This window comes from Pseudoxanthomonas sp. Soil82, assembly GCF_040446535.1.
In the GTDB taxonomy this organism is placed as follows: Bacteria; Pseudomonadota; Gammaproteobacteria; order Xanthomonadales; family Xanthomonadaceae; genus Pseudoxanthomonas; species Pseudoxanthomonas kaohsiungensis.
The window spans coordinates 1,119,813-1,176,586 of the sequence record NZ_JBEAAK010000001.1 but is presented as its reverse complement, the minus strand read 5'-3'; the positions used below and the strand labels follow the sequence as shown (position 1 = coordinate 1,176,586).

Genomic DNA, 56,774 nt, shown 5'->3' with positions numbered 1-56,774 from the left:
CGAATGTCCACCTTAGGAGTCACCAACAGGGTTGTCAACAGGATTCGAAGGAAAAAATCGCCTGTCGCGTCAATGAGTTGCAGCGATGTTCACAGACAAGTTCAAGGGTTTTCCACAAGTCGCTGTTTAGTCTCAAATTTTGAGATTTGGCGCTTGTGAAGGCCTTGTGAGTTGCGCGAAAAACGCGTCGCGCCGGGCCGCCTTCCCGGGCAACCCGGCGCTGCGTATTCATCGAAAGGTGCGCCGTGTGGCGCGACCGCGGCGCTCCGCCCGGGCGGGCGGAGCGCGAACAGAGGTGGCGGAGCCGGCCGGTAAGCCGGGTTCTGTCGTGGACAGTCATTCCTCTAGGCGCAACGTCACCGTTACGCTCGAGCAGCCTACCCGGACCCGACGCGGGCGACGTCATGGGGTCCCTATTTGGCCTTGCTCCCGGTGGGGTTTGCCGTGCCGGCCTGTTGCCAGGCTCGCGGTGCGCTCTTACCGCACCATTTCACCCTTGCCACGCATTCCGGAGAACCGTTCGGCGGTATCTTTCTGTTGCACTTTCCGTCGGCTCGCGCCGCCCAGGCGTTACCTGGCACCGTGCCCTGTGGAGCCCGGACTTTCCTCGGCACTCCCGAAGAAGTGACGCGACTGTCTGGCCGACTCCGCCTTGGGCATTCTACGGCTTCGGCGATGAATACCCCAGAATCCGACCGCGGGGATGCAGGACCGGGAGTCGCCCCGACCCATCGTCAGCGTCGCTCAGGGAAAGCGGGAAAGCGGAGCATCGGGCCTTCGGGGGCCGCCATGCCCTGGGGGTGGGGCGCATCCCTCGGGACGACATCCTGTCTTTACTCGGGTCGTGGCACATCCATGTGCCACTTGCGCCCCACCCCCAGGGCATGGCGTCCTCGGGAGGCGTCAAGGGCGCTGCTTCTCTCCACTCCGGGAACCAGGGTCGCGCCGCGGCATGAAGCGACACGATCGGAGCCGCGACCTGGAAGCTCCCGAAGACGTGGCGGGCCGAGGGGGATTGCGGGAGTGGCCATGGATGGCCACGCCGGCGAGTCGGCACAGGGATGTGCCGTCGAGGCGGCCGCAATCCCCCTCGGGTCGCCACGGCTCCATCAGAAGCCAACCACACGTACGCAGTTGCGGTTGCGGCGCTGCGGCTCCTGAAGCGCGACCGCCGCCGGCGGCTCAATCGTCCGAGCCCGCACCATAGAGCGCCTTGCGCGGCGCGCCGGTGATCTCGGCCGCGAGCTTGGCAGCGGTCGACGGCGGCAGCTGCCTGGCCAGGATCGCGTGGACGCGGCGGCCTTCGGCCAGCTTCGCGTCGGCGTCCTCGCCCACGCCCTGCACGACCAGGACGAACTCGCCCTTGCGCTGGTCGGCATCGGCCGCCACCCGCGCATGCAGGTCGGCCAGGGTGCCGTCGAGCACCGTTTCGAACAGCTTGGTGAGCTCCCGCGCCAGCACCGCCGGCCGGTCATCGCCGAACGCGGCACGCAGGTCCGCCAGCGACTCCTCGATCCGGTGCGAAGACTCGTAGAACACCAGCGTGCGCGGTTCGCCGGCCAGCGCCGCCAGCCGTTCGCGCCGGGCCGACGCCTTCGCCGGCAGGAAGCCCTCGAAGGTGAAGCGGTCGCTCGGCAGGCCGGCCACGCTCAGCGCCGCGACCAGCGCCGACGGCCCCGGCACCGGGCTGACCTTCACCCCGGCCGCGCGCGCGGCGCGGACCAGGCGATAACCCGGATCGCTGACCAGCGGGGTCCCGGCATCGCTGACCAGGGCCAGCGCCTCCCCACCCAGCAGGCGCGCGACCAGGCGTTCGGCCAGCTGCTGCTCGTTGTGTTCGTGCAGGGCCAGCAACGGCGTGCCGATGCCGAAGTGCGCCAGCAACTGGCCGCTGCGCCGGGTGTCCTCGGCACAGACCGCGGCGACCTCCCGCAGGACCTGCTGGGCGCGCGGCGACAGGTCGCCGAGGTTGCCGATGGGCGTGGCGACGACATGCAGGGTGGCGGCGGGCATCACAGGTCCAGGCAGCACGTGGAAGGTAGAATCCTAAGCCCTATTCCCCACAGGCCCGGCCCGACGGATGGACATGCCGAACCCCGCATCGCCCGCCCCGCCCCTCCACCGCCTGCGCTGGCTCGCGCCGGCATTGGCCGTGCTGCTTGCCGCCGGCTGCGCCAGCGTGTCCACCACGCCCGCCACCGCTCCCGAACACGCCGCCGCGCTGGCCCAGCTCGAGCAGGGCCAGGCCCGCGACGCGGCGCAGCGGCTGGAAGCGCTCGCGGCCGCGGCCCGGGGCAACGCGCGCAACGCGCTGCTGGCCGACGCCGCATTTGCCTGGCACGAGGCCGGCGACGACGCGAAGGCGCGCAGCCTGGCCGCCCAGGTCGACGTGCGCCGCACCGGTGGCGCCAGCCGGGCCCGCTTCGCCCTGCTGCAGGCCGAACTGGCGGTGGCCGCCAGGCAGCCTGCCGCGGCGACCGCGGCGCTCGCGGGCAGCGACCCGGCCACCCTGCCGGCAGCGCTGCAGGCACGCTGGCACCTCGCGCAGGGCCAGGGCCTGGAGGCCGGTGGCGATATCGCCGCTGCCGCCGGCGCCCGTGCCCGTGCCGATGCCGGACTGCAGGGCGAGGCGCGCGACGGCAACCGGCGCGAGATCGAGCGCCTGCTGTCCTCGCTGGACGATGCCACCCTGGCTGCGCGCGCCGCCGCCCTGCCCGCCGGCGACCCGTTGTACAACTTCGCAGGCCGCGCGCTGGTGCGCCGCGGCCTGCCGCTGCCGCGCCCGTTCGACACCGGCGAGAGCTGGGATTTCTCGCAGCGCGCGCCGGCAGCGGCCGACGGATACCGCCCGCCGCGCAAGCTGGCGGTCCTGCTGCCGTTGTCCGGGCCGATGGCGACCGCGTCCGGTCCGGTCCGCGACGGCCTGCTCGCCGGCTACCACGCCGAGGGCCGGGCGCGTCCGCCGGTCACCTTCTATGACACCACCGGCACGCCGGCCGGCGCGGTGGCGGCCTACGCCAGGGCCGTGGCCGAAGGCAACGATTACGTGGTCGGTCCACTGGGCCGCGACGAAGTCGGCGCGGTGTTCGCCCAGGCCGATGCCCGCGTGCCCAGCCTGGCATTGAACCGCGGCAACGTCGCGCCCCCGCCAGGCCACCTGGCCTTCTCGCTGGCGCCGGAGGACGACGGCATCGCCGCAGCCGACTACCTGCTGGCGCGCGAGCACCGCAAGGTGGTCGTGATCGGCGGCAGCGACGACAACGGCCGCCGCGCGGTGGATGCCTTCCGCGCGCGCCTGGGCGAGCGCGGCGGCAGCGTCGTAGGCGTGGTGAGCGTCGGCGAGCCCGATGCCAGCGGAAATGTCGGCGACGTGTCGGCGCAGCTGGTCCAGGCCGCCGTCGCAGGCGCCGATTCTGTGTTCCTCGCCGTGCGCGGCGCGCAGGCGCGCGCGCTGGCGCCGCAACTGGCGACGGCCGGCTTATCGTCGCGGACCCGGGTGGCAGCATCGCAGCTGCTGTCGGGCACCGGAAAGGCCAGCGAGGACGTGGTGCTGGACGGCATCGTGTTCCCGGGCGAAGCCTGGCCGGCGCGTGGCGTGGCCGGGCTTCCGCCTTACAGCCAGGTTTCCGAGATGCTGCCGACCGCACGCGGCGCGGCGGCGCGCCTGTTCGCTTTCGGCTACGACGCCTGGCTGATCAGCGCCTATCTCGAGCGGCTGGTGACGCGCAGCGACGGCGAACTGGCCGGCGCCACCGGGACGCTGCGCCTGGACGGCTTCGGCAACGTGGTGCGGCAACCGCAGTGGTCGATCTTCAGCGGCGGCGTGCCGGTGCCGCTGGCCGGCAGTGGCCGCTGACACCGGCAGCGACCGGCGCATCCGCGGCGCACGGGCCGAAGCGGCCGCGCGCGCCGAGCTCGAGGCCGCCGGCCTGCGCACGCTGGCGACGAACGTCGGATATCGCGGCGGCGAGCTGGACCTGGTGATGCTCGAGCCCGGGCGCACCGGCGACACGCTGGTGTTCGTCGAGGTGCGCCACCGCCGCGCCAGCTCGTTCGGCGGTGGATTCGCGTCGGTCGACGCGGCCAAGCGCCGCCGCCTGGTCCGGGCGGCGCAGCTGTACCTGGGCAGCCACCCGCGACTGGCGCAGCTGCCGTGCCGCTTCGATGTGGTCGAGTCGGAAGGCGATCCGGCCGCGCCGGCGATCCGCTGGCTGAAGGACGCATTCCGGCTCGACGACCTGTAGGGGCCAATCCTCATCGGCGACCCGGCGTCGGACCTGCGAGGGCGTCACCCGTGCCGACGGCCCCGGGTCGCCGATGAATCGGCTCCTACAAAACCCGGCGCGCCCTGTAGGAGCCCATCTTCATGGGCGACACAGGCATATCGACTCGCGAGGCGCCACGGACACGCCGACCGGCGTCGTGCGAGCGATGAATCCGCCCATCCGCAAAACGGGCATCATGGTCTGGCTGCCGCGGCCACGCCCACGACCTTCCGATGCCCCCATCCCTGCCCGCCCCGCTCGATGCCGCACTGGCCGCCCTGCTCGGCCCCGACAGCTGGCTGACCGGCGAGCAGATGCGCCGAGCGCACGCCGAGGACGACTCGCGCCTGTCGGCGATGCCCGATGCGGTGGCGTTGCCGCGCGACCGCGAGCAGGTCGCGGCGATCGTGCGGGCCTGCCGCGCGCATCGCGTTCCGGTGGTCGCACGCGGTGCGGGCACCGCCACGACCGGCGCGGCGGTGCCGTTCGCCGGCGGCGTGGTGGTGTCCTTCGCGCGCATGGACCGGATCATCGAGATCCGCCCCGGCGACCGCTGCGCGGTGGTCGAACCGGGCGTGCTCAACGGCGACCTGCAGCAGGCGCTGCAACCGCACGGCTTGTTCTGGCCCCCGGATCCCTCCAGCGCCGACCGCTGCACGATCGGCGGCAACCTCGCCTGCAACGCCGGCGGGCCGCGGGCGGTGAAGTACGGCGCCACCCGCGACAACGTGCTCGGCCTGGTCGCGGTCACCGGCGAAGGCGAGATCATCCGCTGCGGCGGTCCGTGGACCAAGAATGCCACCGGCTACGACCTCACCCACCTGCTGGTCGGCAGCGAAGGCACGCTCGCCCTGATCGTGGAGGCGACGCTGAAGCTGGCGCCGCGACCGAAGGCGCAGGCGGGCCTGCGCGCCTTCTACCGCGATGCGGCGGCCGCGGCGGCCGCGGTCGCACGGCTGATGGCGCAGCCGCAGGTGCCGGCGATGCTCGAGTTCATGGATGCCAGCGCGATCGCGCTGCTGCGGCGCAATGGCAGCGACGTCCCCGACGCCGGCGCGATGCTGCTGGTGGAGGCCGATGGCGACGACGACACCCTGTTGCCGGCGCTGCAGGCCCTGGCCGACGCGGCCGAAGGCGACGGACTGGTCGCGCTGGACGTGGCCGTCGACGGCAGCGCACGCGATCGGCTGTGGGCGGCGCGGCGCGCGCTTTCGCCGGCGCTGCGCACGATCGCGCCGGGCAAGATCAACGAGGACGTGGTGGTGCCGGTGTCGCGCATCCCGGACCTGGTGGCGGGCGTCGAGGCGCTGTCGGCGGAGGCGTCGTTGCCGATCGTGGTCTTCGGCCATGCCGGCAATGGCAACCTGCACGTCAACATCATGTACCGCCCCGACGACGCGTCCGAAACCGCGCGCGCGCAGGCCGCGCTGCCCCGGGTGTTCGCACTGGTGCTGTCGCTGGGCGGCACCCTGTCCGGGGAGCATGGCATCGGCGTGGCCAAGCGCGACTGGATGGAACGCGCCTTCGACGCGCCGACCCTGGCGGCGATGCGGGCGATCAAGGCCGCCCTGGATCCGGACGGGATCCTCAACCCCGGCAAGGTGCTGCCGCCGCTGTAGGAGCCCATCCTCATGGGCGACAGGGCGACTCGGGTCGCGAGACGAGGCGGGCACCGACGGGGCATCGGGTCGCCGATGAGGATCGGCTCCTACAATGAGGGCGCAGACGGACGGAGAACGGCGCTGGACACCTCGGCATTCGACGCGATCACGCTGGACCAGCTGCGCGCCGGCGGCGGCCTGAAGTGGCGCGCCTTCCCGGACTGCATCGGCGCCTTCGTCGCCGAGATGGACTTCGGCATCGCGCCGCCGATCCGCGATGCGCTGCACGAGGCGGTGGAGCGCGGCCAGGTCGGCTACCTTTCCGCCGCGCCCTTGCGCGTCATGGCCGAAGCCTGCGCACGCTGGCAGCAGCGGCATCATGGATGGGACGTGCCGGCCGACATGATCCGCGCGGTTCCCGACGTGCTCGGGGCGCTGGAGGTCGCCTGCCGCCATTACCTGCCGGCCGGCGCGATGGTCGCGGTGCCGGTCCCGTGCTACATGCCCTTCCTGCCCCTGCTGGCACTACTCGGCCATCCGGTGGCGCAGGTGCCGATGCTGCGCGGTGAAGGCGACTGGAGCCTCGACGAAACCGCGCTCGACACCGCCTTCGCCGCCGGCGCGCGCATGCTGCTGCTGTGCAATCCGCACAACCCGATCGGCAAGGTCTACGCGCGCGCGGAACTGCAACGCATCGCTACGATCGCCGCGCGCCACGGCGCGCGGGTGTTCGCCGACGAGATCCACGCGCCGCTGGTCTACCCGGGGCATCGCCACGTGCCCTATGCCACCGTCTCGGCCGATGCCGCGCGGCAGGCGATCACCGCCGTCTCCGCTTCCAAGGCCTGGAACCTGGCCGGCCTGAAATGCGCGCAGTTGATATTCACCCGGCCCGACGACCTGCAACGCTGGCGCGAGGTGGGCCATTTCGCCGGCAACAGCACCTCGACCCTCGGGGTCGTGGCCCATACCGCCGCCTGGCGCGACGGCGACGCGTGGCTGGGACCGGTGCTGGGCTACCTGCAGGGCAACCGCGACCTGCTCGGCAGGCTGCTGCGCCAGCGCCTGCCACAGGTCGGCTACATCGAAGCGCAGGGCACGTACCTGGCCTGGCTGGACTGTCGCGCACTTCGGCTCGACGGCGCGCCGCACCTGTTCTTCCGCCGGCACGCCCGGGTCGCGCTGACCGACGGTGCCGAATGCGGCGAGGGCGGCGAAGGCCATGTACGCCTGAACTTCGCGATGCCACGGCCGCTGCTGGTCGAGGCCGTCGAACGCATGGCGGCCGCCGTCGCCGCGTTGTAGGAGCCGATTCATCGGCGACCCGACGCCGCCGGCACAGGCGACGCCCAGGTTCTCCAGACTCCCGGCCCGCCCCTGGATGGGCTCCTGCAGGCAAGCCGCCACGACGGTGGCGGGAGCCGATTTCATCGGCGACACGGGCATCGGGGTGCGTGCGAGCCGCGCGTGCCGACCGGGTCGGGTCGCCGATGAAATCGGCTCCTACAAGCGGGAGGCGCTGCGAAGGAGCAGGTCAGCCGAAATGCACGTATCCGGACTGCGGCGAGCGCCATTGCGTGCCGTCGGCCGCCAGCGCACGCACGCCTTCGCCGGCCACGATGCGACCGATCCGGGTGGCCTCGACGCCGGCCTGTTCCAGCGCCAGGCTGACCGGTTCGCGCAGGTTGGCCGGTGCGGTGAAGCACAGCTCGTAATCGTCGCCGCCGGTGGCCTGGAACGATGTCCGCCGCCCGCCTAAGGCGCGCTGCAGCGCCGACGACGCCGGCAGCCGCTCGACCCATACCTCGGCGCCGACGCCGCTGCGCTCGCAGACGTGGCCCAGGTCGGCCAGCAACCCGTCGGACACGTCGACGCAGGCATGCGCCAGGCCCATCAGCGCGCGGCCCGCGGCAACCCGTGGCCGCGGCCGCCGCAGGCGGTCGCCCAGCCAGGCGGCGGTGGCCGGATCGACCGCCGGCAGCGGCTCGCCGGAGGCCGGCGGCACATGTCCGTCGAGCGCCAGCGACGCCGCCGCGTCGCCCAGCGTGCCGCTGACCCAGACGTCGTCGCCCGGACGGGCGCGGTCGCGCCGCAGCGCCGCGCCGCATTCCACCCAACCCATCGCGGTGACCGCGATCGACAGCGGCCCCCGGGTCGTATCGCCACCCACCAGCGCGATGCCGTGCATCGCGGCCAGTTCCTGGAATCCGTCGACGAAGGCCGATACCCAGCCGGCGTCCTCCCGTGGAAGCGACAGCGACAGCGTGCACCAGGCCGGCCGCGCGCCCATCGACGCCAGGTCGGACAGGTTCACCGCCAGCGCCTTCCAGCCGATGTCGGCCGGTGCCGTGCCGGCCGGGAAGTGCACGCCCTCGTTCAGGGTGTCGGCGGTGACCACCAGTTCGTGGCCGACGGGCATGCGCAGCAGCGCGGCATCGTCGCCGATGCCCAGGACGACGCCTTCGCCGCTTCCGGGCATGGAGCCCGTGCTGGCGGCGGCGCGCGAGCGGATGAGTGCGATGAGGTCGAATTCGGCCATGGCGCCATCTTGCCCGCATTCACCGGACGGGGTGGCGGGCGTCGCCTGCCGCCGTCGGCGGCGGGCCGAACCCGCGCCCCGGAGCGACGACCGCGGCCGCCGCGGGCAGTCTCAGCCGCGGCTGTTGCGCCCGGCCTGCACCTCGACCGCGCGCCAGTCGGCGCTGGCCCGGTCCAGCACGCCGTTGACGTAGGTATGGCCGTGTTCGGAACCGAAGCGCTTGGCGATCTCGATGGCCTCGTTGAGGACCACGCGATAAGGCACGTCGGGACGGTGCAGCAGCTCGTAGGCCGCCAGCCGCAGCACCGCGCGCTCGATCGCGTCGACCTCCTCGACCGTGCGGTCCAGGTGCGGCGCCAGCGCCGCGTCCAGGCCCGCGCGTTCGGCCAGCACGCCGCGGACCAGGTCCTCGAAGTACTCCAGGTCGGCCACTTCGTGCGCCTGCTCGTGGGCGAACTGGGCGATCACCTGCTGGGTCGTGCCGCCGGAGATCTGCCAGGCATAGATGGCCTGCAACGCGCGGCGGCGCGCGCGCCCGCGCAGCACCGGATCGACACCCGTGCGCGGGCGGTAGGGACGGTTCATCGCAGGTGCTCCAGCAGGTTGACCATTTCCAGCGCGGCCAGCGCCGCTTCCTCGCCCTTGTTGCCGTGGCTGCCGCCGGCGCGCGCCTCGGCATCCTCGAACTTCTCCACCGCCAGCACCCCGTTGAGCACCGGCACGCCGGTGTCCAGCGCCACCCGCATCAGGCCCTGCGCGCAGAGGTCGGCGACGTGTTCGTAATGGCGGGTGTCGCCGCGGACCACGCACCCGAGCACGATCAGCGCCCGGTGGGCACCAGCGGTGGCCAGGCGCTGGGCGGCCAGCGGCAGTTCCCAGGCCCCCGGCAGGCGGACCACGTCCACCGCCTCGTCGGGCACGCCGTTCCCGGCCAGGCAGCGGCGGGCGCCGGCGACCAGGGCGTCGGTGATGCGCGCGTTCCAGCGGCTGGCCAGGATCGCGAAGCGGGCGTCGGCCGGCAGGCGCAGGTCGCCTTCGTACAGGGTCATGGGGACGTGGATTCCTCGGGGGTCGGACAGTTTAACGGAGCCGGCCGGAACCCGTAGAGCCGGGCTCTGCCCGGCTGCCCACGCGCGGCGGAGCGACCTCGTAGAGCCGGGCTCTGCCCGGCTGCCCATCCGGCGGAGCGACGTCGTAGAGCCGGGCTCTGCCCGGCTGCCCACGCGTGGCAGAGCGACGTCGCGGAAAGCAGCGGGGCGGAGCCCCGCTCTACAGGGTGACGTACTCGACGACCTCCAGGCCGTAGCCGGCCAGCCCGACCTGCCTGCGCGGGGTGCCCAGCACCCGCAGCCGGCCCAGGCCCAGGTCGGCCAGGATCTGGGCGCCGGCGCCGTTGCGCCGCCACTGGCCGACGTCCTTGGTACTGGTCTTCAGCTCCGGCTGCTTGCGCAGCCGCGCCAGCAGCGCTTCGGCATTGCGCGGCTCGGACAGCACGACCATGACCCCCTGCCCTTCGGCGGCGATCGCCCGCAGGGCATCGGTGGCGTGCACGCCGAAGTCGTCGCGGCGCCAGTGCAGCAGGTCGCTGAGCGGGTTCTCCACCTGCACCCGCACCAGGGTCGGCACGTCCCGCTCGGGGGTGCCGCGGACCAGGGCGAAGTGCAGCTCGTGGGCGATGCGGTCGCGGTAGGTCAGCAGCCGGAACGGGCCGAACTCGGTATCGATCTCGCGCTCGTCGATGCGCTCCACGGTGTGCTCGGTGGCCAGCCGCCAGGCGATCAGCTCGGCGATCGAACCCATCTTCAGGCCGTGCTCGCGCGCGAAGACTTCCAACTCCGGGCGCCGGGCCATGCTGCCGTCGGCGTTCATCACCTCCACCAGCACCCCGGCCGGCTCCAGCCCCGCCAGCATCGGCAGGTCGCTGGCCGCCTCGGTGTGGCCGGCGCGGGTCAGCACCCCGCCGGGCTGGGCGGCCAGGGGAAAGATGTGGCCAGGCTGGCTCAGGTCGGACGGCCTGGCATCCGGACGCACCGCGGTGCGGATCGTGTGCGCCCGGTCGTACGCGGAGATGCCGGTGGTCACGCCCTCGGCCGCCTCGATGCTGACGGTGAAGTTGGTCTGGAACTGCGCGGTATTGGTCTGCACCATCGGCGCCAGGCCCAGCTGCGCGCAGCGCTCGCGGGTCAGCGACAGGCAGACCAGGCCGCGGGCGTGGGTGACCATGAAGTTGATGTCGGCCGGGCGCACCAGCTCGGCGGCCATGATCAGGTCGCCTTCGTTCTCGCGGTCCTCGTCGTCGACGATCACCACCATGCGGCCGGCGCGGATCTCTTCCAGCAGCTCGGGAACGGGTGCGAAGTTCATGCCTGCGCTCCCTCGCCGCCGGCGGCATCGACGGCCGCGCGCGCGCCGAGCAGGCGCTCGACGTAGCGCGCGACCAGGTCGATCTCCAGGTTCACCGCATCGCCCACCGCCGTTTCGGCGAAGCGCGTGTGCGCCACGGTGTGCGGGATCAGCGCGACCTCGAACCCTTCGCCATCGACCGCGTTGACGGTCAGGCTGACCCCGTCCACGCAGATCGAGCCCTTCTTCGCGACGTACTTCAGCAGCGGCGCCGGCGCGGCGAAGCGCCAGCGCTGCGCACGCGCATCGTCATGCACCGACAGCACCCGGCCGATGCCGTCGACATGGCCGCTGACCAGGTGGCCGCCCAGCCGGTCGCTCGGTCGCATCGCCCGTTCCAGGTTCAGCGCGGCGCCTTCGGCCAGCGTGCCGAGCGTGGTCAGGGCCAGGGTCTCGGTGGATGCGTCGGCCTGGAACGAGCCGGCGTCGAACGCGACCACGGTCAGGCAGACGCCGTTCACCGCGATGCTTTCGCCCAGGCGCACGTCTTCCCCGGGCCCGCCCAACCAAGGCAGCGAGCCGGTGGCGAAGGTGAAGCGGACGTCGCCACCGCGCGGCTCGCGCGCGGCCAGGCGGCCGACGCCCTCGATGATTCCGGTGAACATCAGCGCCCCTCCCTGGTGGACAGGGGACTGGGACGGGTGGCATGTAAGGACATTGGCATGTGCGTCTTCCGCTGAAGGGCGAAGACGTCCCGGGACACGCACGCGACGCCCGGCATGGGCCAGGCGGCGGCATCTTCTTTCATCCGGACTCTAGGACGCGGCCAGGGCCACGTCGCAACCGTCGGCTCCGGCATTGGACCGGATCTGCTGACCTCCCGGTCGCGACGGCCTGCAAGGCACCGTGCTCGCGGGAGCGCTCGCGGGCTCGCGCCGCGCCCCTGCTGGATGCCGGGGGAACCGCGCCTACCGCCGGTGGGGAATTCCACCCCGCCCTGAAGACGTTCTGTTGATTGGATCGCCGGCAGGCCGGCGCGGGCATTCTACCGCAGGCGGGGAAACGACTCCGGGCCGCGGCCCGGCGCTGGCTGGAACGGTGCGTCCGGAGGCGTCGCAGGCTTGCCGGTGGCGGGTGGCCGTCTAGTCCGGGATGCGGGGTGTGCAGGCGCCGCTTTTTCGGCGAGCTATCACTCGGAGAGGTGGCGCCCCCTCGCGGAACCGGCGGGGTCGGGTCGCCCATGAGGATGGGCTCCTACACGGGCGGGATTGGTCTGGAGGGCCACTGTAGGAGCCGATTTATCGGCGACCCGAGGCACCCGGGACGGGCCGCGTCCTCGCGGATCCGGCGGCATCGGGTCGCCCATGAGGATGGGCTCCTACACGGGCGGGATTGGTCTGGAGGGCCAGCCGATTTATCGGCGACCCGAGGCACCCGGGACGGGCCGCGTCCTCGCGGATCCGGCGGCATCGGGTCGCCCATGAGGATGGGCTCCTACGGGGTGGCGGGCCGCAGCAGGAGGCGGCGGTCGTCGCCGAGGCGGGCCTCGTCCACCAGGGTGAATGGCAGGCGCTGGGCCATCGCCTCGATGCCCAACCCGGCGAACAGCGGGCGCGCGGTATCGCCCAGCAGCAGCGGCGCCTGGTACAGCAGCACTTCGTCGACCAGGCCGGCACGCAGCAGCGCGCCGCACAACGCAGGGCCGGCCTCGACCTGGACCTCGTTGACGCCGCGTCCGCCGAGCAGGCGCAGCGCCGCCTCCAGGTCGACATGGCCATCGCGCAGCGGCAACCGCGCGTACTCGGCGCCTTCCACCTGCGCCGGCACGACATCGGGGCCGTGCAGGTACAGGGTCGGCGCGGCGCCATCGCGCACCTTCGACTGGCCCAGGCTGCGCAGCCGGGTGTCGACCACCACCCGCAGCGGCGGCACGAACTCGCCGTCACCGCCCAGGCGCACGGTGAGCGCCGGATCGTCGGCCAGCACGGTGTCGGCGCCGGTGAGGATGGCCGCGCTGCGCGCGCGCCAGCGCTGCACGTCGGCGCGCGCGGCCTCGCCGGTGATCCACTTCGATTCGCCGCTGGACAACGCCGTGCGTCCGTCCAGGCTGGCGGCCAGCTTGATCCGCAGCCATGGCCGGCCGCGCTCGATGCGCGAGAGGAAGCCGCGGTTGAGCTCGCGCGCCTGCGTCTCCATCAGGCCGGCGGCCACTTCGATTCCGGCGGCCTGCAGGCGGGCGAAGCCGGCGCCGTCCACGCGCGGGAACGGGTCGCGCATCGCCGCCACGACCCGCGACACGCCCGCGGCGACCAGCGCTTCGGCGCAGGGCGGCGTGCGGCCGTGGTGGGCGCAAGGCTCCAGGGTCACGTACGCGGTTGCGCCGCGCGCACGGTCGCCGGCCGCGCGCAGCGCGAACACCTCCGCGTGCGGCTGGCCGGTGCGCGGATGCCAGCCCTCGCCGACGACTTCGCCGTCGCGCACGATCACGCAGCCGACCATCGGGTTGGGGCGGGCGGTGTACAGGCCGCGCGCGGCCAGCGCCAGCGCATGCGCCATCCCCTGCTGGTCGGCAGGATCGAACCGGCTCACCGCTCCAGCCCTGCGCAGTCCACCGCCATCACCTGCACCTGCAGCGGACCGAGCACCACCGTGGCATGGTCGCGCCAGCCCAGCCTGCGGTACCAGTCCGCCACGGTCCCGGTGCAGTACAGGTACAGCCGGGCCACGCCGAGCGCGGCGGCCTCGGCCACGCAGCGCGCGACCAACGCGGCGCCCACGCCCTGCCCGCGCGCCTGTGGCCGCACGTACAGGCTGGCCAGCCACGGCGAGTACTGGCGGATGTGTTCGTGGTCTTCCTGCAGCAGGCTCACCGAGCCGAGCCAGTCGCCCTGCCCGTCCAGCGCCAGCAGGGTCGAGGGAATCGCGCAGGCGCGGGTGTGGCTGCGCAGTTCGTCGGCCGCCTGGGCGAGCGTCCAGTCCGGCAGCAGCGCGCCGAACGCCTCGACGTGGGCGGCGGCCAGGGCGTCCACGTGCCAGGGGTGGTCGCGCAGCCAGGCGATGCGCATGGCTGCGCTCAGCGCTTCTTCTGCCGGTCGGCGTGCTTGTCGATGGACACGACCTCGCCGCCCTGCAATAGCGGCAGCTGGCCGCTGCCCGGCGGCAGGTCGCGCTCGAGCTTCTCGATCTCCTCGCGGAAATCGGCCACGTCCTCGAAGCTGCGGTAGACCGAGGCGAAGCGCACGTAACCGACGTGGTCCAGCTTGCGCAGCTCGTCCATGACGAACTCGCCGATCCGGCGCGAATTGAGCTCGCGCTCACCGCTCATGCGAACCGCATGCACCACCGCGCGCACCGCCGCCTCGATCTGCTCCTCGGCCACCGGCCGCTTCTGCAGCGCGCGGTCGAAGCCCACGCGCAGCTTGCGCGCGTCGAAGGCCTCGCGCCGGCCGTCGTTCTTGATGATCGCCGGCAGCTTGAGCTCGACCGTCTCCAGGGTGCTGAAGCGCTCGCCGCATGCCTCGCATTCGCGGCGCCGCCGGATGGTGGCGCCGTCCTCGGACACGCGCGAGTCGATCACGCGGGTGTCGGTGTGCTGGCAGTACGGGCAGTGCATGGACTAGGCGGTCAGCCGTAGACCGGGTACTTGGCGCACTGGGCGGTGACCTTCGCGCGCACCGCCGCGATGACCGACTCGTCGGCCGGCGCGTCGAGCACGTCGGCGATCCAGTGGGCCAGGTCCACGCAGTCCTGCTCGGTGTAGCCGCGGGTGGTCACCGCCGGGGTGCCAAGGCGCAGGCCCGAGGTCACGAACGGCGAGCGCGGGTCGTTGGGCACCGAGTTCTTGTTGACGGTGATGTGGGCCTTGCCCAGCGCGGCCTCCGCGTCCTTGCCGGACACGTCCTTGCCGATCATGTCGACCAGCATCAGGTGGTTCTGGGTGCCGCCGGAGACGATCCGGTAGCCGCGCGCGACCAGCGTCTGCGCCATCGCCTGCGCGTTCTTCACCACCTGCTGCTGGTAGGCCTTGAACTCCGGCTCCAACGCCTCCTTGAACGCCACCGCCTTGGCCGCGATGACGTGCATCAGCGGGCCACCCTGGATGCCGGGGAACACGATCGACTGCAGCTTCTTGACCAGGTCCTCGCTGGCGCCCTGGGCCAGGATGATGCCGCCGCGCGGGCCGCGCAGGGTCTTGTGCGTGGTCGAGGTGACCACGTGCGCGTGCGGCAGCGGATTCGGGTAGACGCCGGCGGCGACCAGGCCGGCCACGTGGGCCATGTCCACGAAGAAGATCGCCCCGACCTTGTCGGCGATGGCGCGGAAACGCGCCCAGTCGATCTGCTGCGAGTAGGCCGAGAAGCCGGCCACCACCATCTTCGGCTTGTGCTCCACGGCCAGGCGCTCGACTTCGTCGTAGTCGATCAGGCCCTGGTCGTTGACCCCGTACTGGACGGCGTTGAACAGCTTGCCCGACGCGTTCACCTTGGCGCCGTGGGTGAGGTGGCCGCCGTGGGCCAGCGACATGCCGAGGATGGTGTCGCCGGGCTGCAGCAGGGCGAAATAGACGGCCTGGTTGGCCTGCGAGCCCGAATGCGGCTGCACGTTGGCATAGTCCGCGCCGAACAGCTGCTTGACGCGGTCGATCGCCAGCTGCTCGGCGATGTCCACGTACTCGCAACCGCCGTAGTAGCGCTTGTGCGGGTAGCCCTCGGCGTACTTGTTGGTCAGCACGCTGCCCTGGGCCTCCAGCACGCGCGGGCTGGCGTAGTTCTCGCTGGCGATCAGCTCGACGTGGTCTTCCTGGCGGCGCGCCTCGCTGGCGATGGCCGCGGCCAGTTCAGGGTCGTAACCTTCGATACGGGCATCGCGCGGGAACATCGGGGCTCCAGGGTATGGGAATCGGGGGGTGGGGCCGCCAATTGTAGCCCTTCGGGCCGCGCCGGGCCCGCCGGACCAGGGCCCGCCCGGGCCTGGCGATTTGGCGCCCCGCCCCCATATCCGGGATAATCGCCTCCTTCCCGTCCTTCCCCGCGTGGCCCGTATACCGGCGGCCGCGCCGCCTGTCTGCGGAGCCAGCACCCCCATGTCGCAATACATCTACACCATGAACCGCGTGTCCAAGGTGGTCCCGCCCAAGCGGCAGATCATCAAGGACATCTCGCTGAGCTTCTTCCCGGGCGCCAAGATCGGACTCCTGGGCCTGAACGGCGCCGGCAAGTCCACCGTGCTCAGGATCATGGCCGGCGTGGACAACGACTTCGAGGGCGAGGCCCGCCCGCAGCCCGGCATCAAGGTCGGCTACCTGGAGCAGGAGCCGCGCCTGAACCCGGAGCACACCGTGCGCGAAGCGGTCGAGGAAGGCGTGGGCGAGGTGCTGCAGGCCCAGGCGGCGCTGGAGAAGGTCTACGCCGCTTATGCCGAGGACGGCGCCGACTTCGACGCCCTGGCCAAGGAACAGGAGCGCCTGGAGGCGATCCTGGCCAGCGGCGACGCCAGCACCCTGGAGCAGCAGCTGGAAATCGCCGCCGACGCGCTGCGCCTGCCGCCGTGGGATGCGGTGGTCGGCAAGCTGTCCGGCGGCGAGAAGCGCCGCGTCGCGCTGTGCCGCCTGCTGCTGCAGAAGCCGGACATGCTCCTGCTCGACGAACCGACCAACCACCTGGACGCCGAATCGGTGGAGTGGCTGGAGCAGTTCCTGGCCCGCTACACCGGCACCGTGGTCGCGGTCACCCACGACCGCTACTTCCTCGACAACGCCGCCGAGTGGATCCTGGAACTGGACCGCGGCCGCGGCATCCCGTGGAAGGGCAACTACACCGAGTGGCTGCAGCAGAAGGAAGAGCGCCTCAAGCAGGAAGAGAACCAGGAGAAGGCGCGGCAGAAGGCCATCGCCAAGGAACTGGAGTGGGCGCGCCAGAACGCCAAGGGCGGCCGTTCCAAGGGCAAGGCCCGCCTGGCGCGCCTGGACGAGCTGCAGTCGGTCGACTACCAGAAGCGCAACGAGACCAACGAGATCTTCATCCCGCCGGGCGAGCGCCTGGGCAACAAGGTCATCGAGTTCAAGAACGTCTCCAAGAAGTTCGGCGACCGCCTGCTGATCGACGACCTGAGCTTCTCGGTGCCGCCGGGCGCGATCGTGGGCATCATCGGCCCCAACGGCGCCGGCAAGTCGACCCTGTTCCGGATGATCACCGGCCAGGAGAAACCCGATTCGGGCAGCATCGACATCGGCCCGACCGTCAACCTGGCCTACGTCGACCAGAGCCGCGACAAGCTCGAAGGCAACCACAACGTGTTCCAGGAAGTCTCGGGCGGCCTGGACATCCTCAACATCAACGGCATCGAGATCCAGTCGCGCGCCTACATCGGACGCTTCAACTTCAAGGGCCAGGACCAGCAGAAGCTGGTCGGCACGCTGTCGGGCGGCGAGCGCGGCCGCCTGCACATGGCCAAGACCCTGCTGCAGGGCGGCAACGTGCTGCTGCTGGACGAACCGTCCAACGACCTGGACATCGAAACCCTGCGTGCGCTGGAGGACGCGTTGCTCGAGTTCCCGGGCAACACCTTCGTGATCTCGCACGACCGCTGGTTCCTGGACCGCATCGCCACCCACATCCTCGCCTTCGAGGGCGACTCGCACGTGGAGTTCTTCCAGGGTAACTACCGCGAGTACGAGGAGGACAAGAAGCGCCGCCTCGGCGACGACGCGGGCCCGCACCGGCTGCGGTTCAAGGCGCTGAAGTAGGCTTCAAGCGCCTTAATGTTCAGCACGACGCCCGCCGCAAGGCGGGCGTTTCGTTTTCTCGCGATCAGTCGCGCCAGCAACGATCAGCACACCATTGGCGCCTGTCCTCAGCCGGCCATCACCCTGACCAGCAACGCTACTACCAGGGCTACGGTGACCAAACCGCCGGCAAGCATGAAGGCCCCGAAACCCACCATCGCCCGCAATGCGGATTTCCAGCGCGGATAGCCGCTAAAGAACTGGACCAGCGAGAAGACGCCGTACCCCATCCCCACCCACATGACCAAGCTCTGCACGTACGGGAACCAGCGTTGCAGTGGAAGCGCGATGATCCAGAGGACGAACGCTTGCACGGTTAGGAATGCGGTGATCACCAGCCATTCCGGATAGTTCAACCTGCCGACGCGACCGAATGCCATCCGGAACGCCGCCGCCTCGACCGGCAGCAGCAACAAGGTAAACGCCGCGAAGTTCCGATCCATCAGATCTCCAACCGCGGCGAACGCTGCCTGCATCGCCGCAGGGTCCAGCGAGCTCCCGCCGCCTGCTTCGGCGGCCTGGAAATCGACCTGCGGCAACGATGCATCGATCACGCCGCCGCCCAGGATGTACCTGCTGAGGAATACCACCACCGCGGCCATGACCATCAACAGGAACAGGGGCTTGGCCTGGCGGGCCCGCCGGCCTTCGAGGTAATCCCGCATCAGGCGGCCGGGCCGCAGCATCAGCTCCCTGAGCGAGTACAGGATGCCGCGATCCATGTGCAGCACGGTGTGCTCGAACTCGTGCATTAGGTAATGCCAGTCGATGCGGGGCGCCGGCGTGGGCTGGCCGCAGGCCGGACAGAACTTCTGCTCCACGCCGTCGATGGCGCGCCCGCAGTTGGCACATTCCCTTGCTTCCGACATCGCCGTCCCCCTGACCGCAGCGCAGGGCATCATAGGGCGACGCCGCGGCGGCGCTCAATACCGCCGGCTCCGCGCGGGCAAGGTTGCGACGCCGGCGCCCCGCACCCGCGCGGCTACGCCAGCACGTCGATGAAGGTGTTGATCGACAGGCGCCCGGTGAGCGGGTCGGGCGGCGGCACGTTGGCGTTGTCGATCGTGGCCGAGTGCAGCGAGTTGCGCCGGTACACCAGCATGCGGTTGTAGACGCCATCGACCTTGTCGACGCGCTCGAACAGCGGGGTGTCTTCCCCGATATAGCCGGGACCCGGCGCGTCGGCGCCGCCGCTCTCCTCCTGCAGGCGGGTGAAGTACGGCAGCTCGCGCGCCTCGTCCACGTACTCGTAGCCGGTGCTTCGGTGGCGGTAGAACGCGGTTCCGCCCCAGCCCTGCCGGAACAGGTAGTGGACCGTGGCCAGGCCACGGCCGGTGGCCGAATCGATGTGCGGGATCCGCTGCAGGAACGCCAGCTTCTGCGGCGGCTGGGTCACCAGCGAGTAATGGCACATCGGGAACGACAGCCGCGCCTGTTGCGGCAGCCCGAAGACCTCGGCCATCAGCGGCCGGATCAGCCGCTCCAGGAACGCCTCGTACGACAGCGGCGCACGCACCCGGATCCCGGGGAACATCGCGCCCTGCGGCGCGAACTGCGAGCGCGCGGCCTTGCGCACCAGCCGATCGGGGTCGGCCACCAGCTGGTCGACCACCAGCAGCGGCGCACCCTCGGCGCCGATCCGCCGCACCTGGAGGCGCAGTTCGGGGTGCGGCTGGATCAGCATCCGCGCATCACCGGGCCAGACCTCCGTCGAGGCCCGCGATCTTGCCGGTCACCCGCTCATGCTGCCGGGCGCGCGCGTACATCTGCTCCCAGGCCGAGGGCGGCGCCTTGCAGTAGCTGTCGATGAACTGCTCCTGGCTGGGCATGGCCGCCACAGCGGCATCGATCGGCTTGCGCACGCTCTCGAGCAGGCGCTTGAGATCGGCGTCCGACAGCGCGCGGGTCAGCGGATGGTGGGTGCGGGGCACCACGCCCTGGCCGAGCATGCAGTGGGTCCAGGAGTCGAGGCGGAACAGTTCGTCCTCCCCCTGCCACGCGTAGCCGGTCTCGCGGAACACCTGGATGCGCTCTGCCAGGCCCGGTGGCAGTTCCATTTCGCGGCACTGTTTCCACAGCGGCTCGTCGCGCTGGTTGAGGTGGTAGTGCATCACGACGAAGTCGCGGACGTGCTCCAGCTCCTGGCGGCTGACCTGGTTGAAGCGGTCCACCGCCGCCTGGCTGATGCCCTCGGAGGGGAAGAACTGCACCAGGCGGGTGACCGCGCTCAGGGTCAGGTGGATGCTGGTGGACTCCAGAGGCTCGATGAAGCCGCTCGCCAGCCCGAGCGCGATCACGTTCTTGTTCCAGGCCTTGCGCCGTCGCCCGGTGCGGAACGGGATGATCCACGGGTCGCGCAGCGGCTTCGACGGGTTCTCGGCGAGCAGTTTGGCCGTCGCCTCATCGTCGGACATGTGCGCATCGGAAAACACGATGCCGCACCCGATCCGGTGCTGGAGCGAGATCTTCCAGTGCCAGCCGGCCTCGTGCGCGATCGCGCGCGTGTACGGCACCGCCGGTCCGTCGGCTTCGGTCTGCAGCGCCACCGCGCGGTTGCTCGGCAGCCAGTGGTTCCAGTCTTCGTAACCGGTGTGCAGCGCCTGCTCGCTCAGCAACGCGCGCGCGCCGGTGCAGTCGATGAACAGGTCGCCTTCGATGACCTGCCCGTCCTCCAGCACCAGTGCCTGCACGAAGCCGCTGTCCGGATGCTGGCGTACCTGGGCGATCTTGCCCTCGATGCGCTTGAGCCCGCGGCCCTCGCATTGGACGCGCATGAACGCCGCATACAGCCCGGCGTCGAAGTGGTAGGCGTAGCTCACGTCGCCACGGTTCATCGCCGTGGCCGCCTTGGTCCAGCGCATCGACCACTGCTGGGCATTCTGGCCGGTATCGAACAGGGCGAAGCGGTCATGGCGCGCGGCCACGGTCTCCAGGCAGTAGTCGCCCAGTTCGCTCTTCATGCCGCGGCGCAGGCTTTCCAGCCAGAACTGGTGGAAATCGCACGACCAGGTATTCACGCCGGTGGTGCCGAACGGATGGATGTAGCGCGTGCCCGGCCGGATCCAGTTCTCGAACGAGATCGCCAGCTTGAAACTGCCGGCGACCGAGCTGAGGAACTCGCGCTCGTCGATCTGCAGCAGCCGGTGGAACGTGCGGATGGTCGGGATCGTGGACTCGCCCACGCCGACGGTGCCGACCTGCTCGGACTCCACCAGGGTGATGTCGAGCAGGTCGCGGAACTGGTGCGTCAGCGCGCACGCGGCCACCCAGCCGGCGGTGCCGCCGCCGGCGATCACGACCTTGCGAATCCGGTTGTTCTCCAAGACGCACTCCCCATTTTCTCTGTCGAACCCGCCGCGGCAGCCGCGGCGGACCTGGCGGCGCGTGCGACATCCACGCGCCCTGTGATCCGAAGGCCCCGGCGCGCCGCGCCTCGACCCTCAGCGATTGAGCTTGCCGATCAGCAAGGCGCGCATCCTGCGCGCCATGGTCTCGTCGAACGGCCCGAGCATGTCGCGCGCCTGCTCCGGCAGGTGCGCGCCGGCGCGGTCGGCCGGACCGAACACGTAGTAGTCGAACACCTCCCGCCAGGCCAGTTTCTCCCGCTCGGGCCGGTCGCGGATCGCCCACAGCGCGTGGTACAGCGCGTGCATCGGCGTGGGGATCCAGGCCGGCATGCTGGCCCACCAGTAGTTGACCAGCACGGTGAACGGATCCAGCCCCTGCACGTGGTGCCACCACATGCTCGGGATGAAGATCGCGTCGCCCGGTTCGAGCACGACCGTGCGCGCCGTCTCCAGGGCCTGGCGGAAGCGCGGGTAGCGCTCGAAGTCGGGCGCGGTGAAGTCGACCACGCTGACCGCCTGCCCGCCCGGGGTGGGCTCCAGCGGACCCGGGTACAGGTTGCCGATCTGGTCCGGCGGGAACACCGTGAACCGCCGCCGCCCCACCGTGCAGCAGGCGATGTTGTTGGGTGCGTCGTAGTGGCAGGAGGCGGTGACCCGGTTGCCGATCCAGATCGCCGGCGGCGCGTCGACCCCGTGCGCGGCGAAGTCCAGGTCGTTGCCGGCGCGCAGCCCGGGCAGGCAGCTGTCCACCAGCAGCGAGGCCACGTAGTAGGTGGGCGGGTGCGGATCGTCCAGGTACGAGGCCAGCTCGTCGAGCACCTGGTCCAGCCCGCCCCGCCGCACCTCGCAGTTCAGCGCGGTGAATCCTTCGTTGTAGAACGGGCGCCCGGCGGTGGCCGGTTCGCCCCAGGAGTAATGGACGGGGCGGCCGTTGTAGTGCTCGCGCAGCTGCGCCATCGCCACCTGTGGCGACTCCAGGCCGGCCCGCACCAGGCTCCAGTCCCGGACCAGGCCCCTGAGCACGGTGGGTTCGGCTTCCTGCAGCAGCGATTCGAGCGGCAGTGCATCGGGCGTGCAGCCCTCGAGGACGCGAACGCTGGCGAGCCCCTCGAACATCGCTCAGGCCGCCCTGCCCTGTCCGCCGGCGTCCTGCTCGCGCAGGCGGCGCTGCTTCTCGGCGATGAGCCTGCGCATGTTGTACAGCGAGGCCAGCACCAGGTAGGCACCCTCGAGCCAGCCGGCGCGGTGCAGCTCGTGCAGCGAGGCGGCATCCAGCCCGGCGAGGCGCTCGCGGTCGATGCCGTACAGGCCGGTCAGGTTCACGCCGTGGTTGTCGTCGAAGCGGACGTCGAGGGTCATCGGCTGGATCAGCTCCAGCGCCTGGAAGGAGGCGAACATGGCCTTGCCGGCCTGGACGCCGTCGTTGATGCCGCGCAGCACCGTGATGATGTGCTCGAGGTAGGGACTGTTGCCGCCCTGCGCCAGGAACACCGGCTCGCCCTGCCCGGTGATCACGCGCGGGTGGTCCAGGTCGACGTGGATCACCGGCTCGTTGCGCACCTGGCCGTCGACCTGCTGCTCCTGGAAGCCGATCAGGAAGGGGCCGCGGGCGACCGCGCCCGGCAGGTACGCGGCATTCCAGCCGCCACCCTGCAGGAACAGGTTCTCGTGGTGGTCGAAGCCCAGCAGCGCTGCCGCCTGGAACTCGCCGCCGGAATCCTTGCGGAAGAAGATCGGGTACTCGCGCTGGAGCTCGGCGAACTCGGTCGGGAAGGCCTGGACCATGCCGAGGTTGTCGCCGAATTCGGTGCCGAAGCGGGTGGAGACGCGAAGGTCCTTGTGGGTGATGTTGTTGAGCAGTTCGTAGCGGGCCATTTCGGCTCCAAGGGGGTCCGGATCCGGCGCGGGTCGCGCCGGGCGCCGTGGACCGACGATTCCAGAAACGCCGGGCGCCCGCAAGTCGGCGCGCGCCCGGCCAGCTGCAAAAAAAGGGACCGCTGCGCGAGCAGCGGTCCCGGCCAATCAAAGCAAAGCCTGGAAGTACATCTCCGGGAGTATGCCTCTTAGAACTCGTAGCGGACGCCCACCATGTAGCGCGGCGACTGGTCGACCAGGCGAACCATCTGGTTGTAGCTGCGCGCGCTCCAGCGTACGTCCTCGCCGGTCAGGTTGATCGCTTCCAGCGACACCGTCAGGTTCGGGTTGAAGCTGTACGCGACGGCGAAGTCGAACTGCTTGTACTCCTCCACGAAGTACGGGTTGCGGTTGTTGCCGTTCTGGTTGGCCGCCAGCAGGTACTCGTCGCGCCAGTTCCAGGCCAGGCGGGTGGACCAGCCGTACTTCTCGAACATCAGCACCGCGTTGGCCGTATCGCTCAGGCCGGTCAGCGCGAACACGTCCGAGCCCGGGTCGGCGGCGCGGTCGATGCCCACGTCGCCATCGACGATGGTGTAGTTGGCCAGGATGCCGAAGCCGCTGTCGCCGAAGAAGTACTGGCCACCGATTTCCCAGCCGTCCAGCTTGGCCGACTGCTGGTTGATCGGGCGGTTGACGTCGAACTGGTACAGCGGGTCGTCCGCCTCGCCGAAGATGTCGAACCGGGTCTCCATGTCGATGACCTGGGCGTTGCTGCCGTTGTAGGCCGCCAGGCCGCCGGTGGCCGACGCGTTGCGCAGCAGCGCCAGCGCGGTGAACAGCGTGGTGTAGTTGCCCACGCAGCCTTCCGCCGGGTCGTTGCCAGCCCCGGTAACCTGGGCCTGGCAGGCCGCGCTGTTGATGAACGCCAGCGCCGCCTGCGCATCCGGGCCCGAGGTCGGGTCGGTGATGCCGTACAGGTTCTCGCGGACGACCGTGTTGCCGATGAAGTTGTCGACCTTCTTGTTCCAGTACGTGATGCCGATGAAGCTGGACGGGGCGAAGTACCATTCCAGGCCGATGTCGAAGTTGACCGACTCCAGCGGCATCAGCGACGGGTTCTGGGCGTCGCCGGTGGCGCGGAACTGCTCGCCGAACAGCACCGAGCCGCTCGGGGCGCCCGGGTTCGGACCGGCGTACAGGTTGCCGTACGGCGGACGGGCGATGGTCTTGCTGGCGGAGAAGCGGCCCTTCAGGTCATCCATGAAATCGATGCTGAAGTCCAGGTTGGGCAGCAGGTAGTCGTACTCGTTCTTCTCGGAGAACGGCAGCTGCTCGTCGGAACGCACGACGGTGAAGTCGTTGTTCGACATCCAGCGGATGGAATTCGGCACCTGGATGACGGAGGTCGAGGTCAGCTCGGTCTCCTCGTAGCGCAGGCCGACGACGGTGTAGGTCGGCATGCTGCCCAGCTGGCCGTCCATCGACCACTGCACGTAGACCGCGTTGGTCTTCTCCTCGACCATGTTGTCGTTGTCGTAGGTGGTCCGCACCTTCGAGCTGACCGTGTCGCACTCCGGCCAGACGGCCGGGGCGCTGCCGTCGGCGCAGGCCTGTTCGGCCCACTGCGCCAGCTGGCTGGCCTGGCCCCACCATGCGCCACGCGGCGCGCCGGCGGTGCCGTAGTCCTTGAACAGGTCGACGATGCTCAGCTGGTCCAGCAGCGCGGTCATGCCCGGCACCTGGCCCACGTCGCTGACGCCCCAGTTGCCCAAGGTCATCAGGTGCGCGTGGCCGTCCACGTTCAGGCGGCGCATCGACACCTTGGAAGAGTCGACGCCGAACTGGAAGCGGCCGGCGTCGAAGTCCAGGATGCCGTCGATGCGGCCCTGCTTGACCTGGCTTTCCTGCCGGGTCGACCAGATGCGCAGGATCTGCGAACCCAGCTGCTCCGGCGCGAAATCGGGGTTGACGACGCCGTTGGTGTTGGCGATCGCATCGCCCACGGTCGGGAACAGCGTGCGCGTCATGATCGGCAGGCCGCTGTTGAACCAGTACTCCTGGGTCCAGTTGTTGACCGCCGGATTAGGCGCCAGGCCGGCGAAGCTGAAGGCCGTGGAGCTGCCGCCGGTGATCGGGTCGTTGGGCAGGCTTTCGACCTTGGTGTCGTGCGCGTCGAAGTTCAGCGAGAAGCGGTCGTTGACCTGCCACTTCGCGTTCAGGCCCAGCGAGCCGAGCTTGTACTTCTGCTCGTCGCGCTGCTGCTCGAAGCCGAAGTCCTTGCTGCCGCCGGCGATGTCGCGGATGTAGACCGGGGTGGCGACGTCGGCGTTGTCGTCGAACGTCACGTGGCTGAGGCTGTTCTGCAGCCACATGGTCTGCTCGCCGCGGTTCTGGGCGATCTCGTTGGTCGAGTAGGTGTAGTCGAGGGTGAAGGTGAACGCGTCGGACGGCGCGAACTGCAGCACCGCCTGGCCGTTGATGCGCTCGCGCTCGAAGTCCTGGAAGGCGTAGCGCAGGTCGTTCGGCATGCTGTAGAGCTGGCCGATCTCGGGCGCGTTCTCGACCACCGCGCCCGGGCGCAGGCGCGAATCCGTACCCGTCCAGCGGGCGACGTTCCAGGTGTTCTCGGTGGCCTGGATCGAGCCGCCGTGGCGCTTCTGGTAGCTGGCGTTGACGCCCACGCCCCAGGTCTTGTCCGCGTTGGCGTAGCTGAAGATGCCCGAGATTTCCGGGGTGGCGTCGCTGCCGAACACCTGCGACTGGTCGGAGACGACCTTGGCGCCGGCGCTGGCGACGATCTCGCCGCCGGCGTGGTTGAACGGACGGTCGGTCAGGATGTCGATGGTGGCGCCGATGCCGCCGCTGGGCACGTCGGCGCGGCCGGTCTTGAAGACCGTGACGCCGCTGATCGCCTCGGAGGCCAGCTGGGCGAAGTTGAAGGCGCGGGTACCGGAGCCGACGCCGCCGATCTCGAGGCCGCCGCTGCCGAAGCCGTCGGCGCCCGGCACCTGGCGGCCGTTGAGGGTGACCATGTTGTACTGCGGGCCGAAGCCGCGCGCGGTGACCGTGGCGCCCTCGCCGTCGCGGCGCTCGATCGAGATGCCGGTGATGCGCTGCAGGGATTCGGCCAGGTTGGTGTCGGGGAACTTGCCGATGTCCTCGGCGCTGATCGCGTCGACGATGCCGGGTGTGTCGCGCTTGAGGTTCATCGACTGGTCGAGGCTGCTGCGCATGCCGGTGACCACGACGGTGTCCAGCGTGGTCGCGTCGTCCTGCGCCGGAGTCTGGGCGAACGCCGGATTGATGATGATGACGCCGCCGACGATGGTGAACATCGCCCGCGACTTGAAACGCTTCAACTTGGAATTCATGGACGTGTCCTCAGCTGCGCTGTTGTTGGTTGGCCCGGGGCACCCGGTACCCCATCCCCGGCACGGCTTTCGCCGGCGCGGCCCTTGACAGCGCGAGACACTGCGACCTGCTGCTCATCTGCCTACCCTCCCCTCTTGTTGCTTCGATTTATGGATGTCGCCCTCTTCGGGCGTACTCGGATCGCGGTCGACGACCCGTACAGCCGTACACGAACCAGGCCCGTCCCGCCTGCCGGTGATGCGGTTTCCCCCGGCACAAATCGGATCGGCATACCTTCTGGCAACGCTGCGGTCGACGAGTTCGCCGGCACGCACCGCGGCGGCCGCCCTCCTGGCGGACCACCCAAACTGATAGCGCTAACATTCTTTGGTGGCGCAAGACATAACACGCGTGTATCGACGCTGTCACAGTGCACCGCAGCAGAAATCCCGTTGCCCCGGCAACGGCCACGCGGAGCCGGAATAAGTTTCCTGCCAGGCATATGGAAACGGAATTCCACACGGACGCGTTTACTCGCACCGGGAAGCACAGTCGGGACGTTCTGGTCGTATTACCGACGCCGTTGGCGTCAACAGCTCCATTTGTCAGCGCTGTCCGTCCGTCGTACGCGGCGCGGATTGATACCGGTTACCTTCGGAGCGAGTCCCGGTAGGCGGCCAGGAACTGCGCCAGCTGCGCGCGCGTGCGCTCGTCCACCAGCCGGCCATCGGCGTCGAATGCCTGGCCCGCACGGGACACGAGCAGACGGCCCCCGGCCCAGAACCGGCTGCCCAGCGTGCGCAGCACCGGCAGCCACGCGTCCTGGGCCAGGATCGTGCCGAAACCGCCGGCCGACGCGCCCACCAGCGCGACCGGCCGGCCACCGAAGACGGCCGGGATCTCCGCGGGCGGTCGCGACAGCCAGTCGATCGCGTTCTTGAACACGCCGGGGATGCCGTTGTTGTATTCGGGCGTCGCCAGCAGCAGCGCATCGCTGGCCAGCACGCGCGCCTTCAGCGCCTGCACCGCCGGCGGCAGCCCCTCGCGCGCCTCGAGATCGCCGTCGTACAGCGGGAACCCGTGCAGCGTCGCCAGCTCCAGCTCCACGCCGGGAACGGCCAGCTCCTGCGCGGCGCGCAGCAGGGCGGTGTTGAATGAGCCAGCCCGCAGGCTGCCGGAAATGCCGAGGATCCTGGCCATCGCATGCCTCCGCCGGTTCGCCGCGCGCGTCCGGATGGGCCGCAGCATAGCCGACGCGGCAACGTCCTCATTGGCGCGGGCTCGCCGCGGCGGAGGCCAGGCAGCAGCGGAACCTGCGCCCGCAGCGTTCAGCGCGCGCGCAGCGCGGACGGCAGGCGAACGAAGAAATGCGCCCAGATCGCCGCCAGCACCGCCGCGCGCGTGGCGACGCCGCGGCGCGGGGCCTCGAACTTGCTGAAGTAGCGCCACAGGCCGCGATGCTTGTGCCATTCGACGAACAGCGGCCGCGAGCGGCTGGACACGCCACGCACGTGCAGGACCGGCACGTCGTTGGCCACCGCGACGCGGGCACCCGCCTGCCGCGCGCGCCGGCACAGGTCCAGGTCCTCGGCGTGCAGGCGGTAGCCTTCGTCGAACCCGGCGATGCGCGTGAACAACGCCCGCGGAACCATCATCAACGCACCCGACACCGCGTCGACCTCCTGCAGGGGTTGCGCCGGGTCCATCGCCACGTCCAGGCGCGCGGCGGCCGCCGGGGATCGCAGCATCGCCGCGAAATCCGGATCGCGCCGGCGCGCGGCGCCATCGCGCTGGCCGTCCTCGCCGTGCAGGTCCGCGCCGACCACCGCTTCGCCCCCCAGTGCCTGGACGTGCCGGCGCAGCCGCTCCAGCGAGTCGGGCCGGACCTGGAGGTCGGGGTTGACGAACGCCAGCCAGGGCGCATCGCTGTCGGCCGCGCCCTGGTTGCAGGCGACCGAGAACCCCGGGTTGTCGGGATTGGCGACGAAGCGCAGGCGCGGATCGGCCAAGGCATGCCGCTGGAGGATCTCGAGCGTGCCGTCGTCGGAACCGTTGTCGACCACCCGGATCTGGGCCACGTCGCGCGCCGCGCGCAGGCGCAGCAGGCAAGCGTCGAGCGTCGACGCGCTCTGGTAGCTGACCACGACGGCGGCTATCGCCTCGCCTTCGCTTCCGCTCATGGACCCGCCTCCCCCGCCGGCGCGCCGAACAGGTCGTGCTGGGGGCTGTCGCGCAGCTGCCCGTGCAGGGCCAGCAGCTTCGCGCGCGCTTCCGCCAGCGGATCGTGCATCAGGAATGCGGCCAGGCGCGAATGCCAGGCCGGCCAGCGGGCGGCCAATGCGTCGAGGTCGCCGTCGGCCGGCCCGCCTTCGCCCAGGCGGGCCACGAATGCGGTTTCGCACAGCGCGTTGCGCCACCCCAGCCCGGACAGGCGCAGCGAGAGGTCGGTCAGCGCGGCATACCAGGAGCCGAAGCTGGCGGTGTCGAGGCCACCTGCCCGCAGCCGGGCGCTGCCGCGCAACGCCACCGCGTGGCCGACGGCGGCCGGCAATTCGGGGTGCCGGGGCGGCATCGCCGCACAGGCCTGTGCGGTCAGCGCCGGCTCGGGCGGCGCAGGCGAGATCTCGCCGAGCCGCGGCCAGGCCGCGGTCTCCCCGGCATTGCACCACGGCGTCGCGGTGGCGATCGCGGCGTCGCGCGCGAGGCAGGCGGCCAGCTGCGGGAGCCAGCCCGGCAGGGGCTGCGCATCGGGCGACAGCACGACCACGTCGGCATCGCCGCAGGCGTGCAGCATCTCCTGCAGGTGCGCCGACTCGGCGACCGGTTGGCCGCGGCGCGTGTACTCGGCCTGCAGGCGGGTCCGCTGCAGCCAGCGCTCGACGATGGCGATGCCGCGTGGACCGGCCTGGGCCCCGTCGCCCAGCCACACCCGCGTGCCGGCCGGGGTCGCTGACTCCAGCGCGGCCAGGCAGGCATCGAGTGCATCCTCGTCGGCGCCGAGCGGCAGCAGCACGATGGGCAAGTCGCTCACGGTTCGACGCGGACTCGTTTCGGTAACGGCGGTGACTTTAGCAGGGGCGCGACCCGGAACGCGCGGCAGCGGCGGCGGAAGGCGCGGACGCCTCTACCCGCGAACCCAGGGCAGCACCCGCGGGCGCCTGCATGCGATCGCGCGCATCGCATGCGCGCCTGTCCGCGTCAATGCCGCCCGGCTGCCTGCCGGCGGGCGCGATTCGTCGATCGAGCCCCGCTGCGTCGGCGCCGGCACGCGCGCGCCTGGCGGGCGTCGGTGCAGGCCGTCAGCCGACCCACACCCGCGCGTTGCGGAACATGCGCATCCACGGCGAATCCTCGCCCCAGCCGGCCGGATGCCAGCTCAGGTTGACGCTGCGCGCCACCCGCTCCGGGTGCGGCATCAGGATCGTCGCGCGCCCGTCCTCGCTGGACAGGCCGGTGATGCCGTCGGGCGAGCCGTTGGGATTGAGCGGGTACTGCGCGGCCGCGCGGCCGTCGCCGTCGACGTAGCGCAGCGCCACCCGCGCCGCGGCCTGGTCGACCGGGCTGTCGAACTCGGCGCGGCCTTCGCCATGGGCCACCGCCACCGGGATCCGCGAGCCGGCCATGCCGCGCAGCAGGATCGAGGGCGACTCGACCACTTCGAGCAGGCTGGTGCGGGCCTCGAACTGCTCGCTGGCGTTGCGCAGGAACTTCGGCCAATGGGTGGCGCCGGGGATGATGTCCTTGAGCTGGCTCATCATCTGGCAGCCGTTGCACACACCCAGCGAGAAGGTGTCGGCCCGCGCGAAGAACGCGGCGAACGCCTCGCGCAGCGTCGCCCGCTCCAGGATCGAGGTGGCCCAGCCGCGGCCGGCGCCGAGCACGTCGCCGTAGCTGAAGCCGCCGCAGGCCGCCAGGCCGGCGAACCCCTCCAGCGACGCGCGGCCGGCGACCAGGTCGCTCATGTGCACGTCGAACGCGCTGAAACCGGCGCGCTCGAACGCGCGGGCCATCTCGATGTGGCTGTTGACGCCCTGCTCGCGCAGGATCGCCACGCGCGGCCGCGCCCCGGTGTTGACGAACGGGGCAGCGACGTCATCGGCTGGATCGAAGGTCAGGCCCGGCTTGAGCCCCGGCGCGGCGAAGTCGCGCGCGACCGCCCGCTCCTGGTCGGCGCTGTCGGGGTTGTCGCGCAGCTTCTGCATGGCGTGGGTGACCGACCACCAGGCGTCGAACAGCTCCTCCCAGCGCCACTCGGCCAGCAGCCCGCCCTCGCGCCGCACGCGCACCCGGGGCACCGCGGTGGGGCGGGCGATGCGCTGGGTGTACTCGGTCAGCGCGTGGCGCTCGACCAGGTCGGCGAAGGCCGCGCGATCCTCGTCGGCCACCTGCACCACCGCGCCCAGCTCCTCGTTGAACAGGGTGCGGAACGGGTCGTCGCCCCAGGCATCCAGGGTGATGTCCAGGCCGCGGCGCGATGCGAACGCCATCTCGCACAGCGTGGCGAACGCACCACCGTCGCCGCGGTCGTGGTAGGCGAGCAGCAGGCCGGCCTCGCGCGCGTCGCGGATGAGCTCGAAGAAGCTGCGCAGGCGGGACGGATGGTCCAGGTCCGGCACGTCGCCGCCGAACGCCGGCACGGCCTCGTCGCCGGCGTGCACCTGGGCCAGCACCGAACCGCCGAGGCGTTGCTTGCCACCACCCAGGCCGATCAGCCACAGCTCGCTGTCGTCGCCATCGGCCAGCAGCGGGGTCAGCTGCCCACGCACGTCCACCACCGGGGCGAACGCCGACACGATCAGCGAGACCGGCGACACCGACTTGTGCGCCTGGCCATCGGCGTGCCATTGCGCCTGCATCGACAGCGAGTCCTTGCCGACCGGGATCGAGATGTCCAGGTCCGGGCACAGCTCCATGCCGACCGCGCGCACCGCGTCGTACAGCAGCGCGTCTTCGCCCGGATGCCCGCAGGCCGCCATCCAGTTGGCCGACAGCTTGACCGTGTCGAGCGCCTCCACCGGCGCGGCGCACAGGTTGGTGATCGCCTCGCCCACCGCCATGCGCGCGGCGGCCGCCGAATCGAGCAGCGCCAGCGGGGTACGCTCGCCGATGCTCATGGCCTCGCCGGCGACGCCGTCGAAATCGGCCAGCGTGATCGCGCAGTCCGCCAGTGGCAGCTGCCAGGGACCGATCATCTGGTCGCGCGCGGTCAGGCCGCCGACGCTGCGGTCGCCGATGGTGACCAGGAAGTTCTTCGACGCCACGGTCGGATGCGCGAGCACGCGAAGCCCGGCCCGGTGCAGGTCCAGCGATGTGGTGGACAGCGCCGGCCAGGGTGCGGCGCCCGGGTGCGTCGTGTCGCGGTGCATCTTCGGCGGCTTGCCGAACAGCACGTCCATCGGCAGGTCGATGGGGTGAGCGGAGGCGCTTGCGGACCACTGGTCCGCGCCTTCGCGAACGCCCGCAGGCTGCGCCTGCGGGCCGGGCACCGGTGCTTCCGCTTGCGCGGCACTGCCGCGCGGCGCATCCGAACGCCCGGCGCGCTGCGCCGGGCCGGAGGGCTCCGCCGCGATACCGTAGACGCTCTCGACAGTCGCGCCATACCCCACCACCAGCCGCTCCTCGGCGGTGGCCACGCCGACGGCTGCGAATGGGCAACGCTCGCGCGCGCAGATCGCGGCGAACTCCTCGAGCCGGTCGGCCGGCACGCCGAGCACGTAGCGCTCCTGGGATTCGTTGCACCACAGCTCCAGCGGCGACAGCGACGGATCGTCGGTCGGCACCTTGGCCAGGTCGATCACACCGCCCACGCCGGAATCGTGCAGCAGTTCGGGAATGGCGTTGGACAGGCCACCGGCGCCGACGTCGTGGAAGAAGTGGATCGGGTTGCGATCGCCCATCGCCACGCAGCGGTCGATGACCTCCTGGCAGCGGCGCTCCATCTCCGGGTTGTCGCGCTGGACGCTGGCGAAATCCAGGTCCTCGGCACTCTCGCCGGAGGCCACCGAACTGGCCGCGCCGCCGCCGAGGCCGATCAGCATCGCCGGCCCGCCCAGCACGATCACCGCGTCGCCCGGCTGCAGGCGGATCTTGTCGACCTGGATGCGGTCGATCGCGCCCAGGCCGCCGGCCAGCATGATCGGCTTGTCGTAGGCGCGGCTGAGGGGGCTTCCATCGGCCGTGTGGCCTTGCGCCAGCTCGAAGCTGCGGAAGTAGCCCAGCAGGTTCGGCCGGCCGAATTCGTTGTTGAACGCGGCGCCGCCCAGCGGGCCGTCGAGCATGATCTCCAGCGCCGGCGCCATGCGCGGGTTGAGCGCGCGTGGCGCCTCCCACGGCTGCGGCAGGGTGGGGATGCGCAGGTGCGACACCGTGAAACCGGTCAGGCCGGCCTTGGGCTTGCCGCCGCGGCCGGTCGCGCCCTCGTCGCGGATCTCGCCGCCGGCACCGGTGGAGGCACCCGGGAACGGCGCGATCGCGGTCGGGTGGTTGTGGGTCTCGACCTTGATCTGGAACGCCGAGGGAACCGCGGCTTCGGTGCGGTACTGGCCGGTCGCCGGATCCGGGCGGTAGCGCGCGGCGAGGTGTCCCTCGATCACCGCGGCGTTGTCGCTGTACGCGCTCAAGGTATGTTGAGGCGTCTTCTGGTGGGTGTTCTTGATCATCCGGAACAGGGAGCGCTCCTGCTCCTGCCCGTCGATGGTCCAGCTGGCGTTGAAGATCTTGTGCCGGCAGTGCTCGGAATTGGCCTGCGCGAACATCATCAGCTCGACGTCCGACGGGTCGCGCCCCAGCTCCGAATAGCGCGCGCGCAGGTAGTCGATCTCGTCGTCGGCCAGGGCCAGGCCCAGGCGGCGGTTGGCGCTTTCCAGGTCGGCCAGCGCGATGCGCTCCAGCGGCTTGCGCGCCGGGCTGGCGAACAGCGCCTGCGCCGCGTCGCGCGACTCCAGCAGCGACTGGGTCATCGGGTCGTGCAGCAGCTTACCCACCGCCGCCTGCGTCGCCGCGTCGGCCGGCCAGCCGGCGACGTCCAGCCGCAGGCCGCGCTCGACCCGCGACACCGCCAGTCCGGCACCCTGCAGCAGCTCGGTGGCCTTGCTCGACCAGGGCGAACGCGTGCCCAGGCGGGGCACCACGAAGTACGAGCGCGCGCCCCCGGCCAGCGGGGACTGGCCGTCGCCGGCCTGGAGGATGCGGTGCAGCGCGGCCGGATCGGGCGCGGCGTCGCCGGGCTGGACGAAGTAGACGTGCCAGGCGCCTTCGATGCGAAGGCCGGGGACCAGGGACTGCAGGCGGGATTGGAGCCGCTGCCGGCGGAACGGCGAAAGGGCGGGCGCGCCCTCGAGGACGATCATGTCCGGTGAAGTCGCAGGGGGAAAGGCTGGCCATTGTACCGGAGCCGGCCGCACCGGGACCGGACGGACGGGAAGGAGCGCCAGGCGGGGCCGGAGCTGCCCCCATCCCGGCACCGCGGGCACGCGTGATCCCCTTGGTGATCAGGCGCCCCGCTGTTGCAGGAACCGGGCTGGCCCGCGACGCGAGGGCGTTGGCACAGCCAACGTCCTCGTTCTACCGGGGCCCGTGTCGCCGGCTAGCTGCGCTCCTGCAGGCCATCGAGGCAGCGATCCACGGCGCGCGTGCCGCCCGGCCGGATTGCAGACCCTCAGCGCGACCCTCCGGCCGCCTCCGCGCCGCCACCTTCCAGGGCCTGCAGCAACTGCTGCGGGGGCAGGTAACCGCCCAGTTGGGTGCCGTCGGCGGCGAACACCGCCGGCGTGCCGTTGACCCCGACGCGCTGGCCGATGTCGAACTGCATCGCCACCGGGCTGGTGCATCGCTGCTGCTTGACCGGCTGCCCGGCCTTGGCCTCGGACAGCGCGCGCTTGCGGTCGCTGGCGCACCAGACCGATTCCATGTCGACGAAGTCCTTGCTGGCCGGGCCCATGCGCGGGAAGGCCACGTACTCCACCGCGATCCCGAGCCGGTTGTAGTCGGCGATCTGCTGGTGCATGCGCCGGCAATAGCCGCATTCGACATCGGTGAAGACGGTGACGGTGTGCTTGGTGTTGGGCGGCGCGAAAATGATCCGGTCCTGCGCGGGGATGCTGGCGATCAGCTCGCGCCGGTGGGCCATCAGCCCGGGGCTGGCGGCCGGCTTGCGCGCCTGCAGGTCGAACGGCTGCGACTGCATCAGGTAGCGGCCATCGTCGGAGACGTACAGGACCTGGCCGCCGAGGAGCACTTCGCGGAAGCCGGGGAACGGCGCGGCGCCGACGTACTCGGGGGCCAGGTCGGGCGCGATCGCGCGCAGGGCGTCGCGGGCGCGCGACTCGGGCGTGCCGGTGCCCGCCGCCATGGCCGTGGCCGGCTTGCCAGCCGGCTTGGCGGCGGGCGCCGTGGCCGTGGACGGGGCCTGCTGGGCACAGGCGCTGAGGCTGATGGCGCCCAACAGCGCGGCGACGAGGATTCGGGACATGGAATGGGCCGTCCTGGGGGTAGATGCGGAATGTTCGCACAGTGACGACATCGCCCCGTGGCCGAGGGTGCATGCGCCGCCCCGGCGTTCATCCCCGGTCCGGGGTGGGAGAGCGGACCAGCCGCGCGGCAGTGCCGCGCACTCACGCAATCGACAAGGCGCGCCTGCCATCCATGGCGTGACGGCGTCGACCCCGGATCGCCCGGCCCGGCCATCCATGGCCGGGCGTTCGGCAGGCCGCGCGGCAGTGCCGCGCACTCACGCAATCGACAAGGCGCGCCTGCCATCCATGGCGTGACGGCGTCGACCCCGGATCGCCCGGCCCGGCCATCCATGGCCGGGCGTTCGGCAGGCCGCGCGGCAGTGCCGCGCACTCTCGCGCTCGACAAGGCGCGCCTGCCATCCATGGCGTGACGGCGTCGACCCCGGATCGCCCGGCCCGGCCATCCATGGCCGGGCGTTCGGCAGGCCGCGCGGCAGTGCCGCGCAAGCGGCCTGCCTCACCCCCGCGGGTGGTGGCGGGCGTGGAGGCGCTGCAGGTGCTCGCGCGCCACCAGGGTGTAGATCTGGGTGGTCGACAGGCTGGCATGGCCGAGCAGCAGCTGCAGCGCGCGCAGGTCGGCGCCGCGGTTGAGCAGGTGGGTGGCGAAGCTGTGCCGCACGCCATGCGGGGTGACCTTGCGCGGGTCGATCCCGGCCACGGCCGCGTAGCGCTTCAACCACTGCCAGAAGGCCTGGCGCGTGGGCGCCTGGCGCTGCGCGGCCAGGAACAGCGGCACCTGGCCCTGCGCATCGGCCGGCACCGGCCTGCCGCCGGCCAGCTGCGGGCGGGCCTGGGCAAGGTAGCGTTCAAGCCAGTGCTGGGATTCCTCGCCCAGCGGCACCAGCCGCTCCTTGCCGCCCTTGCCGAGCACCCGGACCACGCCCTGGCGCAGGTTGACCGCGTTCGCCGGCAGGCCGACCAGTTCGCTGACCCGCAGTCCGGCCGCGTACATCAATTCGAGCATGGCGCGATCGCGCAGGCCTTCCGGCGCGTCCACCTGCGGCGCCGCCAGCAGCGCGTCGACCTGGGATTCGGTCAGCGCCTTGGGCAGGGGCCGCGGCAGGCGCGGCGGATCGAGCAATGCGGCCGGATCGTCGCTGCGCCGGCCCGCCCGCACCAGGTAGGCGTAGAACGCGCGCAGGCTGGCCCGCAGCCGCGCGTTGCTGCGGGGCTGGTAGCCGGCGGCGTGGCGCCAGGCCATGTAGCGGAACAGGGTCTCGCGGTCGGCACCCTCGATGCCGCCGCCGGCGCCGTCGCGCCAGCGGGCCAGCTGCTCCAGGTCGCGGCGGTAGGCATCCTGGGTCTGGCGGGCCAGGCCGTGCTCGGCCCAGGCCGCATCGATGAAGCGCCCGATCGCGCGCGCGTCGGCATCGCGCAACGCCGGCAGGCGGCCCGCCAGGCGGCGGCGATCGGCGGCGGTGGCGGTGGCGGTGGCGGTGGCGGTGGCGGTGGCGGTGGCGGTGGCGGGAGTGTCGCGCGGCATGGCGCAAGGATAGCCGCCCGGCCCCGGTATCCTGTGCACCCTATGGACCCCGCACACCCCTCCCCGACCGCAGCGCCGGCACCGGCACCGGCACCGACCACCCGGCCGCGCGCGCTCGTCGGCTGGCGGATGCTGGCGCTGTTCTACGATTTCTGGCCGGTGGCGGCGCTGTGGATGCTGCTCGGGCTGCTGTTCAACCTCGGCTATACGTACCTGGGCCATCACGCACAGCGCGAGAACATCCCGCCCGGCAGCCTGCCCAGCGTCCTGCTGTTCCTGTCCTGCTTGCTGGTCACCGGCCTCTACGCGACGCTGAGCTGGCGCCGCGGCGGCCAGACCCTGGGCATGCGCCCGTGGCGGCTCAAGCTGGTCGCCGCCTCCGGCAACCCGGGCTGGACGGCGCTGTGGCTGCGCTACGCGGTGGGCCTGCTGTCGCTGCTCGCCTGCGGACTCGGCTTCTGGTGGGCGTGGATCGACCGCGATGGGCGGGCCTGGCACGACCGCGCCAGCGGCACGCGGCTGGTGCGGGTTCCGAAACCGTAGGAGCCGATCCTCATCGGCGACCGGACCCCATCGGCACAGGCGACCCACCATCGGAGCCCGACGCACGGGTCGCCGATAAAGATCGGCTCCTACACAGTCGGGTTGATCCCGGCCAGGGCCGGGATCAACCCGACTTGCGCCGGAACAGCCACCAGGAAACGACCAGCATCAGCACCGGCGGCAGCGTATAGGCGAAGCGGTAGTCGATGCGGGTCGCCCCGGCGAGGCGCCCGAACAGCATCTGCAGCAGCATGAAGGCCAGTGCGAACACGATGCCCAGGAACAGGCGCTTGCCCATGCCGCCGCTGCGCAGGCTGCCGAACGCGAACGGCACGGCCGCCAGGCACAGCGCCAGCACGTTGATCGGGTAGAACCAGCGGCTCCAGTAGATGTCCTGGTACTCGCGCGCGTCCAGGTTGTTGCGGGTGCGGTAGTCGATGCTCGCGCGCAGTTCGGCCGCCGACAGGTTGCGGGCCCGGGTCACGCCCGCGGCCAGCGCGTTCGGGTCCAGTTCCGAGGACCAGCGCTCCTCGGCCACGCGCTGCTCGGTGGCCGCGCCGGGGGTGAAGCCGAAGCGGATGCGGCGCACGTCGCGCAGGCGCCAGCCGCTGGCGTCGTGCTCGGCCACCGCGGCACGGGTCAGCGAGTCCAGGCTGCCATCGTCGGCAAGCTTGTACAGGCGCACGTCGCGCAGCTCCAGCGTCCGCTGCCCGTCGACGAGCCGCTCCTGGCCATCGATGGCGTTGAGGAAGGTGTCGCCCTCGCGCGCCCACAGTCCCTGGTAGCGGGCGATGGCGACGTTGTTGGTCTTGGCGGCGAGCTTGATCTGGTCGGACTGGCGCTGGCCCCAGGGCGCCAGGGTCTCGCCGTTGACGACCATCAGGGTGGTCAGGATGACCAGCGCGGCGGCCACCGAGGCGCTCAACCGCCGCCGCGACAGGCCCAGCGCGCGCAAGGCGGTCAACTCGGAGGTCGCCGCCAGCTGGCCCAGGCCCATCAGCGAGCCGATCACCGCCGCGTAGGGGAATATCGTGTACGCGCGCCGCGGCACCGTATACGCCACCACCGCCAGCGCGGTCGGGAAATCGAAACTGCCCTTGCCCAGGTCGCCGACCTGGCCGGACAAGGCCATCACCACGTCGAAACCCAGCAGCACCATCCAGGTCAGCAGGACCGTGACCAGGACCACCCGGCCGACGTAGAGGTCGTGCAGGCGCGGTTTGAGGAAGTTCATGCCGCCAGCCTCCTCGCCCGGGGCAGGCGTCCGTCGCGCAGGTACAGCCAGACCGCCAGCGCCAGCAGCGGCAGGGTCAGCCACCACAGGCCGAGGATCGGCGGCAGTTCGCCTTCGGCCAGCATGCGCGTGCCGATGAAGACCAGGTTGACGCTGACCAGGTAGGCGAGGAAGCCGAGCATCAGCCGGCCGTAGCGCTGCTGGCGCGGCGAGCTGCGCGCCAGCGGCAGGGTCAGCAGGGCGAAGGCGAGCGCCAGCAGCGGCGGCGCCAGGCGCGCATGCAGCTCGGCCACCGTCTCCCGGTCGCCCTTGCCCAGCAGCTCGCTGGTCGCCTGCAGCCGCGGGTCGTCGCTGTCGCGCACCTCGGCGCGCTCGGGCAACGCCACTTCGTTGATCGCGTAGCGCATGAGGCGGAAGTCGAGTGCGCCGTCCAGCGGCCCCTCCAGCCGATGTCCGTCGCGCAGCTGCAGGTAGCGCCCGCGCTCGCCTTCGAACTGGAGCTCGCCCTCGCTGGCGGTCATGACGTCGATCCGCCCCTCGCGCTCGCGCTGCAGGAAGACGCTCCTCAGGCCGGCGCCGTCCTCGGTCATGCCGTCGATGTAGACGATGCCGCCGCCATTGGGCAGCGAGGTGAAGCGCCCCGGCTCCAGACCGGCCACGATCAGGCTGCGATTGGCCTGCTCGACCAGCCGCGCGGCGGTGCGCTGGGCCCAGGGACCCAGCCACAGCGAGCACAGCGCCACCGCCAGCACCACCGGCAGGGAGGCCATCAGCAGCGGTCGCAGCAGGCGCCGCGGACCGACCCCGATGGCGTTGATCACCGCCATCTCCGAGTCCCGGTACAGGCGCACCAGCGACAGCATCAGCCCCAGCATCAGCGCCAGTGGCAGCACCAGCGGCAGGTACACCAGCAGCTGCAGCCCCAGCTGGGACAGCAGCAGGCGGGCCGGCAGGCCGCCGTCGGCGATCTCGCCGAGGACGTCGACCAGCACGCCGCCCAGGCTCACCGTCAGCAGGACGATCAGGGTCGCCAGGAAGCTCTGGATGAAATCGCCCAGCAGGTATCGGTCGAGCTTCGGCATCAGGCTGGGCAGTCCTATAAAATCCCGGGTTCGCTTGCGGGCGTCGCCGGCCGGGCTGTGAAGCAGTCGCCCGGCGGTCGTTCCGCGATTTCGATCCACATTGTAGTTACCTGCCGCCGGAATCTGATCAATGGCCCTGCAATTCACCCTGAACCGCGACGCCGCCCCCGCGGCCGCCTTCGATTGCGTCGTGGTCGGCGCCTTTGCCGACAAGACGCTCACGCCCGCGGGCCAGGCGATCGACGAGGCCAGCGGCGGGCGCCTGCGCGCCCTGCTCGAGCGCGGCGACCTCAGCGGGCGCACCGGCCGCAGCCTGGTCCTGCACGACCTGCCGGGCGTGGTCGCGCCGCGCGTGCTGGTGGTCGGGCTGGGCGAGGCGGCCAAGTTCGGCGTGCCGCAGTACCTCAAGGCGGTCGCCGACGCGGTCCGCGCGCTCAAGACCGGACCGGTCGGCAAGGCGCTGTTCACCGTCAGCGAGCTGGCCGTGGCCGGCCGCGATGCCGCCTGGGCGATCCGGCAGGCGGCCATCGCCGCCGACCACGCCGCCTACCGCTACACCGCCACCCTGGGAAAGAAGAAGGACGAGCCCGGCCTGCGCGAACTCGCCATCCAGGGTGACGACGCCACCGCCCTGGCCCAGGGCGAGGCGATCGCCGCCGGCGTGGCCTTCACCCGCGAGCTGGGCAACCTGCCGCCGAACATCTGCACGCCGGCCTACCTGGCGGCGCAGGCGCGGGAGTTCGCCGCCGCCCACGACGGCGCCGAGGCGGAGATCCTGGACGAGCAGCAGATGGAGGCCCTGGGCATGGGCTCGCTGCTGGCCGTGGCCCGTGGCTCGGTGAACCGCCCGCACCTGGTGGTGCTGAAGTGGTCGGGCGGCGGCGATGCCAAGCCGTATGTCCTGGTCGGCAAGGGCATCACCTTCGACACCGGCGGCGTCAACCTCAAGACGCAGGGCGGCATCGAGGAGATGAAGTACGACATGCTCGGCGCCGGAAGCGTGCTGGGCACCTTCGTCGCCGCGGTGAAGATGAAGCTGCCGCTGAACCTGGTGGTGATCGCCCCGGCGGTGGAGAACGCGATCGACGGCAACAGCTACCGCCCGTCCGACGTGATCACCTCCATGTCCGGCAAGACCATCGAGGTCGGCAACACCGACGCCGAGGGCCGCCTGATCCTGTGCGACGCGCTGACCTACGCCCAGCGCTTCGAGCCGGCCGCGCTGGTCGACGTGGCCACCCTGACCGGCGCGTGCATGGTCGCGCTGGGCAAGTTCGCCTCCGGCCTGATGAGCAAGCACGACGATCTGGCCGGCGAGCTGCTGGCGGCCGGCGAGACCGTGTTCGACCGCGCCTGGCGCCTGCCGCTGTGGGACGAGTACCAGACCCTGCTGGAGTCCACCTTCGCCGACGTCTACAACATCGGCGGCCGCTGGGGCGGCGCGATCACCGCCGGCTGCTTCCTGGCGCGCTTTGCCGAAGGCCAGCGCTGGGCGCACCTGGACATCGCCGGCTCGGCCAGCGACGAAGGCAAGCGCGGCATGGCCACCGGCCGCCCGGTCGGCCTGCTGAGCCAGTGGCTGCTCGATCGCGTGGCGGAAGGACGCGCCGCGTAAGCGGCCCGCCATGCCCCGCGCCGACTTCTACCTGATCGCCAAGCCCCGTTTCGCGGAGCAGCCGCTGTTGCTGGTCTGCGAACTGGCCCGGCGCGCCTGCGACAGCAACCAGTTCACCGTGGTCCTGGCGCGCGACGCGGCCCAGGCCGAGGAACTGGACGACCTGCTGTGGGCGTTCGATCCGGACGCCTATGTCCCGCACCAGATCGCCGGCGACGAGGAAGACGAGCTGGCACCGGTGCTGATCGTGCCGCCGGGCACCGAGGCACCGTCCCGCCCGCTGGCCATCAACCTGCGCGACGACGCCTGGACCGCGCCGTGCGAGCGCGTGCTGGAAGTGGTGCCGGCCGACCCGGCCGCGCGCGGCCCGCTGCGCGAGCGCTGGAAGCAGTACCAGGCACTGGGCTACGACCTCAACAAGCACGATATGTAGGCAGGGGTCAGAGTGGGTTTTCGTCCCGACGATCGTCCCGCCTGCCAATGCCGCTGCACGAAAACCCACTCTGACCCCATCCCCGCCCCCATGACCACCCTGCCCTCCGGCTACGAACCCAAGTCCTTCGAATCGCGCCTGTATGCCGAGTGGGAGGCCAGCGGCTGCTTCCAGCCCAGCGGCCAGGGCGAGCCGTATTCGATCCTGCTGCCCCCGCCCAACGTCACCGGCACCCTGCACATGGGCCACGCCTTCCAGCACACGCTGATGGACGCGCTGGTCCGCTACCACCGCATGCGCGGCTTCGACGTGCTGTGGCAGATGGGCACCGACCATGCCGGCATCGCCACCGAGATGGTGGTCAGCCGCAACCTGGCGCTGGAAGGCAAGGGCGAAACCCGCGATTCGCTGGGCCGCGACGGCTTCGTCGCCAAGGTGTGGGAGTGGAAGGGCCAGTCCGGCGACATCATCGAGCGGCAGATGCGCCGCCTCGGCGCGTCGGGCGACTGGTCCCGCAGCACCTTCACCATGGACCCGCAGCCGTCGGCGGCGGTGGTCGAGGCGTTCGTGCGCTGGCACGAGCAGGGCCTGATCTATCGTGGTCAAAGGCTGGTCAACTGGGACCCGGTGCTGAAGACCGCGATCTCCGACCTGGAAGTGGAGAACGTGGAGGAGGACGGCTTCCTCTGGTCGATCCGCTACCCGCTGGCCGACGGCGTGGCCTACGAGCACGTGGAAGTCGATGCCGACGGCAACGAGACCCTGCGCGAGGTCCGCGACTACCTGGTGGTCGCCACGACCCGCCCGGAGACCATGCTTGGCGATACCGCGGCGATGGTGCATCCGGGGGATCCGCGCTACACCGCGCTAATCGGCAAGGAGGTCCAGCTGCCGCTGGCCGGCCGCCGCATCCCGGTGATCGCCGACGACTACGTCGACCGCGCGTTCGGCACCGGCGTGGTCAAGGTGACCCCGGCGCACGACTTCAACGACTACCAGGTCGGCCAGCGCCACGGCCTGCCGATGATCAACCTGTTCACCCCGGTGGCCGCGCTCAACGACAACGCTCCGGAGAAGTACCGCGGCCTGGACCGCTACGACGCCCGCAAGGCGGTGCTCGCCGACCTAGAAGAGCTGGGCCTGCTGGTCGAGACCAAACCGCACAAGCTGCAGGTGCCGCGCGGCGACCGCACCGGCCAGGTGATCGAGCCGTACCTGACCGACCAGTGGTTCGTGAAGATGGACGCGCTGGCGCAGCGCGGCCTGGAGCTGGTCGAGCGCGGGGACGTCCAGTTCGTCCCGCCGAACTGGATCAACACCTACCGCCACTGGATGGAGAACATCCAGGACTGGTGCATCAGCCGCCAGCTGTGGTGGGGCCATCGGATTCCGGCGTGGTTCGACCAGGATGGTCACTGCTACGTGGCGCGGAACGAAGAAGAGGCCTACGCGCAGGCCGTTGCACGTAGAGCGGGACTTGCCCCGCTTGGCGACAAGGACACGGGCAGCGGGGCGAGCCCCGCTCTACGACGGGACGAGGACGTCCTTGAAACCTGGTTCTCCTCGCAGCTGTGGCCGTTCTCGACCCTGGGCTGGCCCGACGCGCAGGCGATGGCGCAGCGCGGCTTCGACCGCTACCTGCCGTCGTCGGTGCTGGTCACCGGCTTCGACATCATCTTCTTCTGGGTGGCGCGCATGATCATGGCCACCGACAGCTTCACCGGCAAGGTGCCATTCCGCGACGTCTACATCACCGGCCTGATCCGCGACGCGCAAGGGCAGAAGATGTCCAAGTCCAAGGGCAATGTCCTTGACCCGCTGGACATCATCGACGGCATCGCCCTGGAAGACCTGGTGGCCAAGCGCACCAGCGGGCTGATGCAGCCCAAGCTGGCCGAGAAGATCGAGCGCGCCACCCGCAAGGAGTTCCCGGACGGCATCATCGCCCACGGCGCCGACGCGCTGCGCTTCACCATCGCCGCGCTGGCCGGGCATGGCCGCGACATCAAGTTCGACCTCGGCCGCGCCGAGGGCTACAAGAACTTCTGCAACAAGCTGTGGAATGCCAGCCGCTTCGTGCTGATGAACACCGAGGGCGCCGGCTTCTCCGGCGTGCCGCAGCCGCAGACCGATGCGGAGAGGTGGATCCTCGCCCGCCTGGCCGCGGTGACGGCGCAGGCCCAGGCGCAGTTCGCCGCCTACCGCTTCGACCTGCTGGCGCAGGCCCTGTACGAGTTCGCCTGGAACGAGTTCTGCGACTGGTTCGTGGAGCTGGCCAAGCCGGCGCTCAATGGCGAAGATCCCGGCGCCGCCGCCAGCACCCGCCACACCCTGCTGTACGTGCTCGAATCCCTGCTGCGCCTGCTGCACCCGCTGGTGCCCTTCGTGACCGAGGAACTGTGGCGCCAGGTCGCCCCGCGCGTAGGCGTCGCCGGCGATTCGATCTCGCTGCGGCCGTACCCGGTGCCCACCGACTTCGTCGGCCAGGACTACGCCTCCGCCGAGGCGGACATCGAGTGGTTCAAGTCGATGGTTTCGGCGCTGCGCCGCGTGCGCAGCGAGCTGGGCGTCTCGCCCGGCAGGCAGGTCCGCCTGCTGCTGCAGGGCGGCGGCGGCAACGACCGTACGCGGGTCGGGCGCTTCGATTCGCAGCTGCGCTTCCTGCTGCGGCTGGAATCGGTGGCGTGGCTCGATGCGGGCGCGTCCGCGCCGGCCGCCGCCGCGGCCATCGTCGGCGAGCTCAAGCTGCTGGTGCCGCTGGAAGGCCTGGTCGACCTCGACGCCGAACGCGCGCGCCTGGACAAGGAGATCGCGCGCGTGGCGGCCGAGAAGGACAAGAGCGAGGCCAAGCTGGCGAAGTTCACCGACAAGGTGCCGGCCGCGGTGGTCGAGCAGGAGCGCCAGCGCCTGGTCGACTGGAGTTCGCAGCTGGACGGCCTGCGGGAGCAACGCGCGCGGCTGTGAATGCGCGCGCCGCCGCCGGTGTCCGCACCGCGTCGGCGGCGTCCGCCCTCGTAGAGCGGGGCTTGCCCCGCTGCTCTGGATCCGTCGGCGCAGGAGCAGCGGGGCAAGTCCCGCTCCACGCGGGCGCCAGGAGGCGAAGCACGGGCAAGCCACCGCTCACAACGGCGGCATCTTCTCCACGTCGCCGGCGACCAGTTCCATCGCCATCACGATCGCGTCCTCGCGGCCCTGCACCGCAGGGTAGTAGCGCGGGCGCCGGCCGATCTCGTTGAAGCCCTCGCTGTGGTACAGGGCGATGGCCTGCGGGTTGGACGGCCGGACTTCCAGGAAGATCCGCTGCGCACCCCGGTCGCGCGCGGTGCGCAGCAACGCACGCAGGAGGTGCCGGCCGAGTCCGCGCGACTGCCGTTCCGGCGCGGTGCACAGGTTGAGCAGGTGCGCCTCGTCGGCGGCGATGCTCATCACGCCATAGCCGGCCGGCCGGTCGTCCTCCAAGGCCAGCAGCGCCGGATAGCCGGCCGCCAGGCAGTCGCGGAAGATGCCGCGGGTCCAGGGAAACGGATAGGCGCGCTTCTCGATCGCCATCACCGCATCGAGGTCGCCCTCGCGCAGCGCGCGCAGCCGCCAGGCGGGGGCCAGTTCGCGGTACGCAGCCACGCTCACGGCCGCCTCCGCAAGGCGCGCAGCTGCGGCCAGAACGCGCGCTTGGCCGCACCGTCGCCGCGCAACCGGTCCACCGGCCACTGCGCCATCGTCTCCTGCGCCGCCGGATCGGACGGGTCCAGCGCGGAGGCGCGCAGCAAGGCCAGCTGCAGGCGGTCGGGCAGCCGCTGCGGGCGGCGCATCGCACCGCGCGCGGCGGCCGCATCCGGCCTGGCGGTATCGACCGTCGCTGGCGGTGGCGGGCGGCGCACCGGCGTCGACGGCGGCGAGGCGGTCGAAGGCCGCTCCGGCACGGGCGCCGGTCGCGTCGCCGCCACGATGCCTGGCCGCTGGTCCACGGGCGCCGCTGCCGCATCGATCTCCGGCGCGGCGTCGACCGCGTCCCCGCCCACGCGCAGCACGGCGTGGCCCAGCGCCTGCAGCCAGCGTCGCTGCTGCGGACTCCAGGGCGAGGCGCCGGGGTTCATGCCTTCGCCGCCGGCCGCCTCGCGCGCAGCCACAGCGCCATCAACGGCCCGGAGAGCGCGTACAGCACGCCCACCGCGAAGAGCACCCGCGGCAGGTCGATCACCAGCACCGCGATCGCCACCGGCACCACCAGCAGCACCGCGAACGGCACACGGTCCGCGCGCGGACCGCCCTCGCCACTGCCCTTGAAGCTCCAGTAGCGGATCTGGCTGACCATCAACAGCGCCGCCGCCAGGGTCACGCCGAGGGCGACATAGCGGAGTTCCTCGCCGCTCCAGCCCAGCTCGCCGTCGGCGAAGGCCCAGACGAAGGACATCATCAGGCCCGCCGCCGCCGGGCTGGCCAGCCCGACGAACCAGCGCTTGTCGACCACCCCGACCTGGGTGTTGAAGCGGGCCAGGCGCAATGCCGCGCACGCCGCGTACAGGAAGGCGACCGCCCAACCGACCCGGCCCAGGGTGCCACCGTCGAACTTCAGCGCCGACAGCGACCAGTGGTACATGACCAGCGCCGGCGCCAGGCCGAAGCTGACCAGGTCGGCCAGCGAGTCGTACTGGACGCCAAAGGCGCTGCTGGTGCCGGTCAGCCGGGCGACCCGGCCATCGATGCCGTCCATGATCCCGGCCACGAACACGGCGATGGCCGCCGCGGTGAACTGGCTGTTGGCCGCGGCGATGATCGCGTAGAAGCCCGCGAACAGGCCGCAGGTGGTGAACAGGTTGGGCAGCAGGTAGATGCCGCGCGAGCGCGCGGGCGGGTGTTGGGGGTCCATGGCGCCAGTGTACGGGGCGCCCGGCCGACAGAGAAACGTGACCTGGCGACTTGCCAGCCCCGCGGCCGGGTGCTGGAATCGGGCCTCCACCCACCGCCGCCCCGCTGGAGACCCGCCGATGCGCTTCCCGACCCGGTCCTGCCTGCTGCTCCTGGCCGCCGGCCTCTGCGCCAGCGCCACCGTCGCGGCGACCAACGTCTACCAGTGGAAGGACGCCAAGGGCGTCACCCATTCCTCCGACAAGCCGCCGCCGGGCCAGAAGTACGACACCCGCCGGATCGATGCGAGCGCCCAGGCGGCGGAAGCGGCGTCCACGGCCGCACCCGCGCCCACCGAAGACCCGCAGTGCGCCACCGCCAGGCAGAACCTGGCGCTGCTGGGCAGCGGCGCCCCGGTGATGCGCGACACCGACAACGACGGCAAGCCGGACAAGGCGCTCAGCGACGACGAACGCGCCTCGCAGAAGAGCCTGGCCGAAGCGGCCGCCAAGGCCTACTGCCCGCCCGCCGGCTGAGCCATGCGCGCCACCTGGGCGATCCTGGCCGGTCTCGCCCTCGGTGGCGGGCTGGCCTGGTGGCTGGCCCGCGACCAGGCGCCGCAACGCTCGCCCGAAGCGCGCCTGCGCGCGGAACAGGCCGCCGCGGCCAACGCGGAGGATGCCCAGCGGCCCCTGTACCGCTGGCGCGACGACGCCGGCAACCTCCAGATCACCGAGAGCCCACCCAAGGGGCGCCGGTACGAGCGCATCGCCCGCGAGCCGGAACCGGGCATCCGGGTCCGCAACACCCCCTGACGCGCGTCCCAAGGCGGTCCCCGTCCCTTGCTGGCAGAATGTCCGGCTCCCCGCCTCCCTGACATCCCCACGATGCGCCTGTCCCGCTTCCACCTGCACACCACCAAGGAAACCCCGGCCGACGCCGAACTGGCCAGCCACCGGCTGATGCTGCGCGCCGGCATGATCCGCAAGCTCGCCGCCGGCCTGTACACGTGGTCGCCGCTGGGCCTGCGCGTGCTGCGCAAGGTCGAGGCGGTGGTGCGCGAGGAGATGGACCGCGCCGGCGCCATCGAACTGCAGCTGCCGACCATCCAGCCGAAGGAGCTGTGGGAGGAAACCGGGCGCTGGGAGAAGTTCGGCGGCCAGCTGCTGAAGATCCGCGACCGCAAGGAGGCCGAGTACTGCTACAGCCCCACCGCCGAGGAAGCGGTCACCGACTTCGCGCGGCAGGAACTGGGGAGCTACAAGCAGCTGCCGGTGAACTTCTACCAGATCCACACCAAGTTCCGCGACGAGATCCGCCCGCGCTTCGGGGTGATGCGCGCGCGCGAGTTCCTGATGAAGGACGCCTACTCGTTCCACGTCTCCGACGCCGACCTCGCGCGCGAGTACGAGAACATGAAGGCGGCCTACACCCGGGTGTTCACCCGCCTGGGGCTGCGCTTCCGCGCGGTGCAGGCCGATTCGGGCGCCATCGGCGGCGACGCCTCGCAGGAGTTCCACGTGCTGGCCGATTCGGGCGAGGACGCGCTGGCCTTCTCCACCGGTTCGGACTACGCGGCCAATGTCGAGGCCGCGCAGGCCGCCGAGCCGCCGCCGCGCCCGGTTGCGGCCGAGGCGCTGCGCAAGGTCGACACGCCCACGCAGAAGACCTGCGAGGACGTGGCCGCGCTGATGGGCATCGCGCTGCAGCGCACGGTCAAGTCGGTGGCGGTGATGGGCACCGGCGGTTTCGTCCTGGCGCTGGTGCGCGGCGACCACACGGTCAACGAGATCAAGCTGGGCAAGGTCGCCGGCCTGGCCGACTACCGTCCGGCCACCGAGGCGGAGATCGCCCAGCACCTGGGCAGCGAGCCGGGTTTCCTCGGGCCGGTCGGCCCGAAGGCGCCGATCCGCTTGGTCGCCGACCGCGAGGTGGCGGCCATGGCCGATTTCGTCGTCGGCGCGAACGAGCGCGGCTTCCACCTCGCCGGCGTCAACTGGGGCCGCGACCTGCCCGAGCCGGACCTGGTCGCCGACATCCGCAACGTGGTGGAAGGCGACCGCGCCGCGGACGGCGGCGAAATCCGCCTGGCGCGCGGCATCGAGGTCGGCCACGTGTTCCAGCTCGGCCGCAAGTATTCCGAGGCGATGGGCTTCACCGTGCTCGACGAGACCGGCAAGGCCGCCGTACCGGCGATGGGCTGCTATGGCATCGGCGTGTCGCGCATTGTCGCCGCGGCGATCGAGCAGAACCACGACGATGCCGGCATCGTCTGGCCGGTGCCGATGGCGCCGTGGGCGGTGGCGGTGTGCGTGATCAACCCGAAGAAGGACGCGGCGGTGGATGCGGCGGCCGAAGCGCTGCTGGCCGACCTGCAGGCCGCGGGCCTGGATGCGGTGCTCGACGACCGCGGCCTGCGCCCGGGCGCGATGTTCGCCGACATCGAACTGATCGGCATCCCGCACCGGGTGGTGGTTTCCGAGCGCGGACTGGCCGCCGGCACGTTCGAATACCGCGCACGCACCTCGACCGAGGCCGAATCGCTCGACCGCGCGCAACTGCTGGAGAAACTGCGCGGCTGAGGCCTGGACCGCGCAGGTCGCAGCTGCGGCCCGGCCGTCGCAAGGCGGCCGGGCCGCTTGTTTTCACGCCGCTTCGATTGGCGGAGTTAATGCCCGTGGATTATCCTGCGGCGCACGCGTGTCCACGGACGGACATATTCCCCCGCCATGGAAACCGGAGATTTCGATGTCGATCGACCTCAGCACCCTCTCGCCGCGCGAACTCGGCAACCTGATCACCACCGCGAAGAAGCGCCAGGCACAGCTGTCCAAGCGTGCCCCGCTGGCGCAGGTGCGCAGCAAGCTCACCCGTCTGGCCAAGGCCGAGGGCTACACCATCGAGGAACTGTTCGGCACCGCCAGCGCCGCCAGGCCGGGGGCCGGCAGCGGCAAGTCCGCGCCGCGCGCCGGGCGCAGGCTCGGCAAGGTCGCGCCGAAGTACCGCAATCCGGAGAACCCGAAGGAAACCTGGACCGGTCGCGGCAAGCAGCCGCGCTGGCTGGCCGCCTATACCGCCAAGGGTCGCGACCTGGGCGAATTCCTGATCCCGGGCACTGCGAAGCTGACGCCCAAGCCGCAGGCCGCAGGCAAGAAGCGCGTGGTCAAGAAAGCGAGGAAGTAAAGCCGCCCGGATCGGGGCCGCCAACGGAACGCCGGCACAATGCCGGCGTTTTCTTTTGGCAGTTTCCGTGGGACCCGGGGAACCGGACATGCGTCCGTGGGAAAGCGCCCGCGACGCGAGCGCGCCGGCACAGGCGAGGTCTTCGTGATCTTGGCGCCCGTGGCGCCCATGAATGGGCTCTTGCAGAAAAGCAGCGCCGCGGCGTTGTAGGAGCCGATTCATCGGCGACCCGACGCCGTCGGCACAGGCGATGACCTCGCAGTCCTGACGCCCATGTCGCCGACGAATCGGCTCCTACAGGTTCTTGCGGGCGGGGATCAGCAGGTTGCCGAACAGCAGGCCGGCCACCAGCGCCATCACGATGTTCATGACCAGCAGCAGCGCGCTCTGGCCCGCGTCCACGTCCTGCTGCTGGACGAGCGTCAGCAGGCCGCGCAGGCTCGCGCTGCCCGGGACCAGCATGATGATGCCCGGCAGCCGGATCACCGCGCCGGGCCGCTGCACCCAGCGGCCGAAGGCGTTGCCCGCCGCGGTGAGTACCAGCGCCGAGAGGAAGATGCCGGCGGGCGACCCCCAGGCCTGGCCGGCGAAGCGGGCGATGAGGTAGCCGGCGATGGCCGCCCCCATCACCCAGGGGTAGTCGCGGCGACTGGCCTTGAACAGCACCGCGAAGGCGAACGCGGCCAGCACCATCGCCGACCATTCCACCCACTCCGGCTGCGGGCGGGCGGCGCGCACCTGGGGCTCCAGCCCGAGGACGCCGAAGATCTCGATGGCGATGATCGCGCCCACCGTGAGCTTCATCACCGTGGTGAGCGCGCCGGCGAAGCGGACAGTGCCGGAGACCCAGTGCTGGCTGCTGAGTTCGTTCATCGCGTTGGTGATCGCCATGCCGGGGAGCAGCACCACCAGCGAAGCGATCACCACCGTGTTGAGGTTGAGCGGGCCGACCACCACCGCCACGAAGCTGATCACCGAACCGGCGATCAGCGCCGCCAGCGCGTCGGAAGCCTCCTTCATCGCCGGACGCGGACTGGTGTACTGGTCGAGCAGCCCGATCAGCAGGCCCGTCGCCGCCGCGGTGGCGATGTCCAGCCATGGCAACCGCCACAGCCCGGCGACCGCGGCCGCGGCCAGGCCAAAGGCGAGGACCTGCATGATCCGGGCACGCCGGGTCGGCGCCCGGTCCAGCGTGCGCAGGGCGGTGTGGCCCTGGGCGATGCTCATCTGGCCGTTGGCCACCGCCTCGGCGATCCGGTCGGCCTCGCCCAGCTTGTGCAGGTCGTTCTCGCCAGGTGCCAGCCGGATCACCCGGGTGGTGTCGCTGCTGCCAAGCGGCTTGCCGGGGTCGTTGAAGCTCAGGATGAGGCCGGTGGGGTTCGACCAGGCCTCGCACTCCAGGTCGAGCCGCTGCGACAGGGCGGTCACGGCCGCCTCCAGCCGCTGCGCGGTCGTCCCGTACCGGTGCAGGCGCGCGGCCATCTCCGACACGAAGGCGATGCGCTGCGCGTAGCTGGCGGAGGGGCGGGTGGCGGCATCCATCTTCCTAGTATCGCCCGAGACGCGACCGCGACAACGGCACCGCGCGGGCGCCGTGGCGGAGGACGACGGCACCTGCACATCGCTTCCGGGTATGCTCCCGGCTCGGAAGCGCCCATGACCGAAGAGACCGGATCCCCTCCCCGCTGGCAGCAGGCACAGACCGAACCCGGCAGGATCGTCCTGACCGGTCAGTGGACGCTGGCCCATGCGCTGGCCATCTCCGACCAGCTGCGGGCGATCCCGGAAGACATCACCGCGGTCGATGCGTCGAAGATCGGCCGGCTCGACTCGGCGGGGGTGATGCAGCTGATGCGCTTCGCCCAGCGCCGCGGCCTGGACGGCGAGCACCTGCAGTTCAGCGCCGAGCACGCCGCGCTGGTGCAGGTCATCGAGGACGTGTCCGACGACCGGCCGCCGCGACGGCGCGACTACGGCTTCGCCGCCGCGCTGGAACGGCTGGGGCGGGCCACGGAGACGGTCATCCGCTCGGTGGTCGGGCTGGTCGGGTTCACCGGCGAGAACCTCAGCAAGATGCTGCGCATGGCGCGCGAGCCGCGCCGCTTCCGCCTGACCGCCACCGTCTCGCACATGGAGCAGGTCGGCCTGGACGCGGTGCCGCTGGTGGCGCTGCTGTCCTACCTGGTCGGCGCGGTGATCGCCTTCCTCGGCTCGACCATCCTGCGCGACTTCGGCGCGGAGATCTACGTGGTCGAACTGGTCGGGATCGCCTTCCTGCGCGAATTCGCCGTGCTGCTGACCGCGATCGTGCTGGCCGGCCGCACCGCCTCGGCCTTCACCGCGCAGATCGGCGCGATGAAGAGCCGCGAGGAGATCGACGCGATCCGCACGCTCGGCCTGGATCCGGTCGACCTGCTGGTGATCCCGCGCCTGCTGGCCTTGCTGGTGATGCTGCCGCTGCTGACCTTCATCGCGATGATGGCCGGCCTGGCCGGCGGCGTGACCGTGGGCGCGTTCGACCTCGACATCCCGCCGCAGATGTACCTGTCCCGCATGCACGAGACGGTGGAGGTGCGGCATTTCCTGGTCGGCATGTCCAAGGCCCCGGTGTTCGCCCTGGTGATCGGCCTGATCGGCTGCCTCGAGGGCCTGCGCGTGGAAGGCACGGCGCAGTCGGTGGGCGAGCGCACCACCTCCAGCGTGGTGCAGACCATCTCGCTGGTGATCATCCTCGACGCGATGGCCGCGTTGTGGTTCATGCACATGGACCTGTGAGATGGCCGTGAACGACGCCGACATCGCCATCTCCGTGCGCGGGCTGGCCAATCGCTTCGGCGAACAGACCGTGCACGAGGGCCTGGACCTGGACGTGCGCCGGGGCGAGATCCTCGGCGTGGTCGGCGGCTCGGGTACCGGCAAGTCGGTGCTGATGCGCAGCATCCTGGGCCTGCAGCGGCCGGCCGAGGGCCGGATCGAGGTGCTGGGCGTCGACGCGTTGTCCGAAGACCCGGCCGATCGCCTGCAGATCGAGCGCAACACCGGCGTGCTCTTCCAGGACGGCGCCCTGTTCTCCTCGCTGACAGTGGGCGAGAACGTGCAGGTGCCGCTGAAGGAACACCATCCGGAGCTTCCGGAAAGCTGGCGCTACGAGTTGGCCCTGCTCAAGGTGAAGCTGGCCGGCCTGCCCGCGGATGCGATCGACAAGCTGCCCTCGCAGCTGTCCGGCGGCATGCGCAAGCGCGCCGGACTGGCGCGTGCGCTGGCGTTGGACCCGCCGCTGCTGTTCCTCGACGAGCCCACCGCCGGCCTGGATCCGATCGGCGCGGCCGCCTTCGACCACCTGCTGGCCACGCTGCAGCAGGCGCTGGGCCTGACGGTGTTCCTCATCACGCACGATCTCGACACCCTGTACGCTATCTGCGACCGCGTGGCCGTGCTCGCCGACCGCAAGGTGGTGGTCAACGCGCCGCTGGCGGAAGTCGAGCGCTTCGACCACCCCTGGGTGCAGGAGTATTTCCACGGCCCACGCGCGCGTGCTGCGCGCCAGGCTGGAAGCGGCCGCGAGGCGGCCACCGCGACGGAGGCGGACTGAACATGGAAACCCGCGCCAACTACGTGCTGATCGGCGCCTTCACCCTGGTGGTGTCGATCGCGCTGCTGCTGTTCGGCCTGTGGGCCGCCAAGTATTCGTCCGAGCGCAGCTGGCAGCGCTACATGATCGTGTTCGACGAGGCCGTCACCGGCCTGTCGGTCGGCAGCCCGGTCCAGTACAACGGCATCTCGGTCGGCTCGATCGAGAAGCTTTCGCTCGACCCGCAGGATCCGCGCCGGGTGGTGGCGATCATCCGCGCCGACGCCAGCACCCCGATCAAGACCGACACCCGCGCCAAGCTGGCCATCACCAGCCTGACCGGCCCGGCCATCATCCAGCTCTCCGGCGGCACCCCGGGCGCGCCGATGCTCACCGCGGTCGACCAGCGCGAGCCACCGGTGATCCAGACCTCGCCGTCGGCGCTGCAGAACATCACCGACACGGCTAACCGGATCGTGGAGCGCCTGGACCAGGTGCTCAGCGACGAGAACGTGGCCCGGGTCGGCACCACCCTGGAAAACATCGAGAAGATCAGCGGCTCGCTGGCCGCGCAGGACCAGGGCATGGAAGCGCTGCTGGTCAGCGCGCGCGACGCCGCGCGCAGCCTGGACGCGACCCTGCAGACCACCAATGCGACGGTGCAGCGGGTGGACCAGAACCTGGTGCGCGAGCTTCCCGGCCTCATCGAGAAGCTGGACTCCACCCTGGCGCGGCTGGATTCGGCGGCCGGCAACGCCGATGGCATCCTCAGCGAGAATCGCGCGGCCATCAACAGCTTCGCCAACGATGGCCTGGCCCAGCTCGGCCCGACCCTGACCGAACTGCGCGGCCTGATCCGCGACCTGCGCCAGATCAGCGACCGCCTCGAGAACAACCCGTCGCGCTACCTGCTCGGTCGCGACGCGCCCAAGGAGTACGAACCGCAATGAAGCCCCCTGTCTCCGTCCCGCTGCGTGCCCTGGCGTTGCTGCCGCTGCTGGCGATGCTCGCCGGCTGTTCGATCCTGGGAGGCAAACCGCGCGATCCGATCACCATCTACTCGCCGCAGGCCCGGGCCGCGGCCGATCCCGCCTGGCCGCAGGTGGAATGGCAGCTGGCCATCGCCAAGCCCACCGCCACCCGCCTGCTCGACAGTCCGCGCATCGCGGTGCGACCGATCCCGGGCGAGCTGCAGGTCTATCGCGGCGCGTCCTGGGCACAACCTCCGACCGAGATGCTCGAGGCCAGCGTGCTGCGCGTGCTGGAGGATTCCGGAAGGATCGCGGGGGTCGGCCGCCTGGCCACCGGCATGCGCTCGGACTACCGGCTGGCGATGGACGTGCGCCGGTTCGAATCCGATTACCAGGGTGGCGCCTTGCCGGTCGCCACCATCGAGGTCAGCGCGACCCTGCTGAACAACCGCGACCAGCGCATCGTCGCGCGCCACACCTTCCTGCGCGAGGAAGCGGCGGCCACCACCGACGTGGCCACGGTCACCGACGCATTCGGTCGTGCGCTGGCGTCGATCTCCAGCGAGATCGCCGGCTGGACGCTGGCCCAGGGCCAGGGCGACGCTCGCAGCCACCCGCCGTTGTAGGAGCCGATCTTTATCGGCGACACGACGCCGTCGGCACAGGCGACGCCTTCGTGATCCCGACGCCCGCGTCGCCGATAAAGATCGGCTCCTACAAGGGCTGCACGTGCCGGTAGGTCAGGTTGATCCGCTCGCCGGCCGGCCGCGCCGTGCGCGGCAGGGCGTGCTTCCAGTGACGCTGGGTACTCCCGGCCATCAGCAACAGGCTGCCGGGCTCCAGGTCCAGCGAGAGCCGCCGGGCTGGATCATGGCGGTGACGCAGCAGGAAGCGCCGGGTCGCGCCCAGGCTGATCGAGGCGATCAGCGGCTCCGGGCCCAGCTCGGGCTCGTCGTCCGCGTGCCAGCCCATCGCGTCGGCGCCGCTGCGGTAGCGGTTGGCCAGCACGCTGTTGAACGGATGTTCCAGCTCCGATGCCAGGCGTTCGCGCAGCGCGGCCAGCGCCGGCAGCCACGGTCGTGGCTCGAAGCGGCTGCCTGAGTACCGGTACGCGGCATCGGCGTCGCCGATCCAGCAGCTCAGCCGCGGCGAGGCCACCTCGCGGCCGAACATCCGGATCCGGTGCACCTCCCAGGGCACTTCGCGCAGCAGGCGGTCCATCAGCGCGGAAGCCGCGCCCGGATCCAGCCAGCCCCGGGCAAGCCGCACCTGCGCATCGGGAAGCTCGAAATCGATCCATTCCATGCGCCATTGTGTAGGAACCCATCCTCGTGGGAGACCCCAGCCGGCTGACGATAGCTGACACGTTCACCTCACGTAGACGCCGGGACCGATGCGACCGGCGGCGGGATCGGGTCGCCCATGAGGATGGGCTCCTACGGAAGGGGCGCCGCGCAGCGCATTTGCCCCATCCGCGCCGAACCCCGAAAATGGCTGGCAAGCCACAGCAGCCAGCCGGAGCCGGGAATGACGGAGCACCCCACCAGCACGATCGCCGCCGACGCCGTCGAGCGCGACGTGATGGAGTACGACGTCGTCACCGTCGGCGCCGGCCCGGCCGGCCTGGCCTTCGCCATCCGCCTCAAGCAGCTCGCCCCGGACATCTCGGTCTGCGTGATCGAGAAGGCCAGCACCGTCGGCGCGCACATCCTGTCCGGCGCGGTGATCGAGCCTGGCCCGCTGGACGCGCTGCTGCCCGGCTGGCGCGACAATCCGCCGCCGGTCTGCGTGCCGGCCGGGGAAGACGAGTTCTGGTTCCTGACGAAGGAAGGCGGGCGCAAGTCGCCGGTCGTGCCGCCGGGCATGCGCAACCACGGCAACTTCATCGTCAGCCTCGGCGCGATGTGCGCCTGGCTGGCGCCGCAGGCCGAGGCCCTGGGCGTGGAGATCTACGCCGGCTTCGCCGCCGCCGAGACGCTGCACGCCGACGATGGCACCGTGCTGGGCGTGCGCATCGGCGACATGGGCGTGGCCCGCGATGGCTCGCACAAGCCCGGCTACACCGCCGGCATCGACATCAGGGCCAAGGTGACGGTGCTGGCCGAGGGCGCGCGCGGCCACCTGACCAAGCGCCTGGTCAAGCGCTTCGGCCTGGACGCGGACAGCGACCCGCAGAGCTATTCGATCGGCATCAAGGAACTGTGGCAGGTGCCGGAAGGCCGGGTGGTGCCCGGCAAGATCGTGCATACGCTGGGCTGGCCGGCCGACAACCGCACCTACGGCGGCAGCTTCCTCTACCACCTGGACAACAACCAGGTCGCACTGGGCTATGTCAGCGGCCTGGACTACGCCGACCCGCACTACAAGCCGTGGGAAGCGTTCCAGCAGTGGAAGAACCACCCGCTCATCAAGCCGCTGCTCGAGGGCGGCAGCATCCTGTCGGCGGGCGCGCGCGCGATCGTCACCGGTGGCTGGCAGGCGCTGCCGAGGGTGGAGATGCCCGGCGCCCTGCTGGTCGGCGACACCGCCGGCCTGCTCAACGTGCCCAAGATCAAGGGCACCCACCAGGCGATCCGCAGCGGCATGCTCGCGGCCGAGCACCTGGCCGGCAACGGCCTGCAGGCGGCCGGATTCGACGCGAAGCTGAGGGCGTCCGACGCGATGGCCGAACTGAAGCAGGTGCGCAACATCAAGCCCGGCTTCAAGAAGGGCCTGTGGCTCGGCCTGGCCAACGCCGCCTGGGAGACGGCGGTCGGCGGCGCCTCGCCGTGGACCCTGAAGGGCGCGCCGGACTGGTCCTCGCTGGACAAGGTCGGCGAACACGAGCAGCCCAGGCACGATTACGTCGACCGCACCCTGGCCCCGCGGGACCGCCTGCAGGGCGTGTACTACGCCGCCACCGAGCACGACGAGGACCAGCCGGTGCACCTCAAGGTCGCCGACACCTCGATCTGCGTGGATCGCTGCACGGCCGAGTACGCCAACCCCTGCACCCGCTTCTGCCCCGCCGGCGTCTATGAAATGGTCGAGGACGCGGCCGGGCGCCGCCTGCAGATCAACGCCGCCAACTGCGTGCACTGCAAGACCTGCGACATCAAGGACCCGTACGAGATCATCACCTGGGTGACGCCGGAGGGTGGTTCGGGACCGAACTACCAGAATCTGTGAGCGTCCAAGCACGAAGGGTCAGCGGACCCGCCGGGCCTTCTTTTCG

General features: G+C 71.0%; 47 protein-coding genes and 1 other RNA gene. 18 read left to right on the top strand and 30 right to left on the bottom strand.

The genetic code is table 11. From position 1 onward, the window contains the following. Positions 1 to 296: 296 nt before the first annotated feature. Positions 297 to 649: RNase P RNA component class A (rnpB, locus tag ABKA19_RS05305), an RNA gene on the bottom strand. A 533-nt stretch (positions 650 to 1,182) separates the two neighbouring features. Further along, positions 1,183 to 2,013: a 16S rRNA (cytidine(1402)-2'-O)-methyltransferase gene (rsmI, locus tag ABKA19_RS05300; protein WP_353687974.1), complete on the bottom strand. Its 831-nt coding sequence runs from the start codon at positions 2,011 to 2,013 to the stop codon at positions 1,183 to 1,185. Between the two features lie 73 nt (positions 2,014 to 2,086). On the opposite strand from rsmI, the gene ABKA19_RS05295 reads away from it, so the two are divergent. From ABKA19_RS05295 to ABKA19_RS05280, 4 genes are all read left to right on the top strand, one after another. Next, entirely contained in the window at positions 2,087 to 3,856 is a 1,770-nt protein-coding gene (locus ABKA19_RS05295) for a penicillin-binding protein activator (protein ID WP_353687973.1), read from the top strand. Next, positions 3,846 to 4,244 (top strand): YraN family protein, encoded by a 399-nt coding sequence (locus ABKA19_RS05290; protein ID WP_353687972.1) that lies wholly within the window; start codon positions 3,846 to 3,848, stop codon positions 4,242 to 4,244. Before ABKA19_RS05295 ends, ABKA19_RS05290 begins: the two co-directional genes overlap by 11 nt. A gap of 254 nt (positions 4,245 to 4,498) precedes the next feature. Beyond that, complete coding sequence (locus ABKA19_RS05285; RefSeq protein WP_353687971.1) at positions 4,499 to 5,884, top strand: FAD-binding oxidoreductase; 1,386 nt, start codon at positions 4,499 to 4,501, stop codon at positions 5,882 to 5,884. A 75-nt stretch (positions 5,885 to 5,959) separates the two neighbouring features. Further along, positions 5,960 to 7,171 (top strand): MalY/PatB family protein, encoded by a 1,212-nt coding sequence (locus ABKA19_RS05280; RefSeq protein ID WP_353687970.1) that lies wholly within the window; start codon positions 5,960 to 5,962, stop codon positions 7,169 to 7,171. Positions 7,172 to 7,400: 229 nt separating this feature from the next. Here the strand turns inward: ABKA19_RS05280 and thiL are convergent, their stop codons facing one another. The 9 genes from thiL to glyA form a co-directional block, all read right to left on the bottom strand. Beyond that, positions 7,401 to 8,405: a thiamine-phosphate kinase gene (gene thiL, locus ABKA19_RS05275; RefSeq protein WP_353687969.1), complete on the bottom strand. Its 1,005-nt coding sequence runs from the start codon at positions 8,403 to 8,405 to the stop codon at positions 7,401 to 7,403. Between the two features lie 111 nt (positions 8,406 to 8,516). Next, positions 8,517 to 8,990: a transcription antitermination factor NusB gene (nusB, locus tag ABKA19_RS05270; RefSeq protein ID WP_162376215.1), complete on the bottom strand. Its 474-nt coding sequence runs from the start codon at positions 8,988 to 8,990 to the stop codon at positions 8,517 to 8,519. Then, entirely contained in the window at positions 8,987 to 9,454 is a 468-nt protein-coding gene (ribH, locus tag ABKA19_RS05265; protein WP_162376216.1) for a 6,7-dimethyl-8-ribityllumazine synthase, read from the bottom strand. Before ribH ends, nusB begins: the two co-directional genes overlap by 4 nt. 220 nt (positions 9,455 to 9,674) lie before the next feature. After that, the gene (gene ribB / locus ABKA19_RS05260; RefSeq protein WP_353687968.1) at positions 9,675 to 10,769 is read right to left on the bottom strand and encodes a 3,4-dihydroxy-2-butanone-4-phosphate synthase; all 1,095 of its coding nucleotides are present in this window, start codon (positions 10,767 to 10,769) and stop codon (positions 9,675 to 9,677) included. Beyond that, complete coding sequence (locus ABKA19_RS05255) at positions 10,766 to 11,413, bottom strand: riboflavin synthase (RefSeq protein ID WP_353687967.1); 648 nt, start codon at positions 11,411 to 11,413, stop codon at positions 10,766 to 10,768. The genes ribB and ABKA19_RS05255 overlap by 4 nt, the downstream gene beginning before the upstream one ends. An 829-nt stretch (positions 11,414 to 12,242) precedes the next feature. Next, positions 12,243 to 13,304, bottom strand: coding sequence for a bifunctional diaminohydroxyphosphoribosylaminopyrimidine deaminase/5-amino-6-(5-phosphoribosylamino)uracil reductase RibD (gene ribD, locus ABKA19_RS05250; RefSeq protein ID WP_353688054.1), 1,062 nt, complete (start codon positions 13,302 to 13,304; stop codon positions 12,243 to 12,245). A gap of 29 nt (positions 13,305 to 13,333) precedes the next feature. Then, a complete protein-coding gene (locus ABKA19_RS05245) occupies positions 13,334 to 13,813 on the bottom strand; it encodes a GNAT family N-acetyltransferase (RefSeq protein WP_353687966.1) in 480 nt (159 codons plus the stop codon). An 8-nt stretch (positions 13,814 to 13,821) separates the two neighbouring features. Continuing rightward, entirely contained in the window at positions 13,822 to 14,361 is a 540-nt protein-coding gene (gene nrdR, locus ABKA19_RS05240; RefSeq protein WP_162376221.1) for a transcriptional regulator NrdR, read from the bottom strand. Between the two features lie 11 nt (positions 14,362 to 14,372). Continuing rightward, on the bottom strand, positions 14,373 to 15,626 hold the full coding sequence (gene glyA, locus ABKA19_RS05235; RefSeq protein ID WP_353687965.1) for a serine hydroxymethyltransferase: 1,254 nt from the start codon (positions 15,624 to 15,626) through the stop codon (positions 14,373 to 14,375). Between the two features lie 205 nt (positions 15,627 to 15,831). Here glyA and ettA point away from each other — a divergent pair, with 205 nt between their 5' ends. Further along, the gene (ettA, locus tag ABKA19_RS05230; RefSeq protein WP_353687964.1) at positions 15,832 to 17,493 is read left to right on the top strand and encodes an energy-dependent translational throttle protein EttA; all 1,662 of its coding nucleotides are present in this window, start codon (positions 15,832 to 15,834) and stop codon (positions 17,491 to 17,493) included. A gap of 107 nt (positions 17,494 to 17,600) precedes the next feature. Here the strand turns inward: ettA and ABKA19_RS05225 are convergent, their stop codons facing one another. From ABKA19_RS05225 to xerD, 12 genes are all read right to left on the bottom strand, one after another. Beyond that, positions 17,601 to 18,401: a DUF3667 domain-containing protein gene (locus tag ABKA19_RS05225; RefSeq protein WP_353687963.1), complete on the bottom strand. Its 801-nt coding sequence runs from the start codon at positions 18,399 to 18,401 to the stop codon at positions 17,601 to 17,603. Positions 18,402 to 18,514: 113 nt separating this feature from the next. Beyond that, positions 18,515 to 19,216 carry a DUF6445 family protein gene (locus ABKA19_RS05220; RefSeq protein WP_353687962.1) on the bottom strand — a complete coding sequence of 234 codons (702 nt, stop codon included), beginning with the start codon at positions 19,214 to 19,216 and terminating at the stop codon, positions 18,515 to 18,517. Between the two features lie 7 nt (positions 19,217 to 19,223). After that, the gene (locus tag ABKA19_RS05215; protein ID WP_353687961.1) at positions 19,224 to 20,855 is read right to left on the bottom strand and encodes a tryptophan halogenase family protein; all 1,632 of its coding nucleotides are present in this window, start codon (positions 20,853 to 20,855) and stop codon (positions 19,224 to 19,226) included. A gap of 117 nt (positions 20,856 to 20,972) precedes the next feature. Next, complete coding sequence (locus ABKA19_RS05210; protein ID WP_353687960.1) at positions 20,973 to 21,995, bottom strand: cupin-like domain-containing protein; 1,023 nt, start codon at positions 21,993 to 21,995, stop codon at positions 20,973 to 20,975. Positions 21,996 to 21,998: 3 nt separating this feature from the next. Then, complete coding sequence (locus ABKA19_RS05205) at positions 21,999 to 22,754, bottom strand: SapC family protein (RefSeq protein ID WP_353687959.1); 756 nt, start codon at positions 22,752 to 22,754, stop codon at positions 21,999 to 22,001. 188 nt (positions 22,755 to 22,942) lie between these two features. Then, positions 22,943 to 26,107, bottom strand: a complete 3,165-nt coding sequence (locus ABKA19_RS05200) for a TonB-dependent receptor (RefSeq protein WP_353687958.1) — start codon at positions 26,105 to 26,107, stop codon at positions 22,943 to 22,945. A 628-nt stretch (positions 26,108 to 26,735) separates the two neighbouring features. Then, positions 26,736 to 27,287 (bottom strand): NADPH-dependent FMN reductase, encoded by a 552-nt coding sequence (locus tag ABKA19_RS05195; protein ID WP_353687957.1) that lies wholly within the window; start codon positions 27,285 to 27,287, stop codon positions 26,736 to 26,738. A 128-nt stretch (positions 27,288 to 27,415) separates the two neighbouring features. Further along, on the bottom strand, positions 27,416 to 28,267 hold the full coding sequence (locus ABKA19_RS05190) for a glycosyltransferase family 2 protein (protein ID WP_162376231.1): 852 nt from the start codon (positions 28,265 to 28,267) through the stop codon (positions 27,416 to 27,418). Then, positions 28,264 to 29,118 carry a glycosyltransferase family 2 protein gene (locus tag ABKA19_RS05185; protein WP_353687956.1) on the bottom strand — a complete coding sequence of 285 codons (855 nt, stop codon included), beginning with the start codon at positions 29,116 to 29,118 and terminating at the stop codon, positions 28,264 to 28,266. The genes ABKA19_RS05190 and ABKA19_RS05185 overlap by 4 nt, the downstream gene beginning before the upstream one ends. Before the next feature lie 268 nt (positions 29,119 to 29,386). Further along, a complete protein-coding gene (gene purL / locus ABKA19_RS05180; protein ID WP_353687955.1) occupies positions 29,387 to 33,436 on the bottom strand; it encodes a phosphoribosylformylglycinamidine synthase in 4,050 nt (1,349 codons plus the stop codon). 308 nt (positions 33,437 to 33,744) lie between these two features. Further along, on the bottom strand, positions 33,745 to 34,557 hold the full coding sequence (locus ABKA19_RS05175; protein WP_353687954.1) for a DsbC family protein: 813 nt from the start codon (positions 34,555 to 34,557) through the stop codon (positions 33,745 to 33,747). Positions 34,558 to 35,057: 500 nt separating this feature from the next. Further along, a complete protein-coding gene (xerD, locus tag ABKA19_RS05170) occupies positions 35,058 to 36,083 on the bottom strand; it encodes a site-specific tyrosine recombinase XerD (RefSeq protein ID WP_353687953.1) in 1,026 nt (341 codons plus the stop codon). A gap of 42 nt (positions 36,084 to 36,125) precedes the next feature. Here xerD and ABKA19_RS05165 point away from each other — a divergent pair, with 42 nt between their 5' ends. Continuing rightward, positions 36,126 to 36,626: an RDD family protein gene (locus ABKA19_RS05165; protein ID WP_353687952.1), complete on the top strand. Its 501-nt coding sequence runs from the start codon at positions 36,126 to 36,128 to the stop codon at positions 36,624 to 36,626. A 124-nt stretch (positions 36,627 to 36,750) separates the two neighbouring features. On the opposite strand, the gene lptG is transcribed toward ABKA19_RS05165, so the two are convergent. Beyond that, positions 36,751 to 37,860, bottom strand: coding sequence for an LPS export ABC transporter permease LptG (lptG, locus tag ABKA19_RS05160; RefSeq protein WP_353687951.1), 1,110 nt, complete (start codon positions 37,858 to 37,860; stop codon positions 36,751 to 36,753). Then, the gene (gene lptF, locus ABKA19_RS05155; RefSeq protein ID WP_353687950.1) at positions 37,857 to 38,942 is read right to left on the bottom strand and encodes an LPS export ABC transporter permease LptF; all 1,086 of its coding nucleotides are present in this window, start codon (positions 38,940 to 38,942) and stop codon (positions 37,857 to 37,859) included. Before lptF ends, lptG begins: the two co-directional genes overlap by 4 nt. A 130-nt stretch (positions 38,943 to 39,072) precedes the next feature. On the opposite strand from lptF, the gene ABKA19_RS05150 reads away from it, so the two are divergent. From ABKA19_RS05150 to ABKA19_RS05140, 3 genes are all read left to right on the top strand, one after another. Next, positions 39,073 to 40,557, top strand: coding sequence for a leucyl aminopeptidase (locus ABKA19_RS05150; protein WP_353687949.1), 1,485 nt, complete (start codon positions 39,073 to 39,075; stop codon positions 40,555 to 40,557). A 10-nt stretch (positions 40,558 to 40,567) separates the two neighbouring features. Beyond that, a complete protein-coding gene (locus ABKA19_RS05145) occupies positions 40,568 to 40,990 on the top strand; it encodes a DNA polymerase III subunit chi (protein ID WP_353687948.1) in 423 nt (140 codons plus the stop codon). A gap of 90 nt (positions 40,991 to 41,080) precedes the next feature. Then, positions 41,081 to 43,954 (top strand): valine--tRNA ligase, encoded by a 2,874-nt coding sequence (locus ABKA19_RS05140; protein ID WP_353687947.1) that lies wholly within the window; start codon positions 41,081 to 41,083, stop codon positions 43,952 to 43,954. 156 nt (positions 43,955 to 44,110) lie between these two features. On the opposite strand, the gene rimI is transcribed toward ABKA19_RS05140, so the two are convergent. Genes rimI through pssA form a run of 3 tightly spaced genes read right to left on the bottom strand, consistent with a single transcriptional unit; the run spans position 44,111 to position 45,857 of the window. Next, complete coding sequence (gene rimI, locus ABKA19_RS05135; RefSeq protein ID WP_374318894.1) at positions 44,111 to 44,617, bottom strand: ribosomal protein S18-alanine N-acetyltransferase; 507 nt, start codon at positions 44,615 to 44,617, stop codon at positions 44,111 to 44,113. Further along, entirely contained in the window at positions 44,614 to 45,084 is a 471-nt protein-coding gene (locus ABKA19_RS05130; RefSeq protein WP_353687946.1) for a hypothetical protein, read from the bottom strand. The genes rimI and ABKA19_RS05130 overlap by 4 nt, the downstream gene beginning before the upstream one ends. Beyond that, positions 45,081 to 45,857, bottom strand: coding sequence for a CDP-diacylglycerol--serine O-phosphatidyltransferase (gene pssA / locus ABKA19_RS05125; RefSeq protein WP_353687945.1), 777 nt, complete (start codon positions 45,855 to 45,857; stop codon positions 45,081 to 45,083). The genes ABKA19_RS05130 and pssA overlap by 4 nt, the downstream gene beginning before the upstream one ends. 118 nt (positions 45,858 to 45,975) lie before the next feature. Here pssA and ABKA19_RS05120 point away from each other — a divergent pair, with 118 nt between their 5' ends. The 4 genes from ABKA19_RS05120 to ABKA19_RS05105 all read left to right on the top strand — a co-directional run bounded on the left by ABKA19_RS05120 (position 45,976) and on the right by ABKA19_RS05105 (position 49,018). Next, the gene (locus tag ABKA19_RS05120) at positions 45,976 to 46,371 is read left to right on the top strand and encodes a DUF4124 domain-containing protein (protein ID WP_353687944.1); all 396 of its coding nucleotides are present in this window, start codon (positions 45,976 to 45,978) and stop codon (positions 46,369 to 46,371) included. Between the two features lie 3 nt (positions 46,372 to 46,374). Further along, the gene (locus ABKA19_RS05115; RefSeq protein WP_162376243.1) at positions 46,375 to 46,650 is read left to right on the top strand and encodes a DUF4124 domain-containing protein; all 276 of its coding nucleotides are present in this window, start codon (positions 46,375 to 46,377) and stop codon (positions 46,648 to 46,650) included. A 72-nt stretch (positions 46,651 to 46,722) separates the two neighbouring features. Then, positions 46,723 to 48,417: a proline--tRNA ligase gene (locus ABKA19_RS05110; RefSeq protein ID WP_353687943.1), complete on the top strand. Its 1,695-nt coding sequence runs from the start codon at positions 46,723 to 46,725 to the stop codon at positions 48,415 to 48,417. 166 nt (positions 48,418 to 48,583) lie between these two features. Then, positions 48,584 to 49,018 carry an H-NS histone family protein gene (locus ABKA19_RS05105; protein WP_353687942.1) on the top strand — a complete coding sequence of 145 codons (435 nt, stop codon included), beginning with the start codon at positions 48,584 to 48,586 and terminating at the stop codon, positions 49,016 to 49,018. 294 nt (positions 49,019 to 49,312) lie between these two features. On the opposite strand, the gene ABKA19_RS05100 is transcribed toward ABKA19_RS05105, so the two are convergent. Then, positions 49,313 to 50,560 carry a threonine/serine exporter family protein gene (locus tag ABKA19_RS05100; protein ID WP_353687941.1) on the bottom strand — a complete coding sequence of 416 codons (1,248 nt, stop codon included), beginning with the start codon at positions 50,558 to 50,560 and terminating at the stop codon, positions 49,313 to 49,315. Between the two features lie 114 nt (positions 50,561 to 50,674). Between ABKA19_RS05100 and ABKA19_RS05095 the strand changes: the two genes are divergently transcribed. The 4 genes from ABKA19_RS05095 to ABKA19_RS05080 are packed head-to-tail and all read left to right on the top strand — an operon-like array spanning position 50,675 to position 54,186. Then, positions 50,675 to 51,793, top strand: coding sequence for an ABC transporter permease (locus ABKA19_RS05095; protein ID WP_353687940.1), 1,119 nt, complete (start codon positions 50,675 to 50,677; stop codon positions 51,791 to 51,793). Between the two features lies 1 nt (position 51,794). After that, on the top strand, positions 51,795 to 52,610 hold the full coding sequence (locus ABKA19_RS05090; RefSeq protein WP_353687939.1) for an ABC transporter ATP-binding protein: 816 nt from the start codon (positions 51,795 to 51,797) through the stop codon (positions 52,608 to 52,610). Positions 52,611 to 52,612: 2 nt separating this feature from the next. Beyond that, the gene (locus ABKA19_RS05085; RefSeq protein WP_162376249.1) at positions 52,613 to 53,539 is read left to right on the top strand and encodes an MlaD family protein; all 927 of its coding nucleotides are present in this window, start codon (positions 52,613 to 52,615) and stop codon (positions 53,537 to 53,539) included. Further along, the gene (locus ABKA19_RS05080; protein ID WP_353687938.1) at positions 53,536 to 54,186 is read left to right on the top strand and encodes an ABC-type transport auxiliary lipoprotein family protein; all 651 of its coding nucleotides are present in this window, start codon (positions 53,536 to 53,538) and stop codon (positions 54,184 to 54,186) included. Before ABKA19_RS05085 ends, ABKA19_RS05080 begins: the two co-directional genes overlap by 4 nt. Positions 54,187 to 54,274: 88 nt before the next feature. On the opposite strand, the gene ABKA19_RS05075 is transcribed toward ABKA19_RS05080, so the two are convergent. Further along, positions 54,275 to 54,865: an alpha-ketoglutarate-dependent dioxygenase AlkB family protein gene (locus ABKA19_RS05075; protein WP_353687937.1), complete on the bottom strand. Its 591-nt coding sequence runs from the start codon at positions 54,863 to 54,865 to the stop codon at positions 54,275 to 54,277. 222 nt (positions 54,866 to 55,087) lie between these two features. Between ABKA19_RS05075 and ABKA19_RS05070 the strand changes: the two genes are divergently transcribed. Next, positions 55,088 to 56,728 carry an electron transfer flavoprotein-ubiquinone oxidoreductase gene (locus ABKA19_RS05070; RefSeq protein ID WP_353687936.1) on the top strand — a complete coding sequence of 547 codons (1,641 nt, stop codon included), beginning with the start codon at positions 55,088 to 55,090 and terminating at the stop codon, positions 56,726 to 56,728. Positions 56,729 to 56,774 lie beyond the last annotated feature (46 nt).

Bases quoted from the DNA above. Each gene is read 5' to 3' on its own strand.
- ABKA19_RS05095 (WP_353687940.1), top strand. From the start codon at position 50,675: ATGACCGAAGAGACCGGATCCCCTCCCCGCTGGCAGCAGGCACAGACC.
- rsmI (WP_353687974.1), bottom strand. From the start codon at position 2,013: ATGCCCGCCGCCACCCTGCATGTCGTCGCCACGCCCATCGGCAACCTC.
- ABKA19_RS05190 (WP_162376231.1), bottom strand. From the start codon at position 28,267: ATGAGCGGAAGCGAAGGCGAGGCGATAGCCGCCGTCGTGGTCAGCTAC.
- ABKA19_RS05195 (WP_353687957.1), bottom strand. From the start codon at position 27,287: ATGGCCAGGATCCTCGGCATTTCCGGCAGCCTGCGGGCTGGCTCATTC.
- ABKA19_RS05145 (WP_353687948.1), top strand. From the start codon at position 40,568: ATGCCCCGCGCCGACTTCTACCTGATCGCCAAGCCCCGTTTCGCGGAG.
- purL (WP_353687955.1), bottom strand. From the start codon at position 33,436: ATGATCGTCCTCGAGGGCGCGCCCGCCCTTTCGCCGTTCCGCCGGCAG.
- ABKA19_RS05075 (WP_353687937.1), bottom strand. From the start codon at position 54,865: ATGGAATGGATCGATTTCGAGCTTCCCGATGCGCAGGTGCGGCTTGCC.
- lptF (WP_353687950.1), bottom strand. From the start codon at position 38,942: ATGCCGAAGCTCGACCGATACCTGCTGGGCGATTTCATCCAGAGCTTC.
- ribB (WP_353687968.1), bottom strand. From the start codon at position 10,769: ATGAACTTCGCACCCGTTCCCGAGCTGCTGGAAGAGATCCGCGCCGGC.
- ABKA19_RS05245 (WP_353687966.1), bottom strand. From the start codon at position 13,813: ATGCGCATCGCCTGGCTGCGCGACCACCCCTGGCACGTGGACGCCCTG.
- ABKA19_RS05165 (WP_353687952.1), top strand. From the start codon at position 36,126: ATGGACCCCGCACACCCCTCCCCGACCGCAGCGCCGGCACCGGCACCG.
- ABKA19_RS05140 (WP_353687947.1), top strand. From the start codon at position 41,081: ATGACCACCCTGCCCTCCGGCTACGAACCCAAGTCCTTCGAATCGCGC.
- ABKA19_RS05080 (WP_353687938.1), top strand. From the start codon at position 53,536: ATGAAGCCCCCTGTCTCCGTCCCGCTGCGTGCCCTGGCGTTGCTGCCG.
- ABKA19_RS05150 (WP_353687949.1), top strand. From the start codon at position 39,073: ATGGCCCTGCAATTCACCCTGAACCGCGACGCCGCCCCCGCGGCCGCC.
- ribH (WP_162376216.1), bottom strand. From the start codon at position 9,454: ATGACCCTGTACGAAGGCGACCTGCGCCTGCCGGCCGACGCCCGCTTC.
- ABKA19_RS05255 (WP_353687967.1), bottom strand. From the start codon at position 11,413: ATGTTCACCGGAATCATCGAGGGCGTCGGCCGCCTGGCCGCGCGCGAG.
- ABKA19_RS05130 (WP_353687946.1), bottom strand. From the start codon at position 45,084: ATGAACCCCGGCGCCTCGCCCTGGAGTCCGCAGCAGCGACGCTGGCTG.
- ABKA19_RS05220 (WP_353687962.1), bottom strand. From the start codon at position 19,216: ATGCTGATCCAGCCGCACCCCGAACTGCGCCTCCAGGTGCGGCGGATC.
- ribD (WP_353688054.1), bottom strand. From the start codon at position 13,304: ATGGCGCATGCGCTGGCGCTGGCCGCGCGCGGCCTGTACACCGCCCGC.
- glyA (WP_353687965.1), bottom strand. From the start codon at position 15,626: ATGTTCCCGCGCGATGCCCGTATCGAAGGTTACGACCCTGAACTGGCC.
- pssA (WP_353687945.1), bottom strand. From the start codon at position 45,857: ATGGACCCCCAACACCCGCCCGCGCGCTCGCGCGGCATCTACCTGCTG.
- ABKA19_RS05210 (WP_353687960.1), bottom strand. From the start codon at position 21,995: ATGTTCGAGGGGCTCGCCAGCGTTCGCGTCCTCGAGGGCTGCACGCCC.
- ABKA19_RS05105 (WP_353687942.1), top strand. From the start codon at position 48,584: ATGTCGATCGACCTCAGCACCCTCTCGCCGCGCGAACTCGGCAACCTG.
- ABKA19_RS05070 (WP_353687936.1), top strand. From the start codon at position 55,088: ATGACGGAGCACCCCACCAGCACGATCGCCGCCGACGCCGTCGAGCGC.
- ABKA19_RS05120 (WP_353687944.1), top strand. From the start codon at position 45,976: ATGCGCTTCCCGACCCGGTCCTGCCTGCTGCTCCTGGCCGCCGGCCTC.
- xerD (WP_353687953.1), bottom strand. From the start codon at position 36,083: ATGCCGCGCGACACTCCCGCCACCGCCACCGCCACCGCCACCGCCACC.
- ABKA19_RS05280 (WP_353687970.1), top strand. From the start codon at position 5,960: ATGAGGATCGGCTCCTACAATGAGGGCGCAGACGGACGGAGAACGGCG.
- ABKA19_RS05205 (WP_353687959.1), bottom strand. From the start codon at position 22,754: ATGGCCCGCTACGAACTGCTCAACAACATCACCCACAAGGACCTTCGC.
- ABKA19_RS05175 (WP_353687954.1), bottom strand. From the start codon at position 34,557: ATGTCCCGAATCCTCGTCGCCGCGCTGTTGGGCGCCATCAGCCTCAGC.
- ABKA19_RS05100 (WP_353687941.1), bottom strand. From the start codon at position 50,560: ATGGATGCCGCCACCCGCCCCTCCGCCAGCTACGCGCAGCGCATCGCC.
- nrdR (WP_162376221.1), bottom strand. From the start codon at position 14,361: ATGCACTGCCCGTACTGCCAGCACACCGACACCCGCGTGATCGACTCG.
- ABKA19_RS05225 (WP_353687963.1), bottom strand. From the start codon at position 18,401: ATGTCGGAAGCAAGGGAATGTGCCAACTGCGGGCGCGCCATCGACGGC.
- lptG (WP_353687951.1), bottom strand. From the start codon at position 37,860: ATGAACTTCCTCAAACCGCGCCTGCACGACCTCTACGTCGGCCGGGTG.
- ettA (WP_353687964.1), top strand. From the start codon at position 15,832: ATGTCGCAATACATCTACACCATGAACCGCGTGTCCAAGGTGGTCCCG.
- ABKA19_RS05285 (WP_353687971.1), top strand. From the start codon at position 4,499: ATGCCCCCATCCCTGCCCGCCCCGCTCGATGCCGCACTGGCCGCCCTG.
- ABKA19_RS05295 (WP_353687973.1), top strand. From the start codon at position 2,087: ATGCCGAACCCCGCATCGCCCGCCCCGCCCCTCCACCGCCTGCGCTGG.
- ABKA19_RS05200 (WP_353687958.1), bottom strand. From the start codon at position 26,107: ATGAATTCCAAGTTGAAGCGTTTCAAGTCGCGGGCGATGTTCACCATC.
- nusB (WP_162376215.1), bottom strand. From the start codon at position 8,990: ATGAACCGTCCCTACCGCCCGCGCACGGGTGTCGATCCGGTGCTGCGC.
- ABKA19_RS05090 (WP_353687939.1), top strand. From the start codon at position 51,795: ATGGCCGTGAACGACGCCGACATCGCCATCTCCGTGCGCGGGCTGGCC.
- ABKA19_RS05115 (WP_162376243.1), top strand. From the start codon at position 46,375: ATGCGCGCCACCTGGGCGATCCTGGCCGGTCTCGCCCTCGGTGGCGGG.
- ABKA19_RS05110 (WP_353687943.1), top strand. From the start codon at position 46,723: ATGCGCCTGTCCCGCTTCCACCTGCACACCACCAAGGAAACCCCGGCC.
- ABKA19_RS05085 (WP_162376249.1), top strand. From the start codon at position 52,613: ATGGAAACCCGCGCCAACTACGTGCTGATCGGCGCCTTCACCCTGGTG.
- thiL (WP_353687969.1), bottom strand. From the start codon at position 8,405: ATGGCCGAATTCGACCTCATCGCACTCATCCGCTCGCGCGCCGCCGCC.